44 protein-coding genes (2 of these 44 only partly in view) are annotated in these 57,671 nt (G+C 72.8%); 18 read left to right on the top strand and 26 right to left on the bottom strand.

Annotation, left to right across the window (positions count from 1 at the left end):
* Positions 1-528, bottom strand: the start of a protein-coding gene (locus tag BMX74_RS26730) for a methyltransferase domain-containing protein (RefSeq protein WP_256257276.1). Its footprint begins 585 nt before the window's first position; 528 of the gene's 1,113 nt are visible here — the first part of the coding sequence; the start codon lies at positions 526-528; its stop codon lies off the left edge, out of view.
* A 225-nt stretch (positions 529-753) separates the two neighbouring features.
* Between BMX74_RS26730 and BMX74_RS26725 the strand changes: the two genes are divergently transcribed.
* Positions 754-1,998 (top strand): cytochrome P450, encoded by a 1,245-nt coding sequence (locus BMX74_RS26725; protein ID WP_055506170.1) that lies wholly within the window; start codon positions 754-756, stop codon positions 1,996-1,998.
* Between the two features lie 43 nt (positions 1,999-2,041).
* Here BMX74_RS26725 and BMX74_RS26720 read toward each other — a convergent pair whose 3' ends face one another.
* A complete protein-coding gene (locus BMX74_RS26720; protein ID WP_091103492.1) occupies positions 2,042-3,649 on the bottom strand; it encodes a hypothetical protein in 1,608 nt (535 codons plus the stop codon).
* A gap of 536 nt (positions 3,650-4,185) precedes the next feature.
* Between BMX74_RS26720 and leuS the strand changes: the two genes are divergently transcribed.
* Positions 4,186-6,633: a leucine--tRNA ligase gene (gene leuS / locus BMX74_RS26715; RefSeq protein WP_091103491.1), complete on the top strand. Its 2,448-nt coding sequence runs from the start codon at positions 4,186-4,188 to the stop codon at positions 6,631-6,633.
* Positions 6,634-6,736: 103 nt separating this feature from the next.
* Here leuS and BMX74_RS26710 read toward each other — a convergent pair whose 3' ends face one another.
* Positions 6,737-7,705 carry a TIGR03557 family F420-dependent LLM class oxidoreductase gene (locus BMX74_RS26710; RefSeq protein ID WP_091103489.1) on the bottom strand — a complete coding sequence of 323 codons (969 nt, stop codon included), beginning with the start codon at positions 7,703-7,705 and terminating at the stop codon, positions 6,737-6,739.
* 63 nt (positions 7,706-7,768) lie between these two features.
* Positions 7,769-8,185, bottom strand: coding sequence for a hypothetical protein (locus BMX74_RS26705; RefSeq protein WP_055506166.1), 417 nt, complete (start codon positions 8,183-8,185; stop codon positions 7,769-7,771).
* A 176-nt stretch (positions 8,186-8,361) separates the two neighbouring features.
* Between BMX74_RS26705 and BMX74_RS46340 the strand changes: the two genes are divergently transcribed.
* The gene (locus BMX74_RS46340) at positions 8,362-11,514 is read left to right on the top strand and encodes a S41 family peptidase (protein WP_091103488.1); all 3,153 of its coding nucleotides are present in this window, start codon (positions 8,362-8,364) and stop codon (positions 11,512-11,514) included.
* A 357-nt stretch (positions 11,515-11,871) separates the two neighbouring features.
* Here the strand turns inward: BMX74_RS46340 and BMX74_RS26695 are convergent, their stop codons facing one another.
* Together BMX74_RS26695 and lexA are read right to left on the bottom strand one after the other, a co-directional pair.
* On the bottom strand, positions 11,872-12,906 hold the full coding sequence (locus tag BMX74_RS26695) for a MalY/PatB family protein (protein ID WP_256257275.1): 1,035 nt from the start codon (positions 12,904-12,906) through the stop codon (positions 11,872-11,874).
* A gap of 792 nt (positions 12,907-13,698) precedes the next feature.
* The gene (gene lexA, locus BMX74_RS26690; RefSeq protein ID WP_055506163.1) at positions 13,699-14,406 is read right to left on the bottom strand and encodes a transcriptional repressor LexA; all 708 of its coding nucleotides are present in this window, start codon (positions 14,404-14,406) and stop codon (positions 13,699-13,701) included.
* Positions 14,407-16,099: 1,693 nt separating this feature from the next.
* Here lexA and BMX74_RS26685 point away from each other — a divergent pair.
* The 3 genes from BMX74_RS26685 to BMX74_RS26675 all read left to right on the top strand — a co-directional run bounded on the left by BMX74_RS26685 (position 16,100) and on the right by BMX74_RS26675 (position 20,410).
* Positions 16,100-16,372 carry a LysM peptidoglycan-binding domain-containing protein gene (locus tag BMX74_RS26685; protein ID WP_091103486.1) on the top strand — a complete coding sequence of 91 codons (273 nt, stop codon included), beginning with the start codon at positions 16,100-16,102 and terminating at the stop codon, positions 16,370-16,372.
* A gap of 742 nt (positions 16,373-17,114) precedes the next feature.
* Complete coding sequence (gene nrdR / locus BMX74_RS26680) at positions 17,115-17,570, top strand: transcriptional regulator NrdR (protein WP_055506161.1); 456 nt, start codon at positions 17,115-17,117, stop codon at positions 17,568-17,570.
* Positions 17,567-20,410, top strand: a complete 2,844-nt coding sequence (locus BMX74_RS26675) for a vitamin B12-dependent ribonucleotide reductase (RefSeq protein WP_055506160.1) — start codon at positions 17,567-17,569, stop codon at positions 20,408-20,410. The genes nrdR and BMX74_RS26675 overlap by 4 nt, the downstream gene beginning before the upstream one ends.
* 408 nt (positions 20,411-20,818) lie before the next feature.
* Here the strand turns inward: BMX74_RS26675 and BMX74_RS26670 are convergent, their stop codons facing one another.
* Positions 20,819-22,975 carry an MMPL family transporter gene (locus tag BMX74_RS26670; RefSeq protein ID WP_091103581.1) on the bottom strand — a complete coding sequence of 719 codons (2,157 nt, stop codon included), beginning with the start codon at positions 22,973-22,975 and terminating at the stop codon, positions 20,819-20,821.
* 198 nt (positions 22,976-23,173) lie between these two features.
* Here BMX74_RS26670 and BMX74_RS26665 point away from each other — a divergent pair, with 198 nt between their 5' ends.
* Entirely contained in the window at positions 23,174-24,580 is a 1,407-nt protein-coding gene (locus BMX74_RS26665) for a sensor histidine kinase (protein WP_218154069.1), read from the top strand.
* Positions 24,577-25,215, top strand: coding sequence for a response regulator (locus BMX74_RS26660; RefSeq protein ID WP_055506159.1), 639 nt, complete (start codon positions 24,577-24,579; stop codon positions 25,213-25,215). Before BMX74_RS26665 ends, BMX74_RS26660 begins: the two co-directional genes overlap by 4 nt.
* On the opposite strand, the gene BMX74_RS26655 is transcribed toward BMX74_RS26660, so the two are convergent.
* Complete coding sequence (locus BMX74_RS26655) at positions 25,192-26,016, bottom strand: glycerophosphodiester phosphodiesterase (protein WP_256257273.1); 825 nt, start codon at positions 26,014-26,016, stop codon at positions 25,192-25,194. The genes BMX74_RS26660 and BMX74_RS26655 overlap by 24 nt on opposite strands.
* A 281-nt stretch (positions 26,017-26,297) precedes the next feature.
* Positions 26,298-28,859: a glycosyl hydrolase family 18 protein gene (locus tag BMX74_RS26650; protein WP_091103482.1), complete on the bottom strand. Its 2,562-nt coding sequence runs from the start codon at positions 28,857-28,859 to the stop codon at positions 26,298-26,300.
* 145 nt (positions 28,860-29,004) lie between these two features.
* On the opposite strand from BMX74_RS26650, the gene BMX74_RS26645 reads away from it, so the two are divergent.
* Both BMX74_RS26645 and BMX74_RS26640 read left to right on the top strand, forming a co-directional pair.
* On the top strand, positions 29,005-30,390 hold the full coding sequence (locus BMX74_RS26645) for an MFS transporter (protein WP_218154068.1): 1,386 nt from the start codon (positions 29,005-29,007) through the stop codon (positions 30,388-30,390).
* Between the two features lie 90 nt (positions 30,391-30,480).
* Positions 30,481-31,566 (top strand): PrsW family intramembrane metalloprotease, encoded by a 1,086-nt coding sequence (locus BMX74_RS26640; protein ID WP_091103481.1) that lies wholly within the window; start codon positions 30,481-30,483, stop codon positions 31,564-31,566.
* Here BMX74_RS26640 and BMX74_RS26635 read toward each other — a convergent pair whose 3' ends face one another.
* Both BMX74_RS26635 and BMX74_RS26630 read right to left on the bottom strand, forming a co-directional pair.
* The gene (locus tag BMX74_RS26635; RefSeq protein ID WP_055506156.1) at positions 31,567-32,424 is read right to left on the bottom strand and encodes an alpha/beta fold hydrolase; all 858 of its coding nucleotides are present in this window, start codon (positions 32,422-32,424) and stop codon (positions 31,567-31,569) included.
* Positions 32,421-33,770 carry an MFS transporter gene (locus BMX74_RS26630; RefSeq protein ID WP_091103479.1) on the bottom strand — a complete coding sequence of 450 codons (1,350 nt, stop codon included), beginning with the start codon at positions 33,768-33,770 and terminating at the stop codon, positions 32,421-32,423. Before BMX74_RS26630 ends, BMX74_RS26635 begins: the two co-directional genes overlap by 4 nt.
* A gap of 46 nt (positions 33,771-33,816) precedes the next feature.
* Between BMX74_RS26630 and BMX74_RS26625 the strand changes: the two genes are divergently transcribed.
* Together BMX74_RS26625 and BMX74_RS26620 are read left to right on the top strand one after the other, a co-directional pair.
* Positions 33,817-34,335 (top strand): winged helix-turn-helix transcriptional regulator, encoded by a 519-nt coding sequence (locus BMX74_RS26625; protein WP_055506154.1) that lies wholly within the window; start codon positions 33,817-33,819, stop codon positions 34,333-34,335.
* Positions 34,336-34,371: 36 nt separating this feature from the next.
* The gene (locus tag BMX74_RS26620; protein WP_091103477.1) at positions 34,372-34,992 is read left to right on the top strand and encodes a pyridoxamine 5'-phosphate oxidase family protein; all 621 of its coding nucleotides are present in this window, start codon (positions 34,372-34,374) and stop codon (positions 34,990-34,992) included.
* Between the two features lie 27 nt (positions 34,993-35,019).
* Here BMX74_RS26620 and BMX74_RS43300 read toward each other — a convergent pair whose 3' ends face one another.
* The 3 genes from BMX74_RS43300 to BMX74_RS26610 all read right to left on the bottom strand — a co-directional run bounded on the left by BMX74_RS43300 (position 35,020) and on the right by BMX74_RS26610 (position 36,522).
* Positions 35,020-35,187, bottom strand: a complete 168-nt coding sequence (locus BMX74_RS43300) for a hypothetical protein (RefSeq protein ID WP_236714971.1) — start codon at positions 35,185-35,187, stop codon at positions 35,020-35,022.
* A 211-nt stretch (positions 35,188-35,398) separates the two neighbouring features.
* On the bottom strand, positions 35,399-35,842 hold the full coding sequence (locus tag BMX74_RS26615) for a carboxymuconolactone decarboxylase family protein (RefSeq protein ID WP_091103476.1): 444 nt from the start codon (positions 35,840-35,842) through the stop codon (positions 35,399-35,401).
* 230 nt (positions 35,843-36,072) lie between these two features.
* A complete protein-coding gene (locus BMX74_RS26610) occupies positions 36,073-36,522 on the bottom strand; it encodes a hypothetical protein (RefSeq protein ID WP_055506150.1) in 450 nt (149 codons plus the stop codon).
* An 81-nt stretch (positions 36,523-36,603) separates the two neighbouring features.
* On the opposite strand from BMX74_RS26610, the gene BMX74_RS26605 reads away from it, so the two are divergent.
* Both BMX74_RS26605 and BMX74_RS26600 read left to right on the top strand, forming a co-directional pair.
* Positions 36,604-37,716, top strand: coding sequence for an MFS transporter (locus tag BMX74_RS26605; protein WP_091103474.1), 1,113 nt, complete (start codon positions 36,604-36,606; stop codon positions 37,714-37,716).
* Between the two features lie 77 nt (positions 37,717-37,793).
* A complete protein-coding gene (locus BMX74_RS26600) occupies positions 37,794-38,045 on the top strand; it encodes a hypothetical protein (RefSeq protein ID WP_055506148.1) in 252 nt (83 codons plus the stop codon).
* Positions 38,046-38,128: 83 nt separating this feature from the next.
* On the opposite strand, the gene BMX74_RS26595 is transcribed toward BMX74_RS26600, so the two are convergent.
* From BMX74_RS26595 to BMX74_RS26570, 6 genes are all read right to left on the bottom strand, one after another.
* Positions 38,129-39,223, bottom strand: a complete 1,095-nt coding sequence (locus tag BMX74_RS26595) for a winged helix DNA-binding domain-containing protein (protein WP_091103473.1) — start codon at positions 39,221-39,223, stop codon at positions 38,129-38,131.
* A gap of 152 nt (positions 39,224-39,375) precedes the next feature.
* Entirely contained in the window at positions 39,376-41,076 is a 1,701-nt protein-coding gene (locus BMX74_RS26590) for an ABC transporter family substrate-binding protein (RefSeq protein ID WP_256257272.1), read from the bottom strand.
* Entirely contained in the window at positions 41,073-43,211 is a 2,139-nt protein-coding gene (locus BMX74_RS26585; RefSeq protein WP_091103471.1) for a dipeptide ABC transporter ATP-binding protein, read from the bottom strand. Before BMX74_RS26585 ends, BMX74_RS26590 begins: the two co-directional genes overlap by 4 nt.
* Complete coding sequence (locus BMX74_RS26580) at positions 43,208-44,110, bottom strand: ABC transporter permease (protein ID WP_055506144.1); 903 nt, start codon at positions 44,108-44,110, stop codon at positions 43,208-43,210. The genes BMX74_RS26585 and BMX74_RS26580 overlap by 4 nt, the downstream gene beginning before the upstream one ends.
* Positions 44,110-45,093, bottom strand: coding sequence for an ABC transporter permease (locus BMX74_RS26575; RefSeq protein WP_091103469.1), 984 nt, complete (start codon positions 45,091-45,093; stop codon positions 44,110-44,112). The genes BMX74_RS26580 and BMX74_RS26575 overlap by 1 nt, the downstream gene beginning before the upstream one ends.
* A gap of 99 nt (positions 45,094-45,192) precedes the next feature.
* A complete protein-coding gene (locus BMX74_RS26570; RefSeq protein ID WP_091103468.1) occupies positions 45,193-47,535 on the bottom strand; it encodes an AAA family ATPase in 2,343 nt (780 codons plus the stop codon).
* Positions 47,536-47,928: 393 nt separating this feature from the next.
* Here BMX74_RS26570 and BMX74_RS26565 point away from each other — a divergent pair, with 393 nt between their 5' ends.
* Complete coding sequence (locus BMX74_RS26565) at positions 47,929-49,461, top strand: MFS transporter (RefSeq protein ID WP_063792232.1); 1,533 nt, start codon at positions 47,929-47,931, stop codon at positions 49,459-49,461.
* A gap of 36 nt (positions 49,462-49,497) precedes the next feature.
* Positions 49,498-50,223, top strand: a complete 726-nt coding sequence (locus BMX74_RS26560) for a DoxX family protein (RefSeq protein WP_091103466.1) — start codon at positions 49,498-49,500, stop codon at positions 50,221-50,223.
* 2 nt (positions 50,224-50,225) lie between these two features.
* On the opposite strand, the gene BMX74_RS26555 is transcribed toward BMX74_RS26560, so the two are convergent.
* The 6 genes from BMX74_RS26555 to BMX74_RS26530 form a co-directional block, all read right to left on the bottom strand.
* Positions 50,226-51,152 (bottom strand): DMT family transporter, encoded by a 927-nt coding sequence (locus BMX74_RS26555; RefSeq protein WP_055506140.1) that lies wholly within the window; start codon positions 51,150-51,152, stop codon positions 50,226-50,228.
* A gap of 173 nt (positions 51,153-51,325) precedes the next feature.
* Positions 51,326-52,174, bottom strand: a complete 849-nt coding sequence (locus BMX74_RS26550) for a 5-oxoprolinase subunit C family protein (protein WP_055506139.1) — start codon at positions 52,172-52,174, stop codon at positions 51,326-51,328.
* Positions 52,171-52,788 carry a 5-oxoprolinase subunit B family protein gene (locus BMX74_RS26545; protein ID WP_055506138.1) on the bottom strand — a complete coding sequence of 206 codons (618 nt, stop codon included), beginning with the start codon at positions 52,786-52,788 and terminating at the stop codon, positions 52,171-52,173. Before BMX74_RS26545 ends, BMX74_RS26550 begins: the two co-directional genes overlap by 4 nt.
* A complete protein-coding gene (locus BMX74_RS26540; RefSeq protein WP_055506137.1) occupies positions 52,785-53,540 on the bottom strand; it encodes a LamB/YcsF family protein in 756 nt (251 codons plus the stop codon). The genes BMX74_RS26545 and BMX74_RS26540 overlap by 4 nt, the downstream gene beginning before the upstream one ends.
* A 44-nt stretch (positions 53,541-53,584) precedes the next feature.
* A complete protein-coding gene (locus tag BMX74_RS26535) occupies positions 53,585-55,078 on the bottom strand; it encodes a hypothetical protein (RefSeq protein ID WP_055506364.1) in 1,494 nt (497 codons plus the stop codon).
* A 123-nt stretch (positions 55,079-55,201) separates the two neighbouring features.
* Complete coding sequence (locus BMX74_RS26530) at positions 55,202-55,426, bottom strand: hypothetical protein (protein ID WP_055506136.1); 225 nt, start codon at positions 55,424-55,426, stop codon at positions 55,202-55,204.
* A 167-nt stretch (positions 55,427-55,593) separates the two neighbouring features.
* Between BMX74_RS26530 and BMX74_RS26525 the strand changes: the two genes are divergently transcribed.
* Positions 55,594-56,163 (top strand): HhH-GPD-type base excision DNA repair protein, encoded by a 570-nt coding sequence (locus tag BMX74_RS26525; protein WP_055506135.1) that lies wholly within the window; start codon positions 55,594-55,596, stop codon positions 56,161-56,163.
* Positions 56,164-56,369: 206 nt separating this feature from the next.
* Positions 56,370-57,671, top strand: the 5' portion of a protein-coding gene (locus BMX74_RS26520) for a SpoIIE family protein phosphatase (protein WP_091103465.1). 792 nt of this gene lie beyond the right edge of the window; the window shows 1,302 of its 2,094 coding nt (coding positions 1-1,302); its start codon is at positions 56,370-56,372; its stop codon lies off the right edge, out of view.

The raw sequence follows: 57,671 nt of genomic DNA, 5'->3' as shown, positions 1-57,671 counted from the left end.
CTTGTACGCCCGCCGGTGCAGCGGCCTGGCGCCCGCCCGCAGCGCGATCACGGCCCGGTCGCCCTCCAGCGTCACCCGCCAGGCGAGGGCGCCCGCGGGCGGGCGGGCGCCGCCGCTCCTGGAGTGGTAGGCCAGCCCGAGTCGCCGCGCGAGCTCCGCCCCGACGGCGTCCTCGATCTCGTACCTGCCGTAGGTCCTGCGCCCGACGGACGACGCCGACACCTCCAGCCCGCCCCGCCCGGGCACCCCGGCCGAGCGGAGGAACCGGCGCGCGTCGAGCGATCTGGCGGCGGCGGCCAGGCGCGCGAGCGCCGCCCGGGTACGGCCGACGCCGTCCACGACGGCGGCCACCAGCAGGACGTCGTCCGCGGTGCGGAGCGAGGCGAGGCGGCCGGGCGGCCCGGCCGGCTCGAACCACACCTCGCGGTGGCGCAGCCCGCGCACCGCGCCCAGACCGTGACGTTCGATCTCCGCGGCCACCAGGGGCTCGATGCCGTGCACCGCCCTGGCCACGGCAAGGGTTTGCACGTGTCCTTCTCCCACGTCGCGACCCGGGACGGCGGCAGGCCGTCCCGCATCGCCGGCGGCGGGTGGTCCGCGGCCCGCCGGCGGGTCGCTCAGCGCAGGAAGAAGAACGTCATGCGCGGCACCCTAGCCATCACCCGCGGCCCGGCGCCACGCCTTTTCCGCGCGCACGTACGGTGTACGTCGCGCCCATTGACGTAAGCGGTCACTTGTTCCAATGATGAACTCATGAGCAGCGTCCTCGACTTCGACCTGTCGGATCCCCAGTTCTGGGCCAGGCCCATGACCGAGCGCGAGGCGGCCTTCGACCGGTTGCGTTCGCTGGAGACGCCCGCCTTCTTCGAGGAGATGGAGGTCTCCTTCGCCCCGAAGGGGCCGGGCTACTACGCGCTGGTCAGGCACGCCGACATCCTGGAGGCGAGCAGGAACCCCGAGGTGTTCAGCTCGGGGCAGGGCGGCGCGACGAACATCCCCGACATGCCGGCCGAGTTCGCCGAGTACTTCGGCTCCATGATCAACATGGACGACCCGCGCCACGCGAGGCTCCGCCGCATCGTCTCTCGGGCGTTCACCCCCAAGATGATCAAACAGTTCGAGTCGGACGTGGAGCGGGCCGCCGCCGCGATCGTGGACGACCTCCTGGCCAAGGGCTCCGGCTGCGACTTCGTCACCGAGGTCGCCGCGCGCCTGCCCCTGAAGATCATCTGCGACATGATGGGCATCGCCGAGCGCGACTACCAGTTCGTCTTCGACCGCTCGAACCTCATCCTCGGCGGCTTCGACCCCGAGTACGCCGGCGGCGACGCAGGCCAGGTGGCCGAGAGGCTGCTCACCGCGGGGGCCGAGCTGCAGCAGCTCGTCCAGGACCTCGCGGCGCACCGCGCGGACAACCCCACGGGCGACCTGACGTCCGCGCTGGTCAACGCCAACATCGACGGCGAGCGGCTGACTCTGCAGGAGCTCGGCTCGTTCTTCATCCTGCTGGTCGTCGCGGGCAACGAGACCACGAGGAACGCGATCTCCTGCGGTCTGCGCCTGCTCACCGAGAACCCCGCCCAGCGCGCCCTGTGGCTGGAGGACGTCGAGGGCCGCGCGCCCGGAGCGGTGGAGGAGATCGTCCGGCTGGCGTCGCCGGTGAACTTCATGCGCAGGAAGGTGACCCGCGACTTCGAGATGAACGGCCACCTGTACCGCGCGGGGGAGAAGGCGGTGCTGTTCTACTGGGCCGCCAACCGCGACGAGCGGGTGTTCGACGCCCCGCACCGTTTCGACATCACCCGGCAGCCCAACCCGCACGTCGGCTACGGCGGTCCCGGCCCCCACTTCTGCCTGGGGGCGCACCTGGCGCGGCGCGAGATCACGCTGATGTTCCGCGAGCTGCTGCGCCGCGTCCCGCGGATCGAGGCGGGCGAGCCCGACCGGCTGCACTCCGCCTTCATCAACGGCATCAAGCACATGGAGTGCTCGTTCTGACCGCTGACCGGCCGGACGCCGCGAAGGGGCCCGGCCGCGCCGCTCAGCCCGTGACCTTGAGCTGCTTGATCACCGTCTGGACGTCGGGCAGCAGCCGCTTGGCGTCCGCGGGGATGGACAGGTAGACGATCGCCGGAAGGTCGCCGCCGCTGTTGACCGCCATGGTCACCAGGGTCGCCTTCTCCGTGGACGAGGTCAGCGAGTACGCGATCAGGCGGCCCTTGGCGCCACCCACCGTGATGTCCTGCTGGGCGATCTTCTTGACCGTGTTGTCGCCGGGGAAGAACCGCTTGCGCGCCGTCAGCACGACCTGCCTGATCACCGGCTCCAGGTCGTCCTGCTGGTAGTACGACGCCAGCCGCTGCGACAGCGGGCCCGCCAGGATCTGGGCGTACCGCTCGGGCGCGACCTGCACGTACTGCCGCACGTCGAAACCGTAGGTGGCCTTGACCGTGTCGCGCTGGTCGAGCTGCCAGTCGCCGCCGAGCTTGGGCAGGCTGACCCGCGCGGCGGGCACGGCGACCACGCCGACGACCGGGGCCGCCTTGCCGGGGTACTTCGGCAGCGCGCCGATCGTGGTGGGCCGCTTGGGAGGGGGCGGCGAGGACGTGGGCCCGGCCGCCGTCCCGCCCGACGACGGGTCGTCGCTCGCCAGCGGGCCGGCCAGGAACGCCCACAGCAGGGCGGCCACCAGCGCGATCGCGACGGAGCCGCCCAGCGCGTACACCCAGACCGGCTTGCCGGTGTCGTCCAGGTCGTGCTCGCCCATGGCCTCGTAGTTGTCGCCGAAGACCGTGTCCCACAGCTCCTGCTGGCGCTCGGGCGGCGGGGTGCGCGAGCCGCTGATCTGCCCGGCCGTCACGAAGGGGCGGTCGGGGTCGGAGGGGTCGCGGCTGAGGTTGGAGCCGGGGCGCTGCTCGTCGCCCTGCTGCTGCGGCCCCCCGGGGCCCATCGGCCCGGACGGCACGGCGAGGTCGCCGAGCGGCGTGCCGGCGTGGGCCGGCGGCATCTGGCGTTCGTCCGGCATCCCCTGCCCGGGAGGCATGCCCTGCGGCGGGCCCTGGTGGGGGGCCTGGTGGGGAGCCTGGTGCGGGGCCTGCCCGGCCCCCTGCTGGGGGCCGCCCTGCGGCGGGAACGGCCCGGGCGGCCCGGGGTCCGGCTGGACGGGCGGGACGTTCGTCATCGTGCGGTCCAGGGGGTCGGCGGTGTCGGCCCGGGGCCACGGGGCGGGGGAGGAGAGGTTCGACCAGGCGTCGGAGGACGGCGTCTGCGGCTGCGCCCAGGCGGGCACCCGCTCGGGGGCGGGCGGCTCCTGCTGGACGGGCTCGGGCCAGGACAGGATCTGGTCCCTGAAGGGGTCGTCCCGCGGGCCCTGCGGCGACGGCTCGCGCGCGGGGCCGGGGCGGGCGCCGTTCTGGCGCGGCGGCTCGGGCCAGGAGGGGCCGGGCGGCGGCGGCTCGGGCCAGGAGGTGTCCTGCTGGCCGGCGTCCAGGCGGGCAGGGCGGGACGTGTGCGGACGTGACGGCTCGTCGCGCGGCGTCTCGGGCCAGGACGGGCGGGGCGGCTCCGGCCAGGACTGCGGGGAGGCCGGCTGGGAGGCCTCGGGCCAGGCGGGCGCGGTGTCGGCGGGGCGCGGGCGCGACTCGTTCACCGGCTCGGGCCAGGACGAGGGCCATGAGGGCGAGGGCGGATGCGATGCCCCGGAATTGTCCGTTGCCATTGCTGCCGGTCCTCCCGAGGTTGTATCCGGATATGCCGCTATATCCGGTTTTGACGTGCCAGCCATGATCTCATGGGATTTTCCAGGAGATGCGCTTCCCTTCGCAGGGAAACGAGCGAAGCCGTGGGGATCGGCGGCGCGATCCCGCCGGGGCGGGCCCGCCTGTGATCGTCCCGGCGTGGCTGGGGTGGTGCTCTGTGGCGACAGTATTCTAAAGGGACATATGAGGTCACAACGGATAGATCACCATCGGGTCTCACTCGCCGCGAACCGCCAATCATGTCCGCGGGCCTGGCACGACCTCCTGCAGGGCATCGAAGAGGTGCGCTAGGCTTGACGTATGCGTTCCGCGCCCCTGCTTCTTAGCGGGCCGCGACGGCCCTGACACTCTCGCCGTCGCGGCTGCCCCTCGTCGTGCACGGGGGGTTTTCTTATGGGGTCCGAGTCGAGCCAGAAGGACAGTAGCCGTGAGTGAGTACGACCCGCAGGCGCTGCAGGCCAAGTGGCTGCAGCGATGGGAGGAGCAGGATCCGTTCAGGGCGAGCGAGGACGCGGGCGACACCCGCGAGCGGCGCTACATGCTCGACATGTTCCCCTACCCCTCGGGCGACCTTCACATGGGTCACGGTGAGGTCTTCGCGATCGGCGACGTCGTCGCGCGCTACTGGATGCAGAAGGGCTACAACGTCCTGCACCCGATCGGCTGGGACTCCTTCGGCCTGCCCGCCGAGAACGCCGCCATCAAGCGCAACGCCCACCCCGCCGAGTGGACCTACGCCAACATCGAGACGCAGGCCACCTCGTTCAAGCGCTACGCGGTCTCCTTCGACTGGTCCCGCCGCCTGCACACCAGCGACCCCGAGTACTACCGCTGGAACCAGTGGCTGTTCAACCGCTTCTACGAGCGCGGCCTGGCCTACCGCAAGGGCGGCCTGGTCAACTGGTGCCCCAACGACCAGACCGTGCTGGCCAACGAGCAGGTCGTGGCCGGCAGGTGCGAGCGCTGCGGCGCCGAGGTGATCCGCCGCGAGCTGACCCAGTGGTACTTCAAGATCACTGACTACGCCCAGCGCCTGCTGGACGACATGAACCAGCTCGACGGCTGGCCCGAGCGGCTGCTGACCATGCAGCGCAACTGGATCGGCCGCTCCGAGGGCGCCGACGTGCTGTTCGAGATCGAGGGCCGCGACGAGCCGGTCACGGTCTACACCACGCGCCCCGACACTCTGTACGGCGCCACCTTCTTCGTCGTCGCGGTCGACGCCGCCCTGGCCGACGAGATCGTCACCGATGAGCACCGCCCGGCGTTCGAGGCGTACCGCGCCGAGGTGGCCAAGCTGAGCGACATCGAGCGGCTGTCCACCGAGAAGGAGAAGACCGGCGTCTTCCTGGGCCGCCACGCGGTCAACCCGGTCAACGGCGAGCGCATCCCGATCTGGGCCGCCGACTACGTGCTGTCCGACTACGGCCACGGCGCCATCATGGCGGTGCCCGCGCACGACCAGCGCGACCTCGACTTCGCCCGCAAGTTCGGGCTGCCGGTGCAGGTCGTCGTCCACACCGGCCTGGCCGACCCGGGCGAGACCGGCGTCGCCACGCCCGGCGAGGGCACGCTGGTCAACTCCGGCCCGCTCGACGGCTTGAGCAAGGCCGAGGCCATCGCCAAGATCGTCGAGATCCTGGAGGCCCAGGGCAGGGGCAAGGCCGCCGTCAACTTCCGCCTGCGCGACTGGCTGCTGTCGCGCCAGCGGTTCTGGGGCACGCCGATCCCGATCATCCACTGCCCCGACTGCGGCGAGGTGCCCGTCCCCGACGACCAGCTCCCCGTCACGCTGCCCGACATGCGCGGCGAGGCCCTGGCGCCCAAGGGCGTCTCCCCGCTGGCGTCGGCCACCGAGTGGGTCAACGTCTCCTGCCCGAAGTGCGGCGGCCCCGCCCAGCGCGACACCGACACCATGGACACCTTCGTCGACTCGTCCTGGTACTTCCTGCGCTACTGCTCGCCCGGCTACACCGACGGCCCGTTCGACCCCGAGCAGGTCCGCAAGTGGGGCCCGATCGACCAGTACGTGGGCGGCATCGAGCACGCCGTGCTGCACCTGCTCTACTCCCGGTTCTTCACCAAGGTCCTGCACGACATGGGCATGCTCGACTTCACCGAGCCGTTCCTGCGCATGCTGAACCAGGGCCAGGTGATCAACGGCGGCAAGGCCATGTCGAAGTCGCTGGGCAACGGCATCGACCTGGGCCAGCAGATCGACGAGTTCGGCGTCGACGCCGTGCGGCTGACCATGATCTTCGCCGGCCCGCCCGAGGACGACATCGACTGGGCCGACGTCTCGCCGGCCGCGTCGCAGAAGTTCCTGGCCCGCGCCTTCCGCGTAATGGACGAGGTGACCAGCGAGCCCGGCGTCTCCTTCGACGGCGGCGACCTGGGGCTGCGCAAGGTCACGCACCACACGATCGACGAGGTCACCAAGCTGGTCGACTCGTACCGGTTCAACGTCGCGGTGGCCCGCATGATGGAGCTCACCTCCGCTGTGCGCAAGGCCATCGACGTCGGCCCCGGCGCGGCCGACCCGGCCGTCCGCGAGGCCGCCGAGACGCTGGCGGTCATGCTGTCGCTCGTCGCCCCGTACACCGCCGAGGAGGGCTGGGAGCGCCTTGGCCACCAGGGCGGCGTGGCCTTCGCGGGCTGGCCCGTGGCCGACCCTGCGCTGCTGGTCCAGGACTCCGTCACCTGCGTGGTGCAGGTGGCCGGCAAGGTGCGCGACCGGCTGGAGGTCTCGCCCGGCATCTCCGAGGACGACCTGCGCGGGCTGGCCCTGGCCTCGGAGAAGGTGGCGCCGTACCTGCAGGGCGAGCCGCGCAAGGTGATCGTGCGCGCGCCCAAGCTGGTCAACATCGTCCCCTGAGGCCCTGAGGCCCTGCGGCCTGAGTCCCTGGAGCCCCCGGCGCGCGCCGGGGGCTCCTCGGCGTCCGCCGGATCCTGCGCGGCTCGGGCAGCGGCTCCTTCTCCTAGAGCCTGCGCAGCTCCGGCAGCAGCTCCTTCTCCGCCCAGTCGAAGAACGGCTGCTGCTGGTCGTGCCCGATCTGCACGAGCGCGACGTGCGTGAACCCGGCCTCCGCGTACGCGCGGACGCCGCGCACCACCGCCTCCACGTCGTTGCCGCACGGCACGCTCCCCGCGACGTCCTCGGGGCGGACGGTGCCCGACGCCGCCTCGAAGTTCACCGGGCCGGGCAGCTCCGACATGACCTTCCAGCCGCCGACGCCCGCCCAGCGCCACAGCCGGTGCGCGCGTTCCCTGGCGGCCTCCGCGTCGCTGTCGTACGCGAGCGCGAGCTGGCCGTAGACCGGCTTGCCCTCGCCCCCCATGGCGTTGAACGCGGCGACGACCTCCCGCATGGGGTCGTTGACGACGAGCAGGTCGCCGTACTGGGCGGCGAGCTCCGCCGACGCGCCGCCCGAGGCCGCGATCCCGATCGGCACCCGCTCCTCGGGCAGGTCGTACAGCTTGGCGGAGTCCACGTCGTAGAACTCGCCCTGGAAGGTGACGTAGCCGCCGCCGAACAGCTCCCTGATGATCCGTACGGCCTCCGCGAACATGCGGTGGCGGGTGTCGACGGGCGGCCAGCCCTCGCCGATCACGTGCTCGTTGAGGTTCTCCCCGGCGCCGAGCCCCAGGGTGAACCTGCCCTCGCTCAGCACGCCCATGGTGGCCGCCTTCTGCGCCACGACCGCCGGGTGGTAGCGCATGATCGGGCAGGTCACGTACGTCATGAGCGGGATCCGCTCGGTGGCCTGCGCCGCGGCGCCGAGCACCGACCAGGCGTAGGGCGAGTGCCCCATCTCCTCCAGCCAGGGGAAGTAGTGGTCGGAGATGACCGCGTAGTCGAAGCCGACCCGCTCGGCGGTGGCGGCGTCCTCGACGAGCTGCCGCGGCGGCGTCTGCTCGCACATCATCGTGTAGCCGATTTGTACCATGCGCTCCGGCTACCCGGGTTTGTCGAGATCAGCGGCCAAGCTCCGGAGATCAATGGTGGGGCGTCAGCCGCACAGCTCGTCCAGGACGAGGCCCAGGCCGATGCCGAGGAGCCAGACGTCCTTGGCGATGCCGATGCCCGCCTGCGACGGCCGCAGGCTGCCCTCCTGCCGCAGTCCGGGCGTCTTGAGGTACAGGCCGAGCAGGCTCGCCGCGAACCCCGTCAGTGCCGCACCCGCGACCAGCGACGGCACGAACGGGACCAGCAGCGCCGCGCCCACCGCGATCTCGCCCTTGGCCAGCAGCCTCGTGAACGCGACCGGGTCCTGCTTGCCGAGGAACGGGTAGACGTTGGCCGCCATGCCGTGCACGGACGCCGCCGTCTCCGCGTCGGCTCTGGCCTTGCCGAGACCGGAGTTCAGGATGTACGCCCCCGTCGCCAGGCGGGGCGGGAGCTGGTGCAGGCGCGCGATCAGTCGCATGATCCCTCACAGGTAGGACTCGGGAACGGCCCCCATCCGACTGGCTGCCGCTGAGGACCTGCTCTGTCCTGTTCGTCCTGCCCGGACCGGCGCCGGGCATCCGCGCGCCGCCCCTGCTCTTGACCTCGGCGGCGAATCCTTGAGCCACCCTTGGTAGTGGGCATTAGTGTGCCAGTGTGACAACTGGCGCATACCTCAGATATCCGCATCTCCATGGTGACCTGGTCACCTTCGTCGCCGACGACGACGTCTGGCTCGCCCCCGTCACCGGCGGCAGGGCCTGGCGGTTCACCGCCGACCGCACCCCCGTCACATACCCCAGATTCTCCCCCGACGGCACCCGCATCGCCTGGACCAGCACCCGCGAAGGCGCCCCCGAGGTGTTCACGGCCGAGATCGACGGGCCAGAAGGCGAGCGGCTCACCCACTGGGGCAACACCGCGACCGGCTCACGCGGATGGAGCGCCGACGGCCAGGTGCTCGCCGTCACCGCGGCAGGCGAGGGCTCACGCATGCGGACCTGGGCACACGCCGTCCCCCTCGACGGCGGCCCCGCCACCCGCCTGCCGTACGGATGGGTGAGCGACGTCGCCGTCAGCGACGGCAAGGTCGCCACCGTCTCATCGATCTGGCGCGAACCGTCGCAGTGGAAGCGGTACCGAGGCGGCACCGCGGGCAAGATCTGGGTCGACGCCACCGGCGACGGCGAGTTCACCAGGCTGTTCGCCGACAGCCCCGCCCAGCACTGGGCGGTCAACTGGATCGGCGACAGGCTCGTCTTCCTCTCCGACCGCGACGGCGCCGGCGACGTCTACTCCTCCGAGCCCGACGGCTCCGACCTGCGCCGGCACACCACGCACTCCGGCTTCTACGCCCGCCACGCCTCCGGCGACGGCCGGCGGATCGTCTACGTCCACGCCGGCGACCTGTGGCTCCTGGACGGCCTCGACGCCGAACCCAGGAAGATCGACGTGCGGCTCGGCGGGCCCCGCCCCGGCCGGGCCAGGCGCCCCGCCCCCCTCCGCGTCGGCGGCTTCTCACCCGACGCCACCGGCCGCGCCAGCGCCGTCGAGATCCGCGGCACCGCCCACTGGGTCACCCACCGCGACGGCCCCGCCGGCGCGCTGCGCGCCGCGCCCGGCGTACGCGTGCGGCTGCCCCGCGTGCTCGGCGCCGACGGCCGCTCCATCTGGGTCTCCGACGCCACCGGCGAGGACGCCCTGGAGATCGGCGCACCCGGCGGCGACATCAGGACGCTCGCCGCGGGAGAGCTCGGCCGCGTCCTCGACCTCGCCGTCGCGCCCGACGGCAAGCACGCCGCCGTCGCCACCCACGACGGCCGGCTGCTCGTCGCCGACCTCGACACCGGCGCCGTCCGGCAGCTCGACCGCACCACCCAGGGCGACATCAGCGGGCTCACGTTCTCCCCCGACTCCGGCTGGCTCGCCTGGGTCCACCCCCACCACGAACCGCTGTCGCAGATCAGGATGGGCCGCGTCGACGGCACCTCCGTCATCGACGTAACCCCGCTGCGCTTCTCCGACCACAGCCCCGCCTTCACCAGGGACGGCAAGCACCTGGCGTTCCTGTCCGTGCGCACCTTCGACCCCGTGTACGACGCGCACGTCTTCGACCTGTCGTTCCCCACCGGCTGCCGGCCCTACATCGTGCCGCTCCAGGCCACCACCCCGTCACCGTTCGACCCCAGCCTCCAGGGCCGCGGCTTCAACGGCGAGGACGACAAGCCACCCGCCGACCAGGGGGACAAGAAGGACGACGCGCCGCCACGCACCGAGGTGGACCCCGACGGGCTGGCCGCCCGCGTCGTGCCCGTGCCCGTGCCCGCCGGCCGCTACGACAACCTGCGCACCGCCAAGGACGCGCTGCTGTGGCTGCGCCTGCCGCTCACCGGCAAGCTCGGCGACGGCACCGAGCAGACCGGCGAGACCGTCCTCGAACGCTACGACCTCAAGAAACGCTCCAAGTCGGAGCTGGGCGGCCAGATCCAGTCCTTCGAGGTGAGCGGCGACGGCACCAGGCTCGTCACCCAGGGCAAGCACGGCCTGCAGACCCGCGCCGCCACCGACGGCGACGACCCCGTCACCGTCGACCTCGACCGCATCAGCGTCCACGTCGACCCCGCCGCCGAATGGCGCCAGGGCTACCGCGAGGCCGGACGGCTCATGCGCGACCACTTCTGGCGCGCCGACATGAACGGCGTCGACTGGCAGGGCACCCTCGACAGGTACGAACCGCTCGTCGAACGCATCGGCACCCACAGCGAGCTCATCGACCTGCTCTGGGAGGTACAGGGCGAACTCGGCACGTCCCACGCCTACGCCTACGGCGCCGGCCCCGGCTACGACCCGCGCCGCCGCCAGGGCCTCCTCGGCGCCGACCTGGCCAGGGACACCGACGGCGTGTGGCGCATCGAGCGCGTCCTGCCGGGCGAGACCTCCGACCACGCCGCCCGCTCGCCGCTGCTCGCGCCCGGCGTCGCCATGCGGCCCGGCGACGCCGTCGTCGCCGTCGGAGGACGGCCCGTCGATCCCGTACGCGGCCCGCTGCCCCTGCTCGCCGGCACCGCCGGCCAGCCCGTCGAGCTGACCGTCCGGCCCGCCTCGGGCGGCGACACGCGGCGCGTCGTCGTCACCCCCGTCGCCGACGAGACCAGCCTGCGCTACCACGACTGGGTCGAGAGCCGCCGCGCCCACGTCCGCGCCGCATCCGGCGGGCGGCTCGGCTACCTGCACGTCCCCGACATGGTCGCCTCCGGCTGGGCGCAGTTCCACCGCGACCTGCGTACCGAGATGGCGTACGAGGGGCTCATCGTGGACGTGCGTGAGAACGGCGGCGGGCATACCTCCGAACTCGTGCTGGAGAAGCTGTCGCGCCGCGTCACCGGCTGGGCGCACGCCCGCGGCTACGAGCCCATGCGCTACCCCGAGGACTCCCCGCGCGGGCCCGTCGTCGCCGTCACCGACGAGTTCGCCGGGTCCGACGGCGACATCGTCAGCGCCGGCATCAAGAACCGCGGCATCGGGCCCCTCGTGGGCACCCGGACCTGGGGCGGCGTCATCGGCATCGACTCCCGGTACTCCCTCGTGGACGGCACCGTCGTCACCCAGCCCCGCTACTCGTTCTGGCTGGAAGGGCCGGGCTGGGGCGTCGAGAACCACGGCGTGGACCCGGACGTCGAGGTCGTCGCCACCCCCCAGGACCGGGCCGCCGGAAGGGACCCGCAGCTCGACAAGGCGATCGAACTCGCCCTCGCCGCCCTGGCCGAACACCCGGCCGCCACCGCACCGGACATCCCCCCGCTCTCCTGATCCGGGACGTCGCGCGACATCCCCGGCTCTGTCGGGGACGTCGCCGGGCGTCCCCGGCTCTCCTGAGCCGGGACGTCGCCGGGCGTCCCCGGTTCTCCTGAGCCGGGACGTCGCCGGGCGTCCCCGGTTCTCCTGAGCCGGGACGTCGCCGGGCGTCCCCGGTTCTCCTGAGCCGGGACGTCGCCGGGCGTCCCCGGTTCTCCTGAGCCGGGACGTCGCCGGGCATTCCCGGCTCTCTTCAGACGGGGGATCGCCAGGCATCCCCCGCTCTCCTGAGACGGGACGTCAGGGGAGGGGCAGGCCAGCGGCCCGCTCCTCCCCGCGCCACACGGGGAGGAGCGGGAAGCAGCTGCGGGGTCAGGGGAGGCGGGACAGGCGGTCCAGGATCTCGGCGAGGACGCCCTCCGTCGTCGCGAAGTTCAGCCGCACGTACTCCTCACCGCCCGGCCCGAACACCGCGCCGTCGCTGAGCAGCACCTTCGCATCCTGCTCGATCGTCGCCGCCATGCCCGGCACGCCCGTGTGCAGCCAGGCCAGGTACGTCGCCTGCGGCACCCGGTAGCCGAACCGCGACGGCAGGCGCTCGGCGAGGGTCCGCCTGTTGCGGTCGAGCAGGGCCGTCGTCTCCTGGAGCCACGCGTCGCCGTGCCGCCAGGCGGCCACCGTGGCCTCCACCCCGAACAGCCCCGCCGAGCCGTACAGGAACGGCGGCTGCGCCTCCAGCGCCTTGCGCAGCTCGGGATGCCCGACGTGCGCCACCGAGCAGCGGATCCCGCCCAGGTTGAACGCCTTCGTCGCCGAGGTCAGCGTCACCGTCCGCCCCGGCAGGATCGTGGCGAACGGGACGTGCCGGTGCGGTTCGTACACCAGGTCGGCGTGGATCTCGTCGGCGATGACCAGCAGGTCGTGCCGCTCGGCGTGCTCGGCCAGCTCCTCCAGCTCGGCCCTGGTGAAGGCCCTGCCGGTCGGATTCTGCGGGTTGACCAGCAGCAGCACCCGGCAGCCCGACAGGTCGGGCACCTCGAACCGCCACGAGTCGCCGTCGGGTTCCAGCCGGATCGGCCGCAGCGGGCGCTCCATGTCGCTCAGCGTCTTGAGGAACGGGTGGTAGGCGGGGGTGTGCAGCGCGACGCCGTCACCCGGCCTGGTCCAGACGTGCAGCAGCACCTGCAGCGCCTGGTTGATGTCGCTGTAGGAGCGGACGTACGAGGGGTCGGGGTCCCATCCGAACCTGCGCGCCATGCGCTCGGCGAACGCCTCGGCCAGCGGGCCGCACGACGGGGTGTCCAGCCAGGTGGGGTAGCCGAGGTCTCCCTCGGCCCTGCGCCGCAGCGCCTCCACCACTGCGGGGGCGGCGGCCAGGTCCATGTCGGCGACCCACGCGGGGATCACCCCGGGCCCCGTAGCTGCCCATTTGATTCCGTCATGCGTGGCTTTAAGGCGTTCAGGGCTGTATGCGTCGCTCATCCACCCATCCTAAATTTCCGGTACGCCTACGGGCTCGGCCCTGAGGGCGTGACCCGGTGGCCCCGGTGCCGCCGCCGGACGGCATACGGCACGAACGAGCGAATGGTCATCCCGTACGTTCCAGGCGCGAAACGAACAGGGCAGACGCTGGCAGGGCTGGGGCTGCAGCACAAGCGGGGGTACGGCGCCGAAACCGTCCAGGCCCACCACGCAGACATGAGCCGTGCGGGCATGAGCCGTGCGGGCATGTGGGACGTGCAGCAGGAGCCATGCAGCGGGCGGGGACAGGTCAGCAGGACCGTCAGGCGCGCGTACGGCCGGGCCCCGACAGGCAGGCATATGGACGGCCCAACACCAGGCAGCCCTGGCAGCAGAGTAGACCGGCGGGGTCGCCCGGCGCATGCGGCAGGCGATGCGGTGGTGCGGCTGCGGGAGGGCAGACAGGCGTGCGGCTGGCCCGGACAAAGGCCGGGCATGCGGGCAGCTGTCACCAGGCAGCCGTAGGAGCAGTCCCGGGCGTCGCCGACTGGGCGTGCGGCGGCGCGGTCTGGGAGGGCGGATGGGCGTGCGGCTGGGCCCGGAGCACGGGTTGGGGGACGGGTGGCTGGTGCCAGGCACGGCGTGTGTGCCGTATGTCCCGACTGTCGAGGTGTCACGAGGAGGACGTGCGCGCGACGGTGGCCGGGCGCACGTCCGTACCGGGCGACAGGAGGACGGTCAGAGGCGGCGGAGGACCGCGACGACCTTGCCGAGGACGCTGGCCTCGTCGCCGGGGATCGGCTCGTAGTTCGGGTTGTGCGGGACGAGCCAGACGTGCCCGTCCTTGCGCTTGAAGGTCTTGACCGTGGCCTCGCCGTCGATCATGGCGGCCACGATGTCGCCGCTCTCGGCCACCGGCTGCTGGCGGACGACCACCCAGTCGCCGTCGGCGATGGCGGCCTCGATCATGGAGTCACCGGTGACCTGCAGGAGGAAGAGCGTGCCTTCGCCGACGAGCTGCTTGGGGAGGGCGAAGACGTCCTCGACGCTCTCCTCGGCCAGGATCGGCCCACCGGCGGCGATGCGGCCCACGAGCGGGACGTACGCGGCGGTCGGCCGGCTCACCGTCGGCTCCTCGTTGGAGGCGTCGGGGTCGACCCACAGCACCGGCTCGCCGGGCAGACGCACCTCGAGGGCACGCGGACGGTGGGGGTCGCGGCGCAGGTAGCCCTTGCGCTGCAGAGCCGTCAGCTGGTGCGACACGCTGGACGTGCTCGTCAGCTGCACGGCCTCGCCGATCTCACGCATGGAGGGCGGATAACCACGCTGTTGGACGGAGTCGCGGATCACTTCGAGGATCTTGCGCTGCCTCGGGGTAAGCCCCAGGGAGTCTCGCCGGCGCACCGCGAGGTCGCTGACCCCGTTCGCGTCGTCCCGCTCGCTCATGCTCTTCCTCCTCGCCCGGCGGGCCGCCTCACCGGCGCACCTCCCGGTCTGTGGTCCTCATGTCGCACACAGCGACCGTATCTCGGTTGAAGATCATCTTCAAACAATTGTTCGAGTCTTCCTCGAAATCGACCGCAGCGTGGTGTACAACATCGTACGGGAGTTCGATCGACACCGTGTTCGATTTGCTGATCTTATTGGGCCTTTTCCTCGGGCCACACGGCGGGAGGTCAACCGTGCGAACGACCACAAGAACCGACCCGGCCACCGAAGACGTCAAAGGGCTCACGCTCGTCGCCGGAACGACGCGGACGACCCAGGGAAAGGACCGACAGGACGATCGGACACCCGCACGGGACCGTTCCCACGGGCCCGACGACAGACGACAGACCGAGGGCGACCAGGGCTCCGGCCGGCGGGGTCGCAGGGGGCGGGGCTCCGGTCGGCGCGAGTCCGACGTGCGTGGTTCCGACGTGCGCGGCTCCGAGGGGCGCGGTTCCGAGGGGCGCGGCCGCGGCGGGCGGGGGTCCGAGGCGGGCAGGAGCGACGCGCGCGGAGCGCGGAGGCACCTGCGCCTGGTGCCGGCTCCTCGCCCTTCAGAGGACGAGGACGTTTCAGGGGGCGAGGACGTCAGGGGCGAGCGCGGAGGTTCTCGGGCGAAGTCGAACAAGTCGGTGCGCGGGTCTGCGGCGAGGAGAGCCGGAGAGGGCGGCGACACGGGAGCACGCCGCCCGCTCTCCGAAAAGGAGCCGACGCCGCGCCGCGCGGTCCCTGGCGGGGAGGCCATGACGGGTCGCGCGGTCCCTGGAGGGGGGCGCGTGACAGGCCGCGCGGTCCCTGGAGGGGGGCGCGTGGCAGGCCGCGCGGTCCCTGGAGGGGGGCGCGTCACAGGCCGTGCGGCCCCTGGTGGGGAGGCCGTGACGGGGCGGGCAGGCGGAGAGGCGGCGGTGACGGGCCGTGTGGGTGGGGGAAGGTTGACAGGCGGTTCCGGCAGGGGACGGGGATCGGGCGGTTCCGCTGGAGGGTCGGTTTCCGGCGGCGTCCGTGGGAGGTCGGCTCCCGGGCGGGCGGCCTCCGGGCGGGCGGCCTCCGGGCGGGCGGCCTCCGGTCAGGTGGTCCCCGGTGAGGTGGTCCCCGGTGAGGTGGTCCCCGGTCAGGCGGCTTTCAGGCGGGGGTCCCTGGGCGGACGGCTGCCGGTCGGATGAGGGTCGTACCGACCGGGCGAGATGACCTCTCGGCGACGGAGGGATTGCGGCCTGGGAGGGCGGGCCGGGGGGAGGCGCGGTGGTTCGGGCGGGGTGCTGGCGCGGTGGCGGGTCCGGTCGGGCGCGGTGGTGGTGAGGCCGCTGGTCGGGTCGGGGGTGGTCGTGGTGCGGTGCCGGGCCCGGTCGGGCGGGGTGATGGTGGGGCCGCTGGTCGGGTCGGGCGTGGTCGTGGTGCGGCGGCGGGCCCGGTCGGGCGGCGTGGCTCCGTGGCCGGGCGGCGGGCGGCTGGGAAGGGGTGGAAGGTGTTCGCTGGTGAGCGGGCTGCGGGCGGTGGTCCTGGGGTGGGGGCGCGCTCCGGGCGGCGGGCGGCTGGGAAGGGGTGGAAGGTGTTCGCTGGTGAGCGGGCTGCGGGCGGTGGTCCTGGGGTGGGGGCGCGCTCCGGGCGGCGGGCGGCGCCTCCCCTGCGGCTCACCAGGCGGGGACGGGCCGTGGTCGTCATCGGCATGGTGCTGCTGGCGCTCGGCGGCTTCTGGCTGGGGACGCGAACCGCCGGGCACGCTTCGGTCGCCGTGATGGTGCCCGAGCACCCTGGGCTGCCTTGGGTGGACGTCCGTACCGGCGACACGGCCTGGGGCATCGCCGACGCGGTGGCCCGGGACGGCCGGGATCCCGAGGCGCTGGCGGAGGAGATCAAGCGGCTGAATCGCCTGCCTGACGGCAAGATCCGCCCCGGAACCCGCCTCTACATCCTGCGTCGCTGACCTCCCTCCTCTCAGCGCTTCGTCCAGGCCGCCTCCGGTTCCGCGCTGCTCGTGCCGTTTCCGTTTCCGCTTCCGGTTCGGCTTCCGGTTCCGGTTCCGGTTCCATGCCGCCTCCGCCATGCCGCCTCCGCCGTGCCGCCTCCGCCATGCCGCCTCCGCCGTGCCGCTTCTGCCCGGCCGCTTCTGCCGTGCCGCTTGCGGTTCCGTGCCGCTTCCCGCGCGCTGGGCCGCGTGCTCCTGAGCTCCCGCGCTCCCGCTCTGCCGAGCTGTAGGGCCGCGTGCTCCGGTTCCGTGGTGCTGCCCGCTCTTCCGTCCCGGTGCCGGGTGTGTCTTCTGGTGTCCTGGGAGCGTTTCGTCGCAGGCGGGTTCCGGTGGTCGGTTGCTTCCGCTGGGGTCCGGTACGCTGCGCTCTTCGGCGAGGACGGCGACCGGCTCGGCCGGCGGGGTCCGTGAGGTTTGAGTGACTCCCGAGGTGGGAAACCGCAGGGGCCGGTGTGGCCTCTGGGGCGACACGCCGTGCCCCGCTGGCTGATCAGCGGGTTCGGTCGGAGGGTCCTCGCCAACTTGCGTTCATGGTCCCGCGCTTCTACGGTTGGACCACAACATCTAGTAGTTACACCGATGTAGTTCACCACACCTTGTGTTTCTGTGACCGTTCCATGGCCAGCCGTGGCGCGGGCGCGAGCCTACCGCGGCGACGTTCCAACCGTGTGGTGGCGGCGGAATCCGAGGAGGCGAAAGCGTGCACTGTCCGTTCTGCCGCCATCCGGACACGCGGGTCATCGACAGTCGTTCCACGGACGACGGCGCGGCCATCCGGCGGAGGCGTACCTGCCCCGAATGTGGGCGCAGGTTCACCACACAGGAGACCGTGCTGCTCATGGTGAGCAAGCGCAGCGGGGTGACCGAGCCGTTCTCGCGCGACAAGGTCGTGGCGGGCGTACGGCGGGCCTGTCAGGGCAGGCCGGTCAGTGAGGACTCCTTGGCGCAGCTCGGGCAGCGGGTCGAGGAGGCCATCAGGGCCAAGGGCGCGGCAGAGATCCCCTCGAACGAGGTGGGTTTGGCGATTCTCGGGCCGCTGCGCGAGCTCGACGAGGTCGCCTACCTGCGGTTCGCATCGGTATATCGCGGTTTCGAGAGCCTGGCGGACTTCGAGGCCGAGATCCAACAGTTGAAGGCGGAGAAGGGGGAGTCATGACGGAGACGGCCAGCGGTTCAGTCGCGCGCGGTGGCAAGCGTCCTCGTAAGGGGCTGAAGATGAAGCGCATCTTCACCAAGCCCGGCGTGCACCCATATGACGAGGTCAATTGGGAGCGCCGCGACGTCGTCATGACGAACTGGCGCGACGGCTCGATCAACTTCGAGCAGCGGGGTGTCGAGTTCCCCGACTTCTGGTCGGTGAACGCGGCGAACATCGTGACCACGAAGTACTTCCGGGGCGCGGTGGGCACGCCGCAGCGCGAGTGGAGCCTGAAGCAGCTCGTCGACCGTGTGGTGGGCGTCTACACGCGGACGGGCATCGAGGAGGGCTACTTCGCCAGCGACGAGGACGCCGAGATCTTCGACCACGAGCTGAAGCACGCCCTGGTGCACCAGGTGTTCGCGTTCAACTCGCCGGTCTGGTTCAACGTCGGCACGAAGTCGCCGCAGCAGGTCAGCGCCTGCTTCATCCTGTCCGTGGACGACACGATGGAGTCGATCCTGGACTGGTACAAGGAAGAGGGCGTGATCTTCAAGGGCGGTTCCGGCGCGGGGGTGAACCTGTCCCGCATCCGTTCGTCCAAGGAGCTGCTGTCGAGCGGCGGCACCGCGAGCGGCCCGGTCAGCTTCATGCGCGGCGCCGACGCCAGCGCGGGCACGATCAAGTCGGGCGGCGCGACCCGCCGCGCGGCCAAGATGGTCGTGCTGGACGTCGACCACCCCGACATCGAGGAGTTCATCGAGACGAAGGCGCGCGAGGAGGACAAGGTCCGGGCCCTGCGCGACGCCGGGTTCGACATGGACCTCGGCGGCAAGGACATCGTCTCGGTCCAGTACCAGAACGCCAACAACTCGGTCCGCGTCTCCGACGAGTTCATGCGGGCGGTGGAGAAGGGCGAGCGGTTCGGGCTGCGCGCCCGCCTGACGGGCGAGGTCATCGAGACCATCGACGCCCGCGACCTGTTCAGGAAGATGGCGAAGGCCGCCTGGGAGTGCGCCGACCCCGGCGTGCAGTACGACGACACGATCAACGACTGGCACACCACCCCGGAGACGGGCCGCATCACCGCCAGCAACCCGTGCAGCGAGTACGTCCACCTGGACAACTCCTCCTGCAACCTGGCCAGCATCAACCTGCTGAAGTTCCTGAACGACGACAACTCCTTCGACATCGCGAACTTCGTCAAACTGACCGAGCTGATCATCACCGCGATGGACATCTCGATCTGCTTCGCCGACTTCCCGACGGAGAAGATCGGGGAGACGACGCGGGCGTACCGGCAGCTCGGCATCGGCTACGCGAACCTCGGCGCGCTGCTCATGGCGACCGGCCACGCGTACGACTCCGACGGCGGCCGCGCCGTGGCGGGGGCGATCACCAGCCTCATGACGGGCGTGTCGTACCGGCGCAGCGCCGAGCTGGCCGGCGTGGTGGGCCCGTACGACGGTTACGCCCGCAACGCCGAGCCGCACAAGCGCGTCATGCGCAAGCACGCCGCGGCGAACGACGACCTGCGCACGGTCGGCGTCATGGACTCCAAGATCCACGCCGAGGCGTCCCGGCAGTGGTCGGAGTGCCTGAAGACCGGCGAGAGGAACGGCTACCGCAACGCGCAGGCCAGCCTCCTCGCCCCGACGGGCACGATCGGCCTGATGATGGACTGCGACACCACCGGCATCGAGCCCGACCTCGCGCTGGTGAAGTTCAAGAAGCTGGTCGGCGGCGGCTCGATGCAGATCGTCAACCAGACGATCCCGCGCGCGCTCAAGCAGCTCGGCTACCAGCAGGAGCAGGTCGAGGCGATCGTCGAGTACATCGCCGAGCACGGCCACGTCGTCGACGCGCCGGGCCTGCGCAAGGAGCACTACGAGGTGTTCGACTGCGCGATGGGCGAGCGGGCGATCGCGCCGATGGGCCACGTCCGGATGATGGCCGCCACGCAGCCGTTCCTGTCCGGCGCGATCTCGAAGACGGTCAACCTGCCCGAGTCGGCCACGATCGACGACATCGAGCAGGTCTACATGGAGGGCTGGAAGCTCGGGCTGAAGGCGCTCGCCGTCTACCGCGACAACTGCAAGGTCGGCCAGCCGCTGTCGGCCGGCGGCAAGAAGGACGAGCCGGCCAAGAAGGACGAACCGGCCGCCCAGGCCGAGGAGCCCGAGGTCAAGGTCATCGAGGTCAACCGCCCGACCCGGCGCCGCATGCCGAACCAGCGGCCCAGCACCACCACCCGCTTCACCGTCGGCGGCGCGAAGGGCTACATGACGGCCTCCTCCTACCCCGACGACGGGCTGGGCGAGGTCTTCCTGAAGATGTCCAAGCAGGGCTCGACCCTGGCGGGCGTCATGGACGCCTTCTCGGTGGCGATCTCCATCGGCCTGCAGTACGGCGTGCCGCTGGAGACGTACATGAGCAAGTTCGTCAACATGCGGTTCGAGCCGGCGGGCATGACCGACGACCCCGACATCCGCATGGCGACGTCCGTGATGGACTACATCTTCCGGCGCCTGGCGCTCGACTACCTCCCGTACGACGAGCGGGCGGCGCTGGGCATCTTCTCGGCGGCCGAGCGCGCGGCGCAGCAGCGCGGCGAGGACCCGGCGGCGCTGCAGGAGACGGTCGACCGCGAGGCGCTCGCCCAGTCGGCGCCCATCGAGCCGGCGGCGCGGGTCGAGGAGAAGCCGCAGCCGCAGCCCGAGGTCAAGGAGCTCACGCTGGAGAGCCACCGGCGCTTCACGGCCGACGCGCCGCTCTGCATGACGTGCGGCACGAAGATGCGCCCGGCGGGCAGCTGCTACGTCTGCGAGGGCTGCGGCTCCACCAGCGGCTGCAGCTGACCCGGCCACCGGCCCGGGGCCTCGGCCCCAGGCCGGTCCCGGGCCGAGGGCCCGTGGCGGGCCCGTTGCGGGTCGGAGGCTGACGACGACGGCGGCCCGGGCGGGAAGTGCGCTTCCCACCCGGGCCGCCGCCTGTTACGGTCCTCCGGTCCCGACGCCCGGGCCACCAGCCGGATGAGCGCCGCCTACGTCCGCTGCACGACCAAGACCTCCACGCGCCGGCGCGCGATGGCCCTCGTCCCGGCCGGGCCAGGGGCGAGGAGCTGGTCCGACGGGCGATCGCCGACAGGCGCATCGATCCGGAACGCGACGGGAGGGTCGAGAACGACCTTCTGCTCACTCTCACCGGCTTCACCCCCCTCCTCGAACTCGGCGTGATCGAGCCCGGGACGCGCTCACCGTCATCGATCACCATCTGGACCGGCTGTTCGCCCGGGTGGTTTGACGGGGCTGTCCCGTGGAGGTGGGGGTTTCGCGGAGTCCGTGGCGGTTCCACCAGCGGGCCAGCGGGGCGGGCGCCCACCACGCCCAGCGGCCGAGCAGCCGCATGGTGGCGGGCACCAGCAGCCCTCTGACGATCGTCGCGTCCACCCCGACGGCGATCACCAGGCCCACCCCGATCATCTTCATCAGCGTGACCTGGCCGAGGGCGAACCCGCCCACGACCACGATCAGCAGCAGCGCCGCGCTGCTGATCACCCCGGCCGAGCGCTGCGCGCCGACGGCCACCGACTCGGCGCTGTCGCCGGTCCTGTCCCATTCCTCCCGGATGCGGGAGACGAGGAAGACCTCGTAGTCGAGGGCCAGGCCGAACGCCATGACGAGGATCAGCACGGGGAACACGACGTCCAGCCAGCCCGCCGGGTCGAAGCCGAGCAGCCCCGACAGCCATCCCCGCTGGAAGATCAGGGTGATCGCGCCGAACGACGCCGACAGCGACAGCGCGTTCATGACGACGGACTTCAGCGGCAGCACCACGGAACCGAACGCCCAGAACAGCAGCACCGCGCACGCGACCAGCACGAACAGCCCGAACACCGGCATCCGCTCGGCGACCGACCCGCGCACGTCGAGCAGGGTCGCGGGCCGCCCGGTCACCAGCGCGGTCGCCCCGCCGGGCGCGGGCACGTCCCGCAGCTCACGCGCCATCCTGGCGGCCGCGTCGCTCGTCGGCCGGTACGAGTACCGCATGGACAGCCGGTACGCGCCGCCGTTCTGCCCGGTCACGCTCACCCCGGAGACGCCCTCGACGGCGTCGAGCCGGGCCGCGTACTCCCGCGCCTGCCCCGGCGTGGCAGGGGTGAGCACGGCCGTCATGACGCGGTCGGGCACCTGGGTGAACCGTTCGGCCAGCCGCTCGGCCACGACCCTGCTCCCCGTGCCGTCCGGCAGCAGCGCCGGGTCGGGGATGCCCCAGCGCACGCCGAGGAACGGCAGGCCGAGCGCGAGCAGCGCGCCGCCGACGCCGAGCGTGGTGACGAGCGGCCGGCGCATCGCGGCGTGCGCCATCCGGTACCACCAGCCGCGCCCGGCCCGTACGGGGATCGGCACGCGCAGCGCGTTCACCCGGTGCCCGGCGATGGCGAGCAGGGCGGGCAGCACGGTGAGCGTGGCGAGCACGGCGAACAGCACGACGGCGGCGCCCGCGTACCCGATAGAGCGGTAGACGAGCTGGGGGAAGAGCAGCATCCCGAGGAAGCAGGTGGCCAGCGTCAGCCCGGAGAAGACGACGGCCCGCCCGGCGGTCGCCACGGTGCGGACGACGGCGTCCTCGACGGCGGACCCGGCCGCCAGTTCCTCGCGGAAGCGGGTCACCAGGAACAGCGCGTAGTCGATGGCGAGCCCGAGCCCCATCAGGGTGACGATCTGGAACGCGTACGTGGAGACGTCGGCGACGGTCGTGAGCAGGCGCAGCACGGTGAGCGAGCCGAACATGGTGAGCAGCCCGATCGCCAGCGGCAGGCACGCCGCCACCGCGCCGCGGAACGCCAGCACGAGCAGCACCAGCAGCACCGGCATGGACAGCACCTCGGCGCGGACGATGTCGCCGGTGCTGAGCTGGTTGATCTCCAGGGGGAAGACGAGCGCGCCGCCCACGGTCGTGGTCAGTCCAGGCGCCCGCAGCCGGTCCTTGATCTGCTGGTAGCCGCGGGCCCGCTCGTCGCCGTCCCGCCCGGCCAGGGTCAGGGTGACGTACGTGGCGTGCCGGTCGGTGGAGACGTACTCCGGGGAGCCGGCGGACCAGTGGGTGCGGGCGGAGGCGACGACGCCGGCGGGCAGCCCGGAGACGACGGACCGCACGGCCGAGGCGAACGCCGGGTCGTCGACGCGCAGCCGGTCGCTCTCGTACAGGACGACCACGTCGGCGCCGTCGCGCGGGAACGTGCGCGCGATCAGCTCGTCGGCGCGGTTGCTCTCGCTGGCGGGGTCCACGAACCCGGCGCCGCCGGTGAACGTCCCGATCGCGCCGGCGCCGAACACGCCTCCGGCGAGCGCCACGAGCAGCGACGCGGCCACGATCCACCAGCGGCGCCGGATGGCGAGCCGGCCCAGGGCGGCGAACATGCCGATCACTCCTTCCTCTGGTCAGGCCCCGGTGAGAGCTTCCACGGTGAGGCCTTTCGCTTCGGGGGCGCCCCCACTGTCCCGGCGCGGTGACGGCCGCCGCTTCCGCCCGTCGTCTCGCCCCACCGGCCAGTTGGCGGAGCCCGTCCGGCCAGTTGGGGGAGCCGGCGCCGCGCCGCCGGCGCCTAGCATCGGGGCGTGACGGGCTGGATGGAACGGGTCGAACGGGTCCTCGACGACCGCGCGGCCCCTGTGCGCCCGGTGGTGCTGTCGGTGCTGGCCCTGGGTGACCTGTGGCTGCTGCACCGCCCGCAGACCCCGGCGGACTGGGCGCTGGCCCTCGGCGCGCTCGCGGTCTGCCTGGGGGGCGGGCGGTTCCCGCTGGCGGCCACGGTCACGCTGTCGGGGCTGCTGGTGGCGGGCGACGCGCTCGGCGCCGCCGTCGGCCTGCCGGTCAAGGCGATGCTGGCGGTGACGCTGTTCGAGCTGGCGCTGCGGTCCGGCGCCCGGCGCGTGGCGGCCGGGGGCGTCCTGGCAGGGGGGTTCCTCGTCTGGCACGCCATGTCGGCGCCGGCGGCGGAGGTGCTGCCGACGCTCTACCGGCTGGCGGTCCTGGCGGGGGTGCCGCTGCTGTCGGGCGCGTACGTGCGGCTGCTGCGCCGGCACGCCGCCCAGGCCAGGGAGCGCGCGGACGCGGAGGAGCGCCGCCGCCACTCCGAGACGCTGGCCGCCCGCGCGGCCGAGCGCACGGCGATCGCGAGGGAGCTGCACGACCTGGTGGCGCACCACGTCTCGTCGATGGTGCTGCGGGTCGGCGTGGCCAGGCACGTCCTGCCGGGGGACGACCCGCGGGTGACGCAGGTGCTCGACGACCTGCACGCCACGGGCGGCGCCGCGCTGGTGGACCTGCGCCGGCTGGTCGCCGTGCTGCGCGACCCGGCGCAGGTGGACGGCGGGCCGTTCTTCTCGCTCGTCGATCGGGCGGAACTGCCCGGGGCGCTGGAGGGCGCGGTGGCGCGGGTCCGGCAGGCGGGGCTGACCGCGCAGGCCGAGGTGGACCCGTCGGTGGCGGAGCTGGACGCGGTGCGCGGGCTGACCGTGCTGCGGCTGGCGCAGGAGGGCCTGGCGAACGCAGCCAAGCACGCGGGCCCGCGAGCCGGCGTTCGGCTGTCGGTCCGGATGGAGGCGCTCGGCACGGGGACGGTCGGCACGGAGGCGTCCGGCACAGAGGCGTCCGGCACGGGGACGGTCGGCACGGGGACGGTCGGTACGGGGACGGTCGGTACGGGGACGGTCGGTGCGGAGGCGGTCGGTGCGGCGGTGGGGCGGGTGACGGGGTCCGAGGGGCGGCGGGTGCGGTTGGAGATCGTGGACGACGGCGGCGCGGACCGGCGCCGCCCCGCCCCCGGGACGCTCGGGCACGGCCTCATCGGCATGGCAGAACGCGTCGAGCTGCTCGGCGGCCGGTTCGAGGCCGGGCCCGCGCCGGGCGGCCAGGGCTGGCGCCTGTACGCGGAGCTCCCCCCACCCGAGCAGGCTCAGTGGGCTGCCGGGGGGGACAGGAGGGGCGCGCCCGCGCGGGCGATGGAGGCGAGCACCAGGTGATCAGAGTGCTGCTCGTGGACGACCAGCGGCTGGTCCGGGTCGGGCTGCGGATGCTGTGCGAGTCGGACCCGGAGGTCGAGGTCGTCGGCGAGGCCGAGGACGGCGGCGAGGGGGTGCGCCTGGCGGCCGCGCTGCTGCCGGACGTGATCCTCATGGACCTGCGCATGCCAGGCCTGGACGGCATCGCCGCGACCCGCCGCATCACGGCGGCCCGGCCGGCGAGCAAGGTGGTCGTCCTGACGACGTTCGACGACGACGACCACCTGTACCCGGCGCTGTCGGCGGGCGCGTTCGGGTTCCTGGCCAAGGACTGCCCGCCCGCCGACCTGCTGGCCGCGCTGCGCCGGGCGGTGGCGGGCGACCCGCCGTTCAGCCAGGCCGTGCTGGGACGGCTGGTGGAGCAGGCGGTGCGCTCGCGCGCCGGGCGGGAGCCGGTGCGCGAGCTGCCCGAGCTGAGCCCGCGCGAGCGGGAGGTGCTCGGGATGATCGGGGCGGGCCTGTCGAACAAGGAGATCGCCGAGCGGCTCCACCTGGGCGTCTCGACGGTGAAGACGTACGTGTCGGGGTTGATGCGCAAGACCGGTGAGCAGAACCGGGTCCGCCTGGCCGTGCTAGCCGCTCAGGACCTCGCGTAGGACGCGGGGCCGGTTCGTGATGACGCCGTCGACGCCGTACGCGATCATGCGGCGCATCGCGTCGGGACTGTCCACGGTCCAGGCGAAGACCCGCAGGCCCGCCTGGTGGACGAGCTTGACGTACTCCGCGCTGAGCGTCTCGTAGGGCGGGTTGACCTGGTCGGCGTACCGGGCCAGTTCGGCCAGGCGGCTGGTGGGCGCGCGGCCGAGCAGCCCGACGGGCACGCCGGGCAGCAGCCGGTGGAACGTCTGCATCGACGCCCAGTCGAACGACTGCACCACCAGGCGTCCGTCGCGCAGCCAGGCGGGGTCGCGGCGCAGTTCGGCGGCGAGCCGCTCTTCGACGCCGGGGTGGAGCCGCGGATCCTTGAGCTCGACGAGCAGGCCGACGCCCGCGTCGCCGGCGACGTCGAGGACCTCGGCCAGCGTCGGCACCCGCTGCCCGGCGTACTGGCGGCCGAACCAGGAGCCGGCGTCCAGCCTGCGGATCTGGGCGAGGGTGAGGTCGGCGACCCGCCACGGCGACAGGCCGGGGTGGACGCTCTCGACGTCGGTGGTGCGGGCCAGCGTGGTGTCGTGCATGAGGACGAGCTGGTGGTCGCGGGTCTCCTGGACGTCCACCTCGACCATGTCGGCGCCCTGCGCGGCGGCCAGCTCGACGGCCGCGACGGTGTTCTCGGGCGCGTACGCGGAGGCGCCGCGGTGGGCGACGGCGGTGACGGTGTCGCTGAGGGCGGTGGTGGCGGGGCCGGCGATCACGGTCGCGGCGGTGACCAGCATGAGGCCGAGTCGTCGGATCAACGGGATCTCCTCGGGTGGGGAGTCGCCTGCGATCCGAATCTGACAAGATCATATGACCCCCGGTTGAGAGGAGAGTAACCCTCGGGTGCCGGGTGGATGAGCGTTCGACACGCGGGCGGCGGCCCGCGAAAAGGCCAGGTCAGCCGGAAGCCGGGAGCCGGACGAGCTGGAAGCCGGATGGGCCGGGAACGCCGGATGGGCCGGGAAGGCCGGATCGGCCGGGAACGCCGGACGGGCCGGGAGCCGGGAGCCGGACGGGCCGGCCCCCGGCGGTGGCCCGGCTAGCCGAGCCCGGTGTCGAGTGCGGTGGTCAGGACGCCGGTGTCGCCCGACATCTCCCAGATCATCGCGCCGAGCAGGCCCTTGCTCTTCAGCCAGGCCGTCTTCTTGCCGATGGACCAGGCGTCGTCGAACGTCCACCACTGGCCGTTGTCGCCGGTGTAGCAGTACGTGGCGACGGCCTGCTCGTCGTGGCGGACGGTGCAGCCGGGGACGCTCGCGACCAGGTTGCTGTAGCCCCTGGTGCCGGCCTCCTCCTGGAACTGGCCGGGGGCGGCACCGTGGGCGGACTGCCATTCGCCGTTCCTGCCGCCGTCGGCCACCTGTTGCCAGCCGCGCCCGTAATAGGCGAGACCGATGGTGATCTTGCGTGGGTGGACCCCGGCCTGGAGGTAGGCGTCCACGGCCTGCTCGACGCTGAAGTCCGGGTCGTACGGGCTGTCGGCGTCGGGGTAAAGGTTGCCCTGGTGGCCGGTGCGGTTCGGTTCCCAGGAGTTGTCGCTGCCGGCGCCGTGGAAGTCGTACCCCTGGACATTAAAGATGTCCAGATATTTCGTGATTTGGGGGAGGTCCCAGCCGGCGGCGATCTTGGCGGGGTCCGCCGGCGTGAAGGCCGTGAGCTCGTACCGCCGGCCCGTCGTCGCGGTCAGCGCGTCGAGCTGGCGCCGGAACTCGGCGATCAGCAGGGTGTTGTTCGCCTTGTCCGACGGGCTGACGTGGTTGCCCGCATGCCCCTCGGCGCCCGGCCACTCCCAGTCGAGGTCGATGCCGTCGAAGACGCCCGCCGCGGCGCCAGGCCCGCCCGCGCCGTTGTACACCGGCAGGTTCCCCTTGATGTAGGTGTCGATGCACGAGGCCACGAACTTCTTGCGCGCCGCGTCGGTGGCCGCGACGTCCGAGAAGTACTTCGAGTACGTCCAGCCGCCGATCGAGATCAGCACCTTCAGCTTCGGGTACTTGGCCTTGAGCTTCCTGATCTGGTTGAAGTTGCCGCGCAGCTTCTCCCAGCCGGTGTCGGCCACGCCGTCCACCGACTGCGCCGCGCTGAACGGCCGCCCGTAGTCGGCCTCGGCGTCGCCCGCGCCGTCGCCCTGGTTGGGGTCCTGCGGGTCGGAGCTCGTGCCCTTGGTCACGCCCTGCAGGCAGGTCAGGTTGACCGGGTCGATGTTGGCGAAGGCGTAGTTGACGTGGGTGAGCTTGGCCGCGGCCCCGGTCGTGTCGAGGGTGCGCACGAAGTACTGCCGTCCGTAGATGCCCCACTGCACGAAGTACCCGACGCGGGCGTAGCCGTTCTCGACGATGTCCGCCGTGGTGACCTTGAGCACGGCGGAGGCAGGCGAGGCGTTGTCGTACAGGTCGCGCGCCCTGACCGTGAACGCGTACTCGGTGGAGGGGGACAGGCCGGTGACGGTCGCGGTGGTGCCGCTGACGGTGGCCGCGAGCGACGCGCCCGCGTAGACGTCGTAGCCCGCGACGCCGCTGTCGTCGGTGGAGGCGGTCCAGGCGAGGGTCACGCTGGACGACGTCCTGGCCGTGCTCCTCAGCCCGCCGGGCACGGTGGGCGGCTGCGTGTCGTCGGCGGGGTCGCGCGTGGTCACCGTGAGCGGCGCGGACGCGGCCGACAGGGTGCCCTTGCGGTCCTTGGCCTTGACGGTGAACGTGTGCCCGCTCGACGGCTTCAGCCCGGTCACGGTGGCCGAGGTGCCTGTCACGGAGGCGGCGACGGCGGCGCCGTCGTACACCTCGTACCCGGTCACCGGCAGGCTGCCCGGCGTGGCGGCGTCCCAGGCGAGGGAGACGGTCGTGGTGGTCCTGACCGGCGCGCGCAGGTTGCCGGGCGCGCCCGGCGGCGTGTCGGGGGAGCCGTCGCAGTTCACGTCGTTGACGCGGCAGCCCGACGGCTCCGCGCCCGCCGTGCTGACGGTGAAGGACGGGCTGTAGGGCTCCGTGGTGGCTCCCGCCTTCACCGTGGAGTTGTAGTGGGCGGGGGTGAGCGTCACCGTGCGGCCGTTCTGGGTGAGCGAGCCGTTCTGGGCGTTGCCCGCCGTGACGCCCGCGGGCAGGTCGAAGACGATCGTCCAGCCGTCGAGCGCGGTGGCCGAGTTGTTGGCGACCACGAACTTCGCGGAGGTCCCGCTCACCTCGTACGTCGCCGTGATCGGTGGCGGAGGCGGCGGGTCGTCGCCGCTGCCGTCGCAGTTCGCGCCGTTGACCAGGCACTTCGTGGGCTGAACGGCGGAGCTGAGCGTGACCTTGGGGCTGTACGGCTCGGTGTTCTTCCCCGGCTGGAGGGTGGCGATGTAGTAGGCGGGGGTGAGCGTCACGGTCGTCCCGCTCTGGCGGACGGTCGCGTTCTGCGGGCTGCTCACGGTGACGCCGGCGGGCAGGTCGAAGACGACGGACCAGCCGCTGACGGCGGTCGTGCCGGGGTTGGCGACCACGAAGGTGCCGGTGGCGCCCGACAGGGAGAACGTGGCGATCAGGCGGCTCGCGGCCTGCGCCGGGAGGGCGCACAGGGCGGCGGTCACCAGGACGGCGATGAGGGGGGCGGCTAATCGGCGCACGTCGGAGACCTTTCATTAAAGAAAGTTTCCTAACAATTACGCGGATCGTAAGCCCGTGTCGAGGAACGTGCAAGGGGCCCGGCCCCGGCCCGCGCGCCGGCGGGTTCTAGCCTGGGCACGCACCGTCGTGGAAGGGGGACCCCGCGTGAGATCCGGCTGGGCGCTCGCCGTGCTGCTGTCGGCCTGGTTCATGGCCCAGTTCGACTTCTTCGTGGTGAACGTCGCCGCCCCCTCGATCGAGCGGGACCTCGGGGCCGGCCCCGCCGCCCTGGAACTGATCGTCGGCGGCTACGCCTTCACGTACGCCGCCGGCATGATCACCTGTGGCCGGCTCGGCGACCGGTACGGCTACCGCCGCATGTTCGTCTGGGGCGTGGCCGCGTTCACCGTGGCCTCCGTGCTCTGCGGCGTCGCGGCGACCTCCGCCCAGCTCGTCGCCGCCCGGCTGCTCCAGGGCCTCGCGGGCGCCGCCATGGTGCCGCAGGTGCTCGCCACGATCTCCGCCGCGATCCCGCCGCGCGAGCGCGCCCGCGCCATCGCCTGGTACGGCGTCGCCGGCGGCCTCGGCTCCATCGCCGGGCAGGTGCTCGGCGGCCTGCTGCTCACCTCGGACGTGCTCGGGCTCGGCTGGCGCTCCGTCTTCCTCGTCAACCTGCCGGTCGGCCTGGTCGTCGTGCCGCTCGCGGCCCGGCTGCTGCCCCGCGCGGAGACCGCCCCGCAGGCCCGGCTCGACCTGCCCGGAGCGGCCGGGCTCGCCGGCGGCGTGGCCCTGGTGCTCGTGCCGCTCGGGCTCGGCGACAGCCTCGGCTGGCCCGCCTGGACGTGGGCCTGTCTGGCCCTGGCCGTCCCCGTGGTCGCGCTGACCGTCCGCTGGCAGCGCGTGCTCGCCGCGCGCGGCGGCCGGCCGGTGCTGGACCTCGCCCTGCTGAAGGTCCACTCCTACCTCGCGGGCGTCGCGGCGATCACCGCGTTCATGGCGTACTTCGCCTCGTTCATGTTCACCCTCACCCTGCTGCTCCAGCGCGGCCTCGGACTGGACGCGCTCCAGGCGGGGCTGGCCTTCGCGCCGATGGGCGTGGCGTTCTCCGTCACGTCGCTGCTCGGCGCCCGGCTGGTGCGCAGCTACGGCCTGGCCGCCGTCCTGTTCGGCGGGGGCGTCGTCGCGCTCGGCCTCGTCCTGGTCCTCGTCGCGGCCGGGCTCGGCCTGTCGTACGTGATCGCGGCGCTGGTCTGCGTGGGCCTGGGCAACGGGCTCGTCCTGCCGCAGCTCATCGGGGCGGCGCTGGTGGAGGTCGAGCCGCACCAGGCGGGCATCGGGTCGGGGTTCCTCACGACGGCCCAGCAGTTCGCCGGGTCGGGCGGGGTGGCGCTGATCGGCGCCGTCTTCTTCGCCGTGGCGGCGGGCGGCCACGAGACGGCCGCCATGCGCTGGTCGGCCGCCATCGACCTGGCACTGATCCTCGTCGTGATCGCCATGGTGGCCTACACCGGACGGCGCACCGGCCCGGCGCGGCGCGGCGTGCCTACGTGACGCGACGCGAGGTTGCCGTTAAGTCACTGTCAAGTCCGTGTCGACGCGGGCAGCTCATAGTGGGTGGACCCCACGAAGGAAGGCACCCCCATGACAGCTCCTCCTCTCGCCCAGCGCCCCAGCAAGGCCCTCCTCGTCGGCCTCGTCGTCTCCGGGGCGCTCGCGATGATCGTCCTGGTCGTCATGCTGCTGTCGGGCGGGCCCGTGGGGTTCGGGCTGTCGGCGGTGCTGGCCCTCGCGCCGCTGCCCGTGCTGCTCGCCGCGGTGCTGTCGCTCGACCGGCTGGAGCCCGAGCCGAAGCTGCACCTCGCGTTCGCGTTCGCCTGGGGCGCGGGCGTGGCGATCGTGCTCGGCATCGCCCTCACGCTCGCCGGGCAGGCCCTGGTCGCGGGCGCCGGCTACGGCAGCGACGTCGCCGACCGCGTCGGCACCGTCCTGCTCGCCCCCGTCGTGGAGGAGGCGCTCAAGGGCTCCGCGCTGCTGCTCCTCCTGCGCAGGCGGCACGAGATCGACGGCCTGACCGACGGCATCGTGTACGCCTCCATGGCCGGCCTCGGCTTCGCCGCCGTCGAGAACGTCGGCTACTACCTCATGGCCTTCGACCAGGACGGCACCGACGGCGCGCTCAAGGTGTTCGTGCTGCGCGGGCTCATCGACCCGCTCGGGCACCCCGTCTACACCTCCATGGTCGGCCTCGGGGTCGCCTACGCCCTGACCAGGCGCAACGCGTTCAGGTTCGCCGCGGTGCCGCTCGGCTACCTGGGGGCGGTCGCCCTGCACGCCTTCTGGAACGGCGCGGCCACCCTGCAGTCGCTCGGCTGGCTCGGCGCCGCCTACCTGGTGATCATGGCCGCGCTGGTGGCGCTCGTCGCGGTCACCGTCGTGGAGCGCCGCCACCTCGTGGCCAAGATGGGCGTCTACCTGCCCGCCTACCAGGCGACCGGGCTCGTCACCGAGGCCGACCTGACCATGTTGAGCACGCTGTCGGCCCGCAAGGCGGCGCGCAGGTGGGCCCGACGGGCCGGGCTCGGCCGCGCGATGGGCGACTACCAGCAGGCGGCCACCGAGCTGACCATGCTGCACCTGCGGGCCGAACGCGAGGGCGCCGACCCGGTGCGCTTCGCCGTGGCGCGCGACTCGCTGCTCGGCGCCATGGCGCAGGCCCGCAGGTGGTAGCTACTCCCCGCCGGGGAGCAGGAAGTCGAGCAGGTGCGCGAGCACGGCGTCGGGCTGCTCCTCCGCGAGGAAGTGCCCGCAGTCGGCGATCGCGGCGCCGCGCACGTCGGGGGCGTACTCGCGCCAGATGTCCATGACGGGCACCCGGCTCGGCAGCCCGGCCGAGCCCCACAGCGCCAGCACCGGCATCTCCAGGCGCCTGCCCGCCTCCCAGTCGGCGTCGTCGTGCTCGGCGTCGTACGGGAAGGAGGCCCGGTAGTCGTCGAACCCGGCGCGCAGCGCGCCCGGCCGGGAGAAGGCCCGCACGTACTCGGCGGTCTCCAGCCGCGAGCGCTGCACCGTCCAGCGCTCGAAGAAGTAGCCGAGGTAGGCGGCGACGTCGGCGCCGGCGAGCAGCTCGGGCAGGTCGGGCTGGAGGTGGAAGGTCCAATGCCAGGTGCTCGCGGCCAGCCCGCTGTCCATGTCGAACCTGCGCCACATCTCCCTGGTGGGGATGACGTCCATGACGACCAGCCGCTCCACCTCGCCGGGGTGGTCGAGCGCGTAGCGGTGGGCGACGCGGGCGCCCCGGTCGTGCCCGGCCAGCACGAGCGAGGAATGGCCGAGCGACCGGGCCAGCCGGCGGACGTCGGCGGCCATGGTCCGCTTGTCGTAGCCGGTGGTGGGTTTGTCCGTGCGACCGTAGCCGCGCAGGTCCGGCGCGACGACGGTGAAGTGCGCGGCGAGCGCGGGGATGAGGTGCCGCCAGCAGTACGAGGTCTGCGGCCAGCCGTGCAGCAGCACGAGCAGCGGGCCGTCGCCGTCGATCAGATAGTGCATGCGCAGGCCGTCGAGATCGGCCGTCCTCGATTCCGTCATGCCGGTCTCCTTCCCGCCAGCAGCGCCGCGACCGCCGTGACGGCCGTCAGCACGACGCACGCCGCCACCGCGACGTCCGTCCCCGCGTCCAGCCCGAACGCCCCCACCACGGCCGCCACCCCCGCCGCGCCCAGCGACGAGCCGACGTACCTGGCCGTGTTGTTGGCCCCCGAGCCCATGCTCACCCGGTGCGCGGGCACGCTCTCGATGGCGAGGTGCGTCACCGACGAGTTGATCAGCCCGGACCCCGCCCCGGCCACGGCCAGCCCGGTCAGGACCACGGGAAGCGAGAGCGAGGCAGCCACGCCGAGCAGTCCCACGAACCCGGCCGCCGTCAGCCCCATGCCGATCGCCAGCCTGGCCGCCGTGCCGAGGCGTACGTGCCGCGACAGCAGCGAGGCGGCGAACGACACACCCGACCACACGCAGAACAGCAGCGCCGTGTCGAGCGGGGTCAGTCCGTGCGCGGCCTGGAGCACGTTCGGCAGGTAGCCGAGCAGGCCGATGACGGCCGCGCCCACGATCAGCGCCGCGCCCGTCGCCAGCAGGAAGGCGGGCCGTCTGAACAGCTCCAGGTCGATCAGCGGCTCGCGCCGCCTGCGCTCCACCGCCACGAACGCCCACATCAGCACGGCGGCCAGCGCGAACGCGCCCACCACGACGGGCCGCGTCCAGCCGAGCCGCCCCTCGGTCACGCCCGCCACCAGCGCCGCCACGCCGAGAGTGAGCAGCGTCACGCCGGGCACGTCGAACCTGCGCGGCGCGTCGGAGCGCGACTCCTCCAGGCGGCCGGCCGCCACGGCGAGCGCCGCCGCGCACGCCGTGAGCAGCCAGTACACCGCCCGCCAGCTCACGGCCGTGGCGAGCGCCCCCGACACCAGCGGCCCGAGCGTCGTGCCGAGGCCCATCATGGCGCCGTACCGGGCGGTGGCTGCGACCCGCGCGGAACCAGCCGGGAAGGCGTGGCCGACGATGCCGAGGCTGGCCGCGAGCATCGCCGCGCTCGCGCCGCCCTGGACCACCCTGGCCAGCACGAACACCGGCACGCTGGTGCTCAGCGCCGCCACCGCGCCGGCCGCGCCGAGGACGGCGGTGCCCGTGACGAGCACCCGCCTGCGCCCGTGGTCGTCGGCCAGGCCGCCCGCCACGAGCAGCAGCGCCGACAGCCCGAGCGCGATGCCGCCGAGGATCCACACCGGCCCGGTGGGGCCCGCGCCGAGCGAGCGCGCGGTCTGCGGCAGCGTCACCATCGGCGCCGTGTAGGTCGCGAGGACGAGCAGTGGCGCGGAGGAGGCCACGGCGAGCGTGCCGGACCGGACCCCGGTCAGTTCAGTGATTGAACTCATGCCGCGCAGGCTAACACGGTTCGGTGAATGAACTAACATGGGGGCCATGGCGCTCGGAAAGAACTACGACGGGCAGGACTGCTCGCTGGCCAAGGCGCTCGAAGTGATCGGCGAGCGGTGGACCCTGCTCGTCGTCCGCGACGCGATGTACGGCGTGCGCCGCTACGGCGACTTCCTGGCCCACCTCGACATCCCGAGGGCCGTCCTGTCGCAGCGTCTCGGCGCGCTGGTCGAGGCGGGCATCCTGGAGCGGCGTCGCTACCAGGACTCCCCGCCCCGCGACGAGTACGTCCTGACGCCGGTCGGCCGCGAGCTCTGGCTGCCCATGCTGGCGCTGGCCCAGTGGGGCGAGCGCAACCTCGGCGGCAACGGCCCCCGGCGCCTGTTCCACCATGTCGCCTGCGGCGGCCCGCTCGACCAGGTGGGGTTCTGCGTGGCCTGCGGCGTGCATCCCCCGTTGGAGGACATCGAGGTGCGTCCCGGCCCCGGCCTTGAGGACACGAGGGACGACCAGGTGAGCGTCGCCCTGCGATCGCCCCACCGGATGCTGCGCCCGATCCCCTGACACAATGGGGCTCCAACCCCCCCGAAGGGAGATCACATGAGCTGGGTGGAGATCGGGTCAGCCACCGAACTGCGCGAACTCCTCGGCGAGGTGATGCCGAGGGCCGCGACCAAGGAGCGCGTCCGACTGCATGAGCGTGACCGTCAGTGGCTGGCGGCCTCCCCGTTCTGCCTGATCGCCACCTCCGACGCCGACGGCAACTGCGACGTCTCGCCCAAGGGCGACCCGGCCGGGTTCGTCCACGTCATCGACGACACCACGATCGCCATCCCCGACCGCCCCGGCAACCGCAGGGCCGACGGCTTCCTCAACATCCTGGCCAACCCCCACGTCGGCCTGATCTTCCTCATCCCCGGCAGGAACGAGACGCTCCGCATCAACGGCCGCGCCCGCCTGGTGCGCGAGGCCCCCTTCTTCGACGAGCTGATCGTCAAGGGGCACCGGCCCGCGCTCGCGCTCGTCGTGGAGATCGAGCAGATCTTCTTCCACTGCGCCAAGGCGTTCCTCCGCTCCGAGCTGTGGAAGCCCGGCACCTGGAACCCCGACGACCTGCCGTCGCACGCCCGCCTCGTCAAGGAGATCCAGGCGGTCGAGGAGACCGTCGAGCAGCTGGAGGCGTACTACGGCGAGACCTACGCCCAGAAGCTCTACGGCTGACCCCGCGGGGGCCCGGCGCCCGCCGTCCTAGGCGGCGGGGGTGGGGCCCCCGGGGAAGCGGATGACGTTGCGCCCCGCGTACGCCCGCAGATCGACGACCTTGGCGCTCTTGGGTTCGGAGGGCGCGGGGGAGGGCCTGCGGCGGTCGGCCGAGCGGATGTCGCGGACCTTGTGCCTGGCGAGGTGTGGCGGCACTACCACAAGCCTTTTCATCGCGATCCCCCCGTGATGTTCCTGTTACCTATGTTATCTACAGATACCCCTGTAAGTTGCGTGTAAGAAGAACATCAAGAGGGAAAGTCGCCACCCTGACCGGCGGCGGCAGGTCCAGATCGGGCGCTTGACCTGAGCGCCGCTTGACCGAGGACGTGCTGACCCGGATCCGGGTGGCGCCTCCTCTCCCGGGTCAGGCGTGCGGCGTCGCCCGGGTCGTGACGAGGATCCGGTTCCACGAGTTGATCATCGCGATGGCCACCACCAGGGTGGCGAGCTGCTTGTCCGTGTAGTGCCGTGCCGCCTCGTCCCACACCTCGTCCGAGACGAGCGCCCTGTCGGCCAGCCGCGTGGCCTCCTCGGTCACCGCCAGCGCGGCCCGCTCGGCCGGGGTGAAGACCGTCGCCTCACGCCAGGCCGCCACCCCCCAGATGCGCTCGTCGCTCTCGCCCTCCTTCTTCATGTCACCGCTGTGCAGGTGGACGCAGTAGGCGCAGCCGTTGATCTGGCTGGCCCGCAGCTTCACCAGGTGCAGCGTCGAGGACGGCAGCTCACTGGCGTGGAGGAACCGCTCCACCGCGAGGAACCCCTCGTACGCCTCCGGCACCAGGCTCCTGACGTCGATCCGCTGGCTCATCGTGAACCTCCGTACCTGTGTTCCTGCATGACCGAGAACTGGACGGGACAGCCGCCCGCGATGTGACAACTCCCGCGAGACGACCGCGTCAACCCGCCGTGGACGCGTTGACCGCCGGAGACCTCCAGCGCATCGGCGAGTACGGGCCGGCCGGACGGGCGTCGGCAGTCGCTCCTCGGGCCTGGAGGGTCAGGTGCGGCGGCCGTCCCTCGGCCGTTGGGCGGCGCGTGTCAGCCGCGGCAGTTGCCCCACGACTTGCGGCCGCCCCACGCCTCGACGCGGTTGTCAGGGTCGCGGGTCCAGCCGGCGTACTTCACGCACTTCCAGCTCCCGTCCAGGTGCCCGGTCTCGGCGAAGTACCGGTACCGCTGCGCGTCCTCCGACCGGCCCCCGCCCTTCACCTCCAGGTACGCCCCGGTCACGGTCTTGGCGCCGGCGTAGGCGCTCTTGATCGCGGCCACGCAGTTCTTGCCGGCGCTCTTGCTGTACATGAGGTAGACGTGCCCGAACACCGCGCCGTCCCTGGTGGTCATCGCGCGGTGGCCGTCCTGCACCCGGTGGAAGCCGGGCCCGCAGATCCGCTCGGGCGTGTAGGCGGCCGAGGCGGCGTAGGCGGAGGATGGGACGGCGGCGACACCGGCGGCAGCCAGGGCCGCCGCGACGACCGTTCGGGTGAGCATGCGCTTCCCTTTCGGCAGGATATTTAAGGACAACGACGATCTTGGCTGAGTGTTAACCGAAATTTCAAGAGGGGTCGGGGAATGCCGCTCATCGTGGTCTGCGCGGCCTGGGGCCTGTTCTGGGGCTCCTGGTCGGCGCTGCTTCCTGCCGTCAAGCAGCAGCTCGGTGTCTCCGCCGCGGACCTCGGTCTCGCCCTCAGCATGGTCCCGGTGGGGGCGCTGCCCGCCATGGCGCTCGCCGGCCGGCTGTTCAGGGGGCGCGAGCGGGCCGCCCTGGCCGGGAGCGCCGCCGCGTTCGCCGGCTGCGTCGGCTGTCTCGGGTTCGTCCCGTCCGCTCCCCTGCTCGGGCTGGCGCTGCTGGTGCTCGGCGCCGCCAGCGGCGCGCTGGACATCGCGCTCAACCTCGCCACGGGGCGCGCGGAACGGGAGAGCGGGCGGCGGCTGTTCCAGCTCGTCCACGCCGCCTTCCCGGTGGCGGTGATCGTCGCGGCGCCCGCCACCGGACTGGCCCGCTCGCTCGGCCTCGGTGTGACGGCCGTCCTCGCGGCGGTCGCCGCCGTCGTCCTGGTATCGGTGCTGCCGCTGGCCGCCCTGCCCGCCGGCGGCGTCCCACCCGTCCCCGCGCGCGACGGCGACCGGCGCGCCCTGTGGGGGCTCGCGCTCGTGCTGGGCGCCCTGATGGCGGGCGTGCTCATCATCGAGAACGCCGTCGAGCAGTGGTCGGTGCTGCTGCTGGAGGACCACCGCGGCGCGACTCCGCTGGTCGCCAGCGCCGCGCCGGCTGTGTACATGGCGGCGCTCACCGTGGGGAGGATCGCCGCGCAGGCGCTGCCGCGCCTGCCGGTCCGCGTCCTGTACCCCGTCGCGGGCCTCGGCGGGGCCGCCGGGATCGCCCTGGCCGGGCTCTCCGGGAACGTGGCGGTGGCGCTGGCGGGCTTCGCGCTGACCGGGCTGGCCCTCGGGCCGCTGGTGCCCGCCCTGCTCAGCCGCTCCGCCGCCGACGACCCCACGGGCACGCTGGTGTGGGGCGTCTCGACGGTGTCGTACACGGGGTTCGTCGTCAGCCCGCTGCTGGTGGCGGGGCTGAGCGCGTGGATCGGCCTGCCCGCCGCCCTCGCCGCCCTCGGCCTGCTCGCCCTCCCGCTCGTGGCCCGGTTTGTAGTCGTAGGCAGGGACGGTGGCGATAAGGCGTGAATATGGCGATTCATTGGGAAAGGCGGGCCGTGGAACCGGGTATCCCCGTCGGCGGACCGACAGCGAGGGAGACCACCATGGCCGTCTGCGAGACCTGCGGCAACGACTACGACATGGCGTTCGAGGTGCGCGCGCAGGGGGCGGTGCACACGTTCGACTGCTTCCAGTGCGCGATCGAGGCCATGGCGCCGATCTGCGAGCACTGCGGCACCAAGGTCATCGGGCACGGCGTGCAGGCCGGCGACCACTGGTACTGCTGCGCCCACTGCGCCCGCCAGGAGGGCACGAAAGGCATCGTCGACCGCGTCATGGCGGGCTCGGCCACCTGACGCGCCGGACGCCGGTCACCGGGGGAGCAGGGGGCGCGGGCGCGGCGCTCAGCGCCTGAGCAGGAGGCGCAGGCGCGCGGCGGTCAGCGGGTGAGCAGGGGGCGCAGGCGTGCGGCGGCGGCGTCGAGCAGCTGCCGGGGGACGTCCGCCCCCAGCTCGTACGTGATCTCGCCGCCCTTCGCCTCCCAGACGCCCGCCACCCGGCCCCGGTGGACCACCACCGGGGAGATCCAGCCCGCCTGCCTGCTGACCTTGGGCTTCAGCTCGGCCGGAAGCAGCGGGGTGAGCCCGCGCGGCGCGGCCAGGACGTACTGGTCGAAGCCGGGCAGCAGGTGCACCGCGTCGGACGGCCGGGCGCCGGCGAGGTCGTCGAGGTGCTCGGTCAGGGCGAGCAGCGTCTGACCGTCGTCGGTGCGCACCTCGGTCAGCTCGGGGCCGAGGTCGCGGAACCAGCCCCTGAGCACGGCCTTGCGCGCCACGCCGCCGAACAGCCACCCGTCGAACATCTCCGGCGTCGCGGGCCCGTGCGCGCCCAGGAAGGCGCGGGCCAGCCGCACCCCCGCCTCCTCCTGCGGCGGCGGCTCGGCGGGCCAGCCGGGCAGCCACGCCCGGGGCGAGGTGAACGTCACCCGGCCCTCCCGCGGCGGCCCGTAGCACAGCTCGCCCAGCCGGCTGAGCGGCTTGAGCAGCGCCCCCCAGCCGGAGGTGAGCGCCTCGCGCAGATGCGCGTCGCCGGTGGCGTCGACCACCGCCTCGACCAGCTCCTCGCGCGTCAGCGGGGTCTCGCCGAGCACCTTCGGGACCGTGTCGATGATCGCCTCGATCTCGGCCGCGGTCACTCCGTGGCCGCGCTGCCACGAGCCCTTCTCCCAGAACCGCAGCGTGCCGAGCGCCGCGCAGTAGTCGGGGAGCTGGTCGGACGGGACCAGGTGGAGCGTGCCGCGCATGACCCACGTCTTGGCCAGCGTGCGCTCGGCCCACAGGGCCCTGTCGATCGCACCGGGGTCGGGCGCCGCGCTCCTGATCGCGACCGCGAGCTGGGCGGACGAGGCGACCTGGGCCTGCACGCCGCACAGCCGCCGCGCGACCTCGACGGGGCCGGGCCCGCCGGGGTCGCTCACGTACTGCCTGCGCAGCCGCCAGGAGAGGATCTGCGGCCAGGTGAGATGCGTGGTCACGCCGACACTTCTACCGCACCCCGCCGACACTTCCGGCCCCGGACACCCCCGAGCCTCCCGACAGGCCGCGCCGCCCCTGAACCGCACCCCCGGGCGATCCGGCCGAGGTAGGTCGGGGGGTGGGGCGGACCCGGCGGTGAAGGCCGTCTCCGTCAGGCGGTGAAGCCGATGTCCTGGTAACGCAGGTCGTAGAAGCCGCGCGCCCCGACGTTCGCTAGCGTCTGCCTGGCCGCGACGTTCTGCGGGCGCTGGTAGAGCGGCAGCACGTTGACCAGCGGCCAGATCAGCCTGTCGGCCTCGTTGGTCTCGGCCCTGGCCTGGGCCAGGTCGAGATTCTGCCCGGCCTGGTTCATCGCGTCGTCGATCTGGGCCGACCCGGTACGCCCGAAGTTCGCGTTCCACGTCTTCCCGTCCGGCGAGTTCGCATAAATCCCATAACTACTCGAAACCGGAAATGGCGTACCAATGTAGGCAAACGGCGTGATGTCGAAGTTGCCGGGGATGACGTACTTGGTGAAGAAGTCGTCGCTCGGCACCGCCTGGATCGTCAGCTTCACCCCGATCTGGGAGAGCATGCTCTGTGCCAGCTCCCCCTCGGCCTTGCTGATCTGCAGCCCCGACGGCACAACGAACCGCAGCGCGAGCTGCTTGCCCCCCTTCTGGCGGACCGCCCCGTTCAGCTTCCAGCCCGCCGCGTCGAGCATCTGCCTGGCCCGCTGCGGGTCGTACACGCCGAGGTCGCCCGCGTTGTCCTGGTAGCCCTCCTGGGTGTTCATGAAGAAGTGGTTGTTGAGCAGCGTGATCGGCCAGTCGAGCCCCTGCAGGTCGGACTGCGCGATGGCCTGCCGATTGATGCCGAGCTGGATGGCCTGGCGCACCTTCACGTCCTTCAGCAGCTCACTGGAGCCGTTGAAGGTGAAGTGGCGGAAGTCGGGGCCCGCCGCCTGGCGCATCTGCGCCCCGGGCGTGGACTTGGCCCGCGCGTAGTCGGGGGCCGAGGGCCCGATGTCGATGAGGTCGAGCTCGCCGTTCGCGAACGCCCCGATGAGGGAGTCCTGCTCGGAGGCCCGGTAGATGATCCGGTCGAGCTTGGCCCTGTCGCCCCACCACCGGTCGTCGCGCACGATCGTGATGGTCTTGGCCGTCTGGTCGAACGACTGGAACTTGAACGGCCCCGCCGTCACCGGGATCTTGTTCAGCCAGGCCGTGTTGAACGCCTCGGGCGACCGGTTCGTGCTCGCCGGCAGCAGCGGGCCGAACAGCGACTGCCAGTCGCCGAACGGCCGGGCGAACGTCACCACCACCTCGTGGTCGTCGCGCCCCCGCGCGACCTTCTCGATGTCCTGGTAGCCGGTGGAGGTGACGATCCGGTACGCGGGATTCCTCCCGTTCAGCGCCTGCCACTGCGCCTGGTAGTCCACCCAGGTGATCGGCTTGCCGTCGGACCACCTGGCCTTCGGGTTCAGCGTGTACGTCACCACCTGCTTGGGACGCCGCGCCGTGATCTTCGCGTCGAGCAGGTAGTCGTGGTTGACCGAGATCTCCGCCTTCTCGTTCGACAGGAACGGCGCGGGCAGCAGCGCGTTGCTCACGACGGCGGCCACCGCGAGGTTGCCGTCGACGTGGTTCCTGTTCCACTGCGTGGGGAACTCGTTGATGCCCCACCGCAGCGTGCCGCCGTCCTTGACCCTCTCGCGCGGCTGGAGGTTGATGTCGAAGGACTTGAGCTGCGGCGACTGCTGCGCGCCTTCGGTGCCGGGCGCGCCGGTGCCCCCGGGCCGCGCCCCGCCGCAGCCCGCGAGCGCCAGCGAGCAGGCCAGGGCGGCTCCCACGGCCAGACGTGATGCTTTCATCGGACGATTCCTCCAGGTCTTACGACGTCGCGCCTCTCGGCGTAGTGGCAGGCCGCCCCCTGGTCCGCGCCCACGGGCAGGACCTCGGGCTCGACGGTGACGCAGGCCTCCCGCTCCTCGTCGGTGAGCTCGGAGCGGAACTTGGGGCAGCGCGTACGGAAACGGCAGCCCGACGGAGGGTCGGCGGGGCTGGGGAGATCGCCTTCGAGCAGGATCCGGGTACGTGTCCGCTCCCGCGCCGGGTCGGGCACGGGGATCGCCGACAGCAGGGATTGCGTGTACGGGTGGGCCGGGGCGTCGTACACGGCGTCGACCTGGCCGATCTCGGCGATCTTGCCGAGGTGCATCACCGCCACCCGGTCGGCGATGTGCCGGACGACGGCGAGATCGTGCGCGACGAACAGGTACGACAGCCCCAGCCGGGCCTTCAGCGACGCGAGCAGGTTGATCACCCCGGCCCTGATGGACACGTCCAGCGCGGAGACCGGCTCGTCCAGCACCAGGAGCCTGGGTTCGAGGGCGAGGGCCCTCGCGATGGCGACGCGCTGGCGCTGGCCGCCGGAGAAGTCCTGGGGGTAGCGGGCGGCGTGCGAGGGGTCGAGGCCCACCAGGGTGAGCAGTTCGGCGACGCGCCGCCCCGAGGCGGGCAGGCCGTGCGCGCGCAGCGGCTCGGCGACGATGTCGTGGACGGTCATGCGCGGGTCGAGCGAGGCGAGGGGGTCCTGGAAGACGACCTGCATGTCGCGCCTGATCGCGGTGCTGTCGGCGCGGCCGAGCCGGGCGGTGTCGCGGCCCAGCACGGTGACGCGGCCCTCCTGCGGCGCGGCGAGCTCCAGGATCTGCATGAGCGTGGTGGTCTTGCCGCTGCCCGACTCGCCGACCAGGCCCAGCGTCTCGCCCTCGCGCAGGTCGAAGCTGACCCCGGCGACGGCGTGGACGGTGCCGACCCGGTGCTTGAACACCGCCCCGCGCATCAGGGGGTACTCCTTGACCAGGTTCTCGACCTCCAGCACGGTGCGAAGGGGCCGGGCCCCCGCCTCGTGCCGGCCACGCGCCCGGGCACGCCCCGCCTCGCCCGCGTGCCGCCCCGCCGCCCACGGCCGCGCCTCCTCGCCGGCGTGCCGCCCGGCCGGCCAGAGCCCCGTCTCGTCGCCGGTGCGCTGGCCGGGCGCCCAGGGCCGCACCTCCTCCCAGCGGATGCACGCGGCCCGCTGCCCCGGGCCCACCTCGAACAGCGGCGGCTCGCCCTCGTCGCACGCCTCGACGTGCAGCGGGCAGCGCGGCGCGAACGGGCACCCCGGAGGCAGCGCGCCGGGGGCGGGAGGGTTGCCCTCGATCGGCACGAGCGGCTGCCGCTCGCCGCGGTCGATCCGCGGGAGCGAGGCGAGCAGCCCCACCGTGTACGGCATGCGCGGCCGGTAGAAGATGTCGTCGACCGAGCCCACCTCGACCGGGCGCCCCGCGTACATCACCAGCACGCGGTCCGCGAAACCGGCGACGACCCCCAGGTCGTGCGTGATCAGGACGATCGCCGCGCCCGTCTCGCGCTGCGCCTTCTTCAGCACCTCCAGCACCTGCGCCTGGATGGTGACGTCGAGCGCCGTGGTCGGCTCGTCGCAGATGATCACGTCGGGGTCGTTGGCGATGGCCATGGCGATCATCACGCGCTGCCGCATGCCGCCGGAGAACTCGTGCGGGAACGCCGCCGCCCGCTCGCCCGGCCGCGGGATGCCGACGAGGTCGAGCAGCTCGACCGCCCGCACGGCCGCCGCCTCCTTGCCCACCCTGCGGTGGACGCGCACCGCCTCGGCGATCTGGTCGCCCACCCGGTAGACGGGGGTCAGCGCGGACAGAGGGTCCTGGAACACCATGGAGACGGTCTTGCCGCGCAGCGCCGTCAGCTCCCGCTCCGGCGCGCCGAGCAGCTCCTTGCCGTGCAGCCGCACCGACCCGCCGACGCGGGCGCCGGGCGGCAGCAGCCCCATGACCGCCGCCGCGGTGACCGACTTGCCGGAGCCCGACTCGCCGACGACGCCGAGCACCTCGCCCCGGCTCACCTCCAGGCTCACGCCGCGCACGGCCCGTACGTCGCCGAAGGACACGGTCAGGTCGGTCACCTGCAGCACCGGGGTCATCGCCGCCCCTTGGCGCCCGGGTCGAACGCGTCGCGCAGCGCGTCGCCGACGAGGTTGACCGCGAGCACGGTGACGACCAGCAGCCCGGCGACGAACCAGAACGTCCACGGCGCGTACACCGCCGTCCTGGAGCCGTCGGCGATGAGCGTGCCGAACGACACGTCGGGCGGCTGGATGCCGAAGCCGAAGTACGACAGCGACGTCTCGGTGAGGATGGCCGCGCTGACGTTGAGCGTGGCGTCGACGATGAGCAGCGACGACAGGTTCGGCAGGACGTGGCGGGCGATGATGCGTACCGGCGGCACGCCCATGAACCTCGCGGCCTGGATGTACTCCCGCTGCTTCAGCGAGATCGTCATGCCCCTGACGATCTTGGACGTGACCATCCACAGGAACAGCGCCAGCATGACGACGAACAGCACCCACTGCCCGGCGCCGAACAGCGGCGACATGATCGCCAGGATGAGGAACGCGGGCAGCACGAGCAGCAGGTCGGTCACCCAGCTCAGCCACCGGTCCGTCCAGCCGGAGAAGTAGCCCGCGAAGGCGCCCACGAGGGCCGCCAGCGCCGTGGACACCAGCGCCGCCAGCAGGCCCACCACGAGCGACTTCTGCATGCCGCGCAGGGTCACCGCGAACACGTCCGAGCCGGTCTGCAGCGTGCCGAACCAGTGGGTGGCCGACGGCGGCTGCATGAAGGCCGTGAAGTCCTTGTCGGTGTACGACCACGGGGTGAACAGCGGCCCCGCGAACGCCAGCAGGAACATCAGCGCCAGCACGGCGAACCCGATGCGGCCCTGCGTGGAGGCGAAGAACCTGCGCGTGACCACGCGCAGCCGCGACGGCGGCGCGACGTCGCGCACCGCCTCCTCGGCGAGCTCCTCGCCCGAGAGCGTCATCAGGCGCGCACCCTGGGATCGAGGGCGGCGTGCAGCAGGTCGGCCGCGAGCGCGGCGAACAGCACCGCCACCGCCGCGAGGAGCGAGATGGCCGCCACCGTGTTGACGTCGTTGGTGAAGATCGAGTTGATGAGCTGCTCGCCCAGCCCGTGCCAGCCGAAGATCTTCTCGGTGAACGTGGCCCCGGTGAGCAGGACGCCGAACGTGAACGCGAAGTAGGTGACCACCGGGATCAGCGCGGTGCGCAGCCCGTGCGTGACGAGCGCCCTGCGCCTGCTCAGGCCCTTGGCCATGGCCGTGCGCAGGAAGTCGGCGCCGAGCACGTCCAGCATCATGTTGCGCTGGTAGCGGGAGAACACCGCGGTCAGCCCCAGCGACAGCGACACCGTGGGCAGGACGAGGTGCTGCAGCCGGTCGAGCAGCTGCCCCCAGAACCCGGCCTCCAGCCCGCCGGTGTACTCGCCGCTGACCAGGAACACCTGGGTGCCGAAGAGGTTGTCGTTGGCCCAGGACGCGAGCAGGATCAGCATGTTCGCGAGCACCACGACCGGCACCGCGAGCACCAGGAACGACAGGCCGGCCGACAGCCGGTCGAACCAGCCGTACTGCCTGACGGCCGCGTACGCGCCGACCGCCACGCCGAGCAGGCTCCCGAAGACCAGCCCCAGCAGGATGAGACGGAACGTCACCCCCATCCGCCGCGCCAGGTCGTCGTTCACGGAGGCGCCCGTGACGGTCTTGCCGAAGTCGCCGCGCACCACGCCGCCCGCCCACACGGCGTAGCGCTGCAGCAGCGGCGTCTTGTCGTTCAGGTTGAGCGCGGTGAGCTGGGCGTCGACGACCCCGGGAGGCGGCTTGGGCGTGCGGTCGGCGTAGTTGGAGCGCGGGTCGAGCGCGACGGCGGCGAGCAGGTAGGCGAGGCTGGCGGCGACGGCGACGAGCACCACGTAGCTGAGCAGCCTGCGGGCCAGGAACCCCGCCATCGCCCTCCCTCCGACGCGCACGCGGTGTAGCCATATTGCTACACCATGCCACCGGCTTGGCGCACGCAACCGGAGAAGAGGGATGGAAGAGGGACGGCGTCAGCGGCCGGAAAGCTCGTCCACGGCGGTGCGGACGTCCTCGCTGGTGATCGTCGTCAGCTCGGCCGAGCTGGCGGAGGCGCCGCGCGCGGCGAGGGCGGCCAGCCTGACGTCGCGCCGCATCGCGGCCCGCTCGAACAGCGACCTGGCGAACCTGCCGTTGCCCAGCCCGTCGATCAGGCGCTCCTCGCAGACCCAGGTGAACACCTCGTCGAGGTCGCGCAGCGCCTCGTCGTCGAAGCGGTCGCCGGCCTTGCCCGCCAGCAGCACGGCGATCTCCGACAGCTCCGCCGGCGAGTAGCTGGGGAAGGCGACCCGCTGGTTGAACCTGCTGGCCAGGCCCGGGTTGGTGGCGAGGAAGGCGTCCATCTCGCGTTCGTAGCCCGCGAGGACGACGACGAGCCTGTCGCGGTCGTCCTCGGCCCGCTTGAGCAGGGTCTGCACGGCCTCGGCACCGAACGCGTCGCCGCCCGCGTAGCCGGGGTTGACCAGGCTGTAGGCCTCGTCGATGAACAGCACGCCGCCGAGCGCGCGGTCGACCAGCTCGTTCGTCTTGATCGCGGTGGCGCCCAGGTGCTGGCCGACCAGGTCGGCCCGGTGCGCCTCGACGACGTCGGGCCTGGCCAGCAGCCCCAGCGCGGCGAACACCCGGCCCACCACCCTGGCCACGGTGGTCTTGCCCGTGCCCGGCGGGCCGACGAAGACGAAGTGCCGCGTCTGCGGCGGCGTCGGCAGCCCGCGCTCCTGCCGCATCCGCGCCACCTGGAGCTGGGCGGCGATGGCGTGGACCTGCCGCTTGACCGGGGCGAGGCCCGCCATGCCGTCGAGGTCGGCCAGCGCCTCCTCCAGCGTGGGCGTGGCCACGTAGCCGCGGAAACGGGCGGTCAGCTCGTCGAAGGCCTTGGTGACATCGGGCGCGGTGGTGGTGACGAGGTCCTCGGTGGTGGGCGTGCCGCCCGCGCCCACCACGCGCACGTCGCGCGCCTGCGCGGCCGCCTCGACCAGGCTGCGGGCGAAACGCGCGTTGCCCAGCTCGTCGACCAGGCCGCGGCGGTGGACGTCCTCGAACAGGCCGAGCAGCGCGCGCCGGGTGTCGGGGGCCATCCTGTCGCCCCTGCGGCGCTGGAGCAGGTCGGTGATCTCGGCCAGCTCGGCGGGGGAGTAGGTGGGGAAGCGCACCCGCGTGGCGAACCTGCTGGCCAGGCCCGGGTTGCTCGACAGGAAGCCGCTCATCTCCTGCTCGTATCCGGCGAGGATGATGATGAGCCTGTCGCGGTCGTCCTCGGCCCGCTTGAGCAGCGTCTGCACGGCCTCCGCGCCGAACCGGTCGGGTTGCCCGTCGGAGGAGTTGACCAGCCCGTACGCCTCGTCGATGAACAGCACGCCGCCGAGCGCGCGGTCGACCAGCTCGTTCGTCTTGATCGCGGTGGCGCCCAGGAACTCGCCGACCAGGTCGGCCCGCTGCGCCTCCACCACGTACGGCGTCTCCAGCAGCCCGAACGCGTAGAAGATCTTGGCCAGCGCGCGGGCGACGCTGGTCTTGCCCGTGCCGGGAGGCCCGACGAAGACGAAGTGACGGGTGGGCCGTTCGGCGGTGTAACCGGCCTCGGCCCGCAGCCTGGACGCCTCGATGGAGGCCGCGATCGAGCGCACCTGCTCCTTGACGGGCGCGAGGCCGATCATGCTCTCCAGCTCGCCCAGCGCCTCCTCGACGGAGATCTGCGGCGGCGCGGCGGCCTTGTCCTGCGCCTGCTCGGGCCTGCCCTCGCGGACCCGTACGCGTACCTGCTCCTCGACCGCGGTCCGGGCGCGCGCCCTGCGGGCCAGGACGAAGCGGTGGCCGAGCACGGCCGCGGCGGCGGCGCAGGCGACCCAGACCGCGGCCGACGGCGAGACGGGGGAGATGGCGGCGGCCAGGATCCCGGCGGGCGCCAGCGCGAGCAGCGTGGTGACCCACGGCGTGACCCAGCGGATGAGGTGGGCGGCGGCGGCCACCGGCAGCGACAGCGCGAGCAGCAGGTGCAGGGCGGGCGACCCGGGGGGGAAGAGCGCGGAGAACAGCGGCATCAGCGCGTACCATCCGGCCACCACGAGCACGGTGGCGGCGGCGCGCGGGAAGCGCAGGGTCAGCGCGACGAAGCCGAGCACGGCCAGCGTGACGGGGAACGTCTTCAGCAGGTCCCAGCCGAGCGCCGCGCCGACGCCGAGCGTGGCGATGAGGAGGACGACGTAGATGACCCGCCGGGTGGCAGGGGGGAGCTGGAAGTACCGCAGCCGCACCCGCTCGAACAGATCCCGCGCGGCGGCCCGCCCCGCCGCCTGGGCCCTGTCGGACTCACGCATCACGCCTCCCCGGTCCGCCCCCGGTTATACCGCACCATGACCGCGATTGGGCGGACCTGACACGCCAGGTGGGGCTGACCGGCACGCCGGCGTGTCCCCCGGGCCCGCGGGTGCCGGGCGGGCCCGGGGGCGTCGGCGCTCGTGGGCGCCCCTTCCTGCGGTCCCGTGGACCGAGCAGGGGGATGGATCGGGTTATATGTCCATAACGCACCAGAGTGGTGCGGGCGGCCGCGGATCAGGCGATACCGCTATACCGAGCCCGGCACATGGCCTAAGCTGCCACGCAAGCCGGGAGCGTTCGGGAAGGGCGCGGCGCTTCGAGCCGCCGGTTCCGATCCGGCCGATCAACTGCACGTGCGGGCCCTGCGAACGGATCGGCCTGCGAGGAGGCCCATGACCGTCACACAGGCCGCACCCCCGCGGCGGCGTGCCGATCGGGAGCACCACCACAACCGCTGGTCGGTCCTGGCGCTGCTGTGCCTGGCCCTGCTGCTGATCACGGTGGACGCCACCGTACTCCACATCGCGGTGCCCGCGCTCACCGCCGCGCTGGAGCCGACCTCGGTCCAGCTCCTGTGGATCATCGACGTCTACTCCCTCGTCGTGGCCCCGCTGCTGATCATGTTCGGCACGCTGGGCGACAAGTACGGGCGCAAACGCCTGGTGCTGGGCGGCTTCGTGCTGTTCGGGCTCGCCTCCGCCGCGGCCGCGTTCGCCCCGACCCCGCTCACCCTCATCCTGGCCAGGGCGCTGCTCGGTGTCGGCGGCGCCATGATCATGCCGGCCACCCTCTCGCTCATCCGCCAGGTCTTCACCGACCGCCGCGAGCGCGCCGTCGCGCTCGGCGTGTGGAGCGCCGTCGCCGCCGCGGGCGCCGCCGTCGGCCCCCTCGTCGGCGGCGTCCTCGTCAGCCACCTGTGGTGGGGCGCCGTCTTCCTCGTCAACGTGCCCATCCTGCTCGTGCTGCTGCCCGCCGCCGCCAGGCTGCTGCCCGAGTCGGAGCGGCGCCGCGACCGGCCCTGGGACGGCGTCAGCGCCGCCCTGTCCGTGTTCGGCCTCCTCGCCCTGGCCTTCGGGCTGAAGGAGGCGGGATCCGGCACCCTCATGCCGTTCTGGTCGTCCGTCCTCGTGTTCCTGGCGGGGGCCGGGCTGCTCGTGGCGTTCTTCCGCAGGCAGACCAGGCTGGAGACCCCGCTGCTGGAGATCCGCCTGTTCCGCAGCCGCGCCTTCACCACGGGCGTCGCGGGCGTCATGCTCGGCGTGTTCGCGCTGGTCGGGCTCCAGCTCATGCTCGCCCAGTACCTCCAGCTCGTCCTCGGCGACAGCCCCGTGCGCGCTGCGCTCAGGATGCTGCCGCTCGTCCTGTCGGCCATCACCGGCGGCCTCGCGGCGGCGCACATCCTGCCGAGGATCGGCATGCGGGTCACCATGAGCGGCGGCCTCGGCCTGGTCGCCCTCTCCCTCACCCCCACCCTGGGCTGGGGCGTCGAGGCCCACCCCGTGATGCTGTCGGTCTGCTTCGTCGGCATCGGGTTCGGCGTGCAGGTGGCGCTGCTCGCCGCCTCCGACACGATCATGGCGGCGGCCCCCGAGTCGCAGGCGGGCGGCGCGGCCGCCATCGAGGAGACCGCGTACGAGCTCGGCGCCGGACTCGGCGTGGCCGTGCTCGGCACCATCACCACGCTCGCGTACGCACCCGCCCTGCCCGCCGTCCCCGGCGTGCCCGCGGGCGGCATGGACAAGGCCAGGCAGTCGCTCGCCGGAGCCGCCCACGTCGCCGACAAGATCGGCGGCAGCACCGGCAACGCGCTGCTCGACGCCGCCCGCTGGGCCTTCGTCAACGCCCTGCACACCACCGTGGCCGTCAGCGTCGTGCTGCTCGGCCTGACCGCCGTCGCCGTCGCCATGCTGCTCAACCGCGACTGAAGGTGTGCCCCGGCACGAAGGGGGCAGATCTGTAGCGTGAGAAGGGCCCTCCACGACCTCGCCGCGTTAGTCGCCCGCCTGGGCGTGGGCGGCATCGTCTTCGCCAACGGCTGGACCAAGCTGGAGGACGGCCTCAAGGACACCGGCGCGCGGTTCCAAGCGCAGGGCGCGCCCGCGCCGGGCGCGTGGGCCACCGTGACGATGCTCTCCGAGCTCGTGGGCGGCGCGCTGCTCGTCGCCGGGCTCGCGGTGTCGGTCACCGGGCTCGTCCTGTTCGCCGAGGCGCTGGGGGTGTTCCTCGTCGCCCCGCCGGTCAACCCCATCAGCCTGAACGAGCTCATCCTGCTCGGCGTCGCGTCCGTCCTGCTGGCCGTGGTGGGGGCGGGGCGGCTGTCGGCCGACCACCTCGTGGTGATCAGGCGCAGGGAGTCGGAGGCGGCGGGCGAGTTCGCGGCGGACGCCGAGGCCGACCGCGTCATCGCCGCCCTGCGCGACCCCGACGCCCCACCGGCGTCCCGGGCGGCCGGACCGCCGCTGGACACCGCGCGGAAGGACGCGGCGGACACGGCGCCGCATCCGCGGCCGCTCCTCCCGGGTGAGGACCCCCGCGAGGAGGACGGCGAGAAGGACGGTGAGGACGCCGGCGGCGACCGCGGCGGGCCCCGGGAGGCCGTCGCGGAGAGCGCCCCCGCGCCGGGCGACACCCTGGTCGCCGGAAGGAGGAAGCCCGCGACCCGCCGCCGCCCGCCGTCCGGCTCCTGAGGTCAGGACAGCGACGCGGCCGCCGCGCGCTTCCCGCCCAGGCGCACCGCGCCCTGCGTCAGCGCGATGGCCGCCAGGATGATCAGCGCGCCCACCGGCTGGTTCCAGGTGATCGTCTCGCCCAGCACCGCCACCCCGGACAGCACCGCGAACACCGGCAGCAGGTACGTCACGGTCGAGGTGGTCGTCACGCCCGCCCGCGCCTGCACCCAGTACAGCAGCAGGTACGCCAGCCCCGTGCCGAGCCCGCCGAGCGCCAGCATGCTCCACCAGACCTCGGCGGGCGCGGCGGTGTCCACCAGCGGCACCCCGGCGACCAGCGTGATGACGGCGAGCTGCGCCGCCCCCGTGAGGAGCTGGCCCGCCGCCAGCACGACCGCGGGCTCGCCGCGCCGCCCCGTGATGAAGCGCCCCATGTACGCCCCGCCCACGCCGTAGCACAGGGCCGCTCCGAAGCAGGCGAGGCTGCCGCCGAGCTGCCCGCCCGCCATCGGCTGCCACACGCCGAGCACCACCATGACGCCCGCGAACCCCAGCCCGAGCCCGGTCATCCGTCCGGCGTTCGGCTTCTCGGCGCGCAGCAGCAGGGTGAAGGCGAGCGTGCACAGCGGGGTGGTGGCGTTCCAGATGGCGGCGACGACGGAGGAGACGTACTGCTCGCCGTACGCGAACAGGGTGAACGGCAGGGTGGTGAGCACCACCGAGGCGATCTGGAAGTGCAGCCACAGGCGCGGGTCGCGCGGCAGCGGCCTGCGCGTGACGGCGAGCGCGAGGAGCAGCACGGCCGCGCCGACCGCCATCCGCCCGAACGACACCTGGAGCGGGTGCAGCGCCCCCACCGCCACCTTGATGAAGAAGAAGCTGTTGCCCCAGATGGCGGCCAGGGCCAGGAACCCCGGCAGCCACACCCGCGCGCTCTTGCCCCGCACTCCGGCCTCCCGATCGACGAACCAGCCAGGAGCGTATCCATCGCCACCGACAGGAAGGTAGGGAGGAATCCCTATCTTCGGCATCTATATGCGCAGGAAGACGGACGTCGGGGAGACCGCGCGGCACGTTCCCGCCTCGACGTCGCGGGCGGGCGCACCGGTGATCAGCCGGGTCAGGGGAGAGGACGCGTGGTGAACCGCACCCGGTCGCCGGGCCGTAGCTGCGCGGCGACCGCCAGGTCCGCCTCGCGCACCACGCCGATCACCGGGTAGCCGCCCGTCGGCGGGTGGTCGGCGAGGAAGACGATCGGCTGGCCGCCCGGCGGCACCTGCACCGCCCCGGTGACCATGCCCTCGCTGGGCAGCTCGCCCTCCCTGGCCCGCGCCGGGGAGGGGCCGCGCAGCCGCACGCCGACCCGGTTGCTGTCCTGGCTCACCTCGTACGGCTCCGAGCACAGCGCCCCGAGGGCGCCCGGCGCGAACCAGTCGTCGCGCGGCCCCGGCACCAGCCGCAGCACCGGCGGGCGCCGCTCCGGCGGCGGCGCCTGGTCGGCGGGGACGCCGTGCGCGGCGGGGCCGACGGGCAGCACCGTCCCCGGACGCAGCGGCGCCGGGCCCAGCCCCGACAGGGAGTCGGTGGAGCGGCTGCCGAGCACCGGCTCGACGGCGACGCCGCCGCGTACGGCCAGATAGGTGCGCAGCCCCCACTCCGGCGAGCCGAGCCGCAGCTCGGCCCCGGCGGACACCCAGAACGCCACGCCCATGCCCGCGCCCCGCACGCCGGGCACCGGGCAGGGCGCCCCGGTGAGCGCCACCCACGCGCCCGCGCGGAAGAGCAGGCGCGCCAGACCGAAGGTCAGCTCGACGCCCGCCGCGCCCTCGGGGTTGCCGACGAGCCGGTTGGCCAGCCGCAGGCTCGCCGCGTCGGCCGCGCCCGACCTCGGCACCCCCAGGTGCGCGTAGCCGGGCCGCCCGAGGTCCTGGACGGTCGCGTACGGGCCGGGGGCGATGACCTCGATCATGCGGCTTCGAGCCGTACGCGCGTGCCGGGGCTGAACGGCGTGGGCGGGTCGCAGGCGACGTCCCAGGTGCGCAGCGTGGTGTGCCCGAGCAGGCGCCAGCCGCCGGGGGAGGCCGTCGGGTAGATCGCCGAGTACGGCCCCGCGATCGCCACGGAACCGGCGGGCACCGACGTGCGCGGCGTGCCCAGCCGGGGGACGTGCAGCCGCGGGTCGAGCCCCGTGAGGTAGGCGAACCCGGGGGCGAACCCCAGCCACCCCACCACCAGCTCGCTCGCCGTGTGCCTGGCGATCACCTCGTCGGTGGAGATGCCCGCGAGCTCCGCCACGGCGTCGAGGTCGGCGCCGTCGTAGACGACGGGGACCGTCACCACCTCCGGGCCGGACGCCACGGGCCCGCCGCCCCCGTCACGCCGCAGCTCACGCAGGAGGCGGGCGCGCAGCCGCGCCCGGTCGGCCCCCGGCGCCACCACCAGGACCGTCTCCGGCCCGGGGACGATCTCCACGACGCCGTCGGGCAGGTCGGCGCGCAGCGCGGCGTCGAGCCGGTGCGACAGGGCGAGGGAGCCGGTCTCGACGAGCAGGCCGTGCTCGCCGGCCGCGCGGACGGCGCTCACGCGAACGCCCGCAGGGACACGCCCGCCGCCAGCAGGTCGTCGCGCACCGCGCGCGCCAGCCGCACCGCGTCGGGCGTGTCGCCGTGGACGCAGATGGAGCGCGCCGTCACCGGCACCAGGCTGCCGTCGATCGCGGTCACCGAGCCCTTCACCGCCATCTGCAGCGCCCGCGCGGACACCGCCGACGGTTCGTGGATCACCGCTCCCGGCTCGCGCCGCGGCACCAGCGTGCCCCGGGGCGTGTACGCCCGGTCGGCGAACGCCTCGCACACCGTCGTGACGCCCGCCTCGGCCGCCACCGCGTGCACGACCGACCCGGGCAGCGTGAGCACCGGCAGCGACGGGTCGTAGTGGGCGACCGCCTCGACCACGGCCGCGGCCTGCTCGGGGTCGCGGCAGATCCGGTTGTACAGCGCCCCGTGCGGCTTGACGTACGAGACCCGGCCGCCCATCGCCCTGGCGATGCCGTCGACGGCCGCGAGCTGGTAGAGCACCTCGGCGCACAGCTCCTCGGGCTCGACGTCCATCTCCCTGCGGCCGAAGTGCGCGAGGTCGTGGTAGGACACCTGGGCGCCGATCGACACGCCCCGGTCGACCGCCGCCGCGCACGTGCGCCTGATCGTCAGCGGGTCGCCCGCGTGGAAGCCGCAGGCGACGTTCGCGCTGGTGATGATGTCGAGCAGGGCGAGGCTGTCGCCGAGCCGCCAGACGCCGAAGTCCTCGCCGAGGTCCGCGTTGAGGTCCATCACCATACGTCCATCATGGCCTGACCTGGGGCGCCGCGCGACGGGACCGGTCAGATCTCGTCGGGGATGTCGGCGATGTCGTCGAGCGCCGCGGCCAGCTCGTCGGGGTCGCCGCCGATGCGCTCGGCGATCTCGATGAGGACGTGCAGCACGTCGTGGCGGTCGTGGCCGAGGTCGAGCAGCCGCTGCGCGGCCTCCCACAGCTGCGGCGGGTCGCCCTCCCACAGCCGGGTGGCGATCTCCTCGTGCCAGGCCAGGTGCTCCTGGTCGATGACGCCGTCGTGGTCGATCTCCAGCAGGATCCGCCTGTCGGCCTCGTCTGCCGGGTTGAGCTTGTCCAGCTCGACGCCGCCGTGCGTGCCCTGCAGGTACGGGAACGCGAAGACGCGCCTGGCCAGCGCCGACAGGTCGCCGTCGGGCAGCAGGCGCTCCAGCAGCGGCCGGTCGAGGCCGAACGACGTCGGGTCGCGGTACGCCTCGGGGAACTTCGCCGTGGCCTCCCACACCGCGTCGAGCGTGGCCTTCAGCCCCTGCTCGGGCAGCCCGGTGCGGTGCGCGGCGAAACGCGCCCACGCCGACAGGACGTGCGGCATCGCCTCCTGCTCGGCCATGCTCAGCATCACCTTGCGCGGCAGCCAGTCGAGCAGGAACGTCTCACACTTGGTGGGGCTGACCCGCAGCGGCCTGCCGAAGTCGCGCTCGCAGCCGTACTCGATGATGTGGTCGGCGCAGCGCGAGGCCGCCGAAGGGTCGGACAGGTGCTCGGCGGCGTCGGACGCGAGGAACTCGGCCGCCAGCATGGCCCGCCGCTCCCTGCTGTACGGGGCCTCGATGTGCAGCGGCGCGGGCCGCTTGCGCCCCGGCGGCAGCGCCTTCAGCCTCGCCCTGGCGAAGGCGTGGTAGGCGCTGTAGCTGTCGCTGACGGGAGGCGGGGTCTTGGGCTCCCTGGTGGCCTTCATCGCCGAGTCGAGCAGCGCCCTGGCCTGCTGCGGCTCGATCTCCTCGAACAGCAGCATGGGGTTGCCCGCCGCCTCGGCCCTGGCCTGTTCGATCAGCTTGTCCACCTGCGACGACACCCAGGCGTCGCGGGCCATGCCGTTCATGTTGTAGTCGACGACCACGACCAGCGCGTGCCGGTCGGTGCCCTGCTCGCCGCCGTCGCCGTAGCGGTAGGCGAAGGTGCAGATCACGGTGTCCTGGTCGCCGTACGCGTCGCGGGAGACGTAACATCCGGCGGGCTTGACCGCGCCCACCCTGTCGGCCCACCCGGGCCGCGCCACGCCCGACTCCATCATGGCGAGCGCGGCGCCCTCGGCCTTGGCGCCCTGGCGAGCGGTGCCGAGGTAGGCCAGGCAGATGAGTAACGTCAGCGACGCGGGGGTGCCTGCCTTCGCCGCGTAGTCGACCAGCCCCTCACCGAGCACCTGCTCGACGTCCCCGCTCCTGACGCGCCTGCCCCACCAGGCGCCGACCATGTCGGAGACCATCAGCTCGGCGTCGAGAGGGCTGCGCACGGCCAGCAGCTCGCGGGCCGCCTGCACCATCTCCTTGAACACGTCGTCTGGCGGGGTGCTCTCCCGGGGATCTCGTCGGTGTCGGCGCACGCCCTCACTCTCTCGTATTCCAGGCGCAAACGGTGCGTAGAACGCCGCCCGGTGACCCCGATGTTATCGGGGAGTGCGCGGGGGAGGGGCGGAGTTCACGATCGCGAGCAGGCGTTCGCGCGCGATGCGCTCGACGACCTCCGGCGTCGCCGCGACGCCGAGGTGCCGCGCGCAGGCGCGGACGTCGGCCACGCACCGGTCGATGGTGTCCACGGGCACGGTCAGGAATTCCTCGGCCAGCCTGAGACTGACCGGCTCCCTGAGGGAGCTTGTGGCCAGAGCGAGCATAGATGTGAGATTCCTCGGGAACCCTGGGGGCAAACCCCCAGGAACGTCTACAGGGAGACTTGCGCTCTCATTTCACCCCTTCTCCGGCGTGTGTCAAGCGCTCCGGCGGAACGGTTCGGCCGTCGTGCTCACCTCACGAGGGGGCCATTCATGCGAAGCTGTATCCCATGCGCATCCAGCTCGCCCAGCGGAGCGAGGCCGACGAGCTGCTCGGCCGCAGCCCGCTCGCCCTGCTCGTCGGCATGCTGCTCGACCAGCAGATCCCGATGGAGCAGGCGTTCACGGGGCCGTACACCATCTCCGAACGGCTCGGGCACGACCTCACGGCCGAGGAGATCGCCTCCTTCGATCCCGACGCGTTCGCGGCGCTGCTCGCGCAGAAGCCGGCCGTGCACCGCTACCCCAAGTCCATGGCCGCCAGGGTGCAGCAGCTCGCCGCCCACCTCGCCGAGCACTACGACGGGCGGCCTGAGCGCATCTGGGAGGACGCCGCCGACGGCAAGGAGTTGCTGAAACGTCTGCAGGCCCTGCCGGGATACGGCAGGCAGAAGGCCCAGATCTTCCTGGCGCTGCTGGGCAAGCAGCTCGGGGTCACGCCGCCCGGCTGGCGCGAGGCGGCGGGCCCCTACGGTGAGGAGGGGTCGTACCGATCGGTCGCCGACGTCGTCGACGCCGACAGCCTGGGCCGCGTGCGTGCCGCCAAGCAGGAGGCCAAGCGCGCGGCGAAGGCGCAGTAGCCTGATCTTGCTGCGCGACGTGGAGCTACTTTGACAGGATGCGTTGACCTCAATGACGACCGGGCGGCGGCGGGGGCTTCCGTACGCGCATGCCCATCGCCGATGATGTACTGCAGAATCCGGTCGCCCGGAGCTGCGCTACGCCGATACACAGTTATGGAGATGTGCCGCGTGGGAGACCCTGGCACGCGACGGAGGTGCCGACCATGAGCGCCGAGACCTCCGTTCCCCGTCCCCGGGAGTCGGATGTGGACATCTCAGACTCCGCCCTGTTCAGGGGTCTGCTGTCGGAGGCTGAGTTCGCGTTCGCGTTCTTCGACTCCGAGACCCGCTTCCAGCGGGTCAACGACGTCTTCAGCGACGTCGTCAACGTGCCCGCCGACCGCCTGACCGGGCACGCGCCCGCCGAGGTGCTGGCCGCCGACCTCAGCCAGATCATCACCCACGCCCTGCAGGCCGTGGTCGAGGGCGACGCGCCGGTGACCGAGAGCAGGGTCAGGGTGCGCTCCGCCGAAGGCGACACGAGGCACTGGTCGCTGTCGTTCTCGCCGGTCCACGACGACGCGGGCGCGCTGCGCGCCATCGCGCTCGTCGGGCTCGACGTCACCGAGAGCCGCCAGACCGAGGAGGCGCTGCGGCGCAGCGAGGAGCGCTACCGCTCGCTGGTCGAGGCGCAGTCCCAGCTCGTCTGGATCACCTCGCCCACCGGCGCCGTGCTGGAGGACGCGCCGCAGTGGCGCGCCATCACCGGCCAGGGGCTCGAGGAGTACCTCGCCAACGGCTGGCTGGAGGTCGTCCACCCCGAGGAGCGCCAGCAGACCGAGGAGGCCTGGCGCGAGGCGCTGCGCGGCCGGACGATGTTCGAGTGGAACTACCGCGTCCGCACCCGGGCCAGCGGCTACCGCCACTTCGAGGTGCGCGCCGTCCCGATCATCAGGCACGGCAGGGTCGTGGAGTGGGTCGGCGCCAACACCGACGTCACGCCGCAGCGCGAGGCCGAGGAGATGCGCGGCAGGCTCACCGACCAGCTCGGCGCCGCCGCCCTGCGCACCGCCAGGCTGCAGGGCGCCACGGCGATCCTGGCCGAGGCGCTGACGGTCGAGCAGGTGGTGCAGGTCATCATCGACGTCGGCCGCACCGCGCTCGCCGCCGACCGGTCCGCGGTCGCGCTCCTCGACACCGACCGCGCCGCGCTCAAGCTGATCAGCGGCGAGGGCATCCCCGAGGCGTCCGGCGCGTCCGGCGAGGAGATCCCGCTAGCCAGCACGAGCGTCATGACCATGGCCGTCAACAGCCGCAGGCCGGTCTTCGCCGAGTCGCCCGACAGCCTGAAGGCGCAGCTCCTGGAGGCGGGCGGCGACGAGGAGGTGCTCGCCAACTACCTCGCCAACAGCGACGAGCGGGCCTGGGTCGGCCTGCCGCTGCTGGCCGCCGGCCGCGCGCTCGGCGCGCTGCGCTTCTCCTTCACCCGTCCGCAGAAGATCTCGCAGGAGGACGGCGTCTTCCTG

Source organism: Nonomuraea pusilla (assembly GCF_900109355.1).
Lineage (GTDB): Bacteria > Actinomycetota > Actinomycetes > Streptosporangiales > Streptosporangiaceae > Nonomuraea > Nonomuraea pusilla.
Note: the sequence above shows the minus strand (reverse complement) of the source record. Positions and strands in the feature narration are given on the sequence as shown.

Excerpts from the sequence above, each read along its gene's own strand:
- lexA (WP_055506163.1), bottom strand. The coding sequence starts at position 14,406 with ATGAGCGAGCGGGACGACGCGAACGGGGTCAGCGACCTCGCGGTGCGC.
- BMX74_RS26590 (WP_256257272.1), bottom strand. The coding sequence starts at position 41,076 with ATGAAAGCATCACGTCTGGCCGTGGGAGCCGCCCTGGCCTGCTCGCTG.
- BMX74_RS26710 (WP_091103489.1), bottom strand. The coding sequence starts at position 7,705 with ATGGTACAAATCGGCTACACGATGATGTGCGAGCAGACGCCGCCGCGG.
- BMX74_RS26525 (WP_055506135.1), top strand. The coding sequence starts at position 55,594 with ATGCGCATCCAGCTCGCCCAGCGGAGCGAGGCCGACGAGCTGCTCGGC.
- BMX74_RS26670 (WP_091103581.1), bottom strand. The coding sequence starts at position 22,975 with ATGTTCGCCGCCCTGGGCCGGCTCGCCATCCGGCGCCGCTGGTGGATC.
- BMX74_RS26535 (WP_055506364.1), bottom strand. The coding sequence starts at position 55,078 with ATGGTGCAGGCGGCCCGCGAGCTGCTGGCCGTGCGCAGCCCTCTCGAC.
- BMX74_RS26675 (WP_055506160.1), top strand. The coding sequence starts at position 17,567 with ATGACGGAGACGGCCAGCGGTTCAGTCGCGCGCGGTGGCAAGCGTCCT.
- BMX74_RS26635 (WP_055506156.1), bottom strand. The coding sequence starts at position 32,424 with ATGACGGAATCGAGGACGGCCGATCTCGACGGCCTGCGCATGCACTAT.
- BMX74_RS26630 (WP_091103479.1), bottom strand. The coding sequence starts at position 33,770 with ATGAGTTCAATCACTGAACTGACCGGGGTCCGGTCCGGCACGCTCGCC.
- BMX74_RS26580 (WP_055506144.1), bottom strand. The coding sequence starts at position 44,110 with ATGACGCTCTCGGGCGAGGAGCTCGCCGAGGAGGCGGTGCGCGACGTC.
- BMX74_RS26530 (WP_055506136.1), bottom strand. The coding sequence starts at position 55,426 with ATGCTCGCTCTGGCCACAAGCTCCCTCAGGGAGCCGGTCAGTCTCAGG.
- BMX74_RS26575 (WP_091103469.1), bottom strand. The coding sequence starts at position 45,093 with ATGGCGGGGTTCCTGGCCCGCAGGCTGCTCAGCTACGTGGTGCTCGTC.
- BMX74_RS26610 (WP_055506150.1), bottom strand. The coding sequence starts at position 36,522 with ATGCTCACCCGAACGGTCGTCGCGGCGGCCCTGGCTGCCGCCGGTGTC.
- BMX74_RS26605 (WP_091103474.1), top strand. The coding sequence starts at position 36,604 with ATGCCGCTCATCGTGGTCTGCGCGGCCTGGGGCCTGTTCTGGGGCTCC.
- BMX74_RS26550 (WP_055506139.1), bottom strand. The coding sequence starts at position 52,174 with ATGATCGAGGTCATCGCCCCCGGCCCGTACGCGACCGTCCAGGACCTC.
- BMX74_RS26725 (WP_055506170.1), top strand. The coding sequence starts at position 754 with ATGAGCAGCGTCCTCGACTTCGACCTGTCGGATCCCCAGTTCTGGGCC.
- BMX74_RS26565 (WP_063792232.1), top strand. The coding sequence starts at position 47,929 with ATGACCGTCACACAGGCCGCACCCCCGCGGCGGCGTGCCGATCGGGAG.
- BMX74_RS26625 (WP_055506154.1), top strand. The coding sequence starts at position 33,817 with ATGGCGCTCGGAAAGAACTACGACGGGCAGGACTGCTCGCTGGCCAAG.
- BMX74_RS26620 (WP_091103477.1), top strand. The coding sequence starts at position 34,372 with ATGAGCTGGGTGGAGATCGGGTCAGCCACCGAACTGCGCGAACTCCTC.
- BMX74_RS26705 (WP_055506166.1), bottom strand. The coding sequence starts at position 8,185 with ATGCGACTGATCGCGCGCCTGCACCAGCTCCCGCCCCGCCTGGCGACG.
- BMX74_RS26540 (WP_055506137.1), bottom strand. The coding sequence starts at position 53,540 with ATGGTGATGGACCTCAACGCGGACCTCGGCGAGGACTTCGGCGTCTGG.
- BMX74_RS26640 (WP_091103481.1), top strand. The coding sequence starts at position 30,481 with ATGACAGCTCCTCCTCTCGCCCAGCGCCCCAGCAAGGCCCTCCTCGTC.
- BMX74_RS26600 (WP_055506148.1), top strand. The coding sequence starts at position 37,794 with ATGGCCGTCTGCGAGACCTGCGGCAACGACTACGACATGGCGTTCGAG.
- BMX74_RS26570 (WP_091103468.1), bottom strand. The coding sequence starts at position 47,535 with ATGCGTGAGTCCGACAGGGCCCAGGCGGCGGGGCGGGCCGCCGCGCGG.
- BMX74_RS26615 (WP_091103476.1), bottom strand. The coding sequence starts at position 35,842 with ATGAGCCAGCGGATCGACGTCAGGAGCCTGGTGCCGGAGGCGTACGAG.
- BMX74_RS26585 (WP_091103471.1), bottom strand. The coding sequence starts at position 43,211 with ATGACCCCGGTGCTGCAGGTGACCGACCTGACCGTGTCCTTCGGCGAC.